Origin of the sequence: Gulosibacter sediminis, from assembly GCF_014904065.1 — a bacterium.
Taxonomy (GTDB): Bacteria; Actinomycetota; Actinomycetes; order Actinomycetales; family Microbacteriaceae; genus Gulosibacter; species Gulosibacter sediminis.
Genome location: NZ_JACXJG010000018.1, coordinates 66,625 through 122,476 on the forward strand (window position 1 = coordinate 66,625; position 55,852 = coordinate 122,476).

Consider the following 55,852-nt stretch of genomic DNA (forward strand, 5'->3'; position numbering starts at 1 on the left):
TCTCGGTCGCCCGCAGCGACTGCAGCTGGGCGTTCGTCGCGTTCGCGAGGTCGATGTCGCCGAGGTAGACGTGGCCGCCGCTCGGCCGGTCGAGGGCGCCGAGCAGCTGCAAGAGCGTCGACTTGCCGCCGCCGGTCGACCCCTGGATCGTGACGAACTCGCCCGCGTCGATCTGCACATCCACCGCCTTGAGCGGGGTGACGGTGCGGCGCTTCTGCTTGTACTCCTTGCTCACGTTCTCGAGGCGGAACGCGACGGGAGCCGAGAGCGGATCAATGCCGAGGTGCTGTTCTTCGGTGATAGTCATGAGAACTCCTAAGTAGTGGGGAGGATGCCCGTTAGCCGACCGCGCGGAGCGATTCGGCGGGGCTGAGACGGGCGGCACGCCAGCCGCCGAAGATGCCCGCGATGACGCCAGCCGCGACCGAGCAGCCGAGGGCGAGCACGATGACCCACACACTGAGCGGGGCCTGGAGCACGATGCTCGTCGCGTTGTTCACTGCCTGGCCGATGGCCTCGGGTGCGTCGCCGCCGCCCATGGCGCCCTGCGCCTCGGTGCCGGCCGAGATGGTGGGCGCGATGACGTTGATCGTGAGGATGCCGATAAGGCCGACGACGAGACCAGCGAGGCCGCCGATGAGCGACTGCACCATCGACTCGCCCGCGACCTGGCGCACGATGCGGCCGTTCGACCAGCCGATCGCCTTGAGCGTGCCGAGCTCGCGGGTGCGGCGCGCGATGCCCGAAGTCGTGAAGAGTACGGCGAGGCCGACCGCGACGAGGAGCACGATGATCGAGAGCCACGTGCCGAGGTTGGAGATGCGGTTGGATGCAGTGCTCAGCGAACCCGACACGGTCGACGCGAGGTCGGACTGCGAGCTGACCGTCGCATCCGGCAGCTCGGTCTCGAGCGCGGTCTGCACGCTCGCGATGTTGTCGGAGGACGTGGTCTGCACGTAGACGGTCGAGAGGACGTCGCCGGCGCCCGAGAGGTCCTGCGCGACATCGAGCGGAATGTAGACGTTCGATGCCGTGTCGGCGTCGGAGCTCGTCGACGAGACGATGCCGACCACCTCGAAGTCGTCGCCGCCAACCTCGAAGGTGTCGCCCACGGCAAGCTCGGCGCTCGTCGCGTAGGTCGAGTCGAGCACGGCCACGTTCGTGCCGTTGTCGTCGGCGGTGAGGAGGCGACCGTCGGTCACTGAGACCGAGCTCATCGGGCCGATCACCGAGGCGGGGTCGATGCCGAGCACCGTGTCGATGGTCGACGCGTCGAGCGTGCCGCGCATCATGTCGGTCTGCAACTGCGACTGGTCGAGCGTCGTCGAGCCGTCCTCGCTCGTCGTCGAGTCCTCGCTGCCGAAGTCGAACTGTGGGCCGCCGCCGTCGCTCCCGGGCTCGGCCTGCGCGCCCGTGACGGTGAGGTCGGTGCCGATGCCGTAGACGGCCTGGAGGGATTGTGCCTGCGCCGCGCGCACGCCCGACGAAAGCGAGTTCACGACGATGACGAGCGCGACCGCGATCGCGAGACCGATGCTGACGATGATCGTCTGCTTTTTGCGGCCACGCAGTTCGCGCCGCAGGTATGTCCAAAACATTGGGCTCCTAGGTGGGGGAAGTGACGCCGCAACGCTAGGAATGTGCCCTATGGCACCTCGATGCCGAAGCTATGAGCTTTCAATGAGCGCGAGGGGGCGCCGCGTAAACTCGCAGCAGCAAGGAGGGCGAGGATGCAGGACACCACCCCAGGGGACGCGGCGCGCGCGACAGGCGCCGGCAGCCGGGCACTGATCACCATCGCGGTGGTCGTACTTTCGATGATCGGCCTCGTGCTGTTGCAACAGGTCGCGAGCTTCGTCACCCCGATCTTCCTCGGCATCAACCTCGTGCTCGCGATCGCGCCGCTCATGCACTGGCTGATCCGCAAGCGCGTGCCGCGACTGCTCGCCGTGATTATCGCGGGCGTGTTCGTCTACGGGCTGTTGCTCGCGTTCGTCGGGCTGCTCGCCTGGTCGGTGATGATGCTCATCCAGGAGCTGCCGAAATATGGGGCGGAGTTCCAGGGCCTTTACTCAACCCTGCTCGACTGGCTGACGAGCTTCGGCATTTCGCAGGAGCAGGTCATCACGCAACTGCAGGGCGTGTTCAACCCCTCGGCGATTGTCTCGGTGCTGCAGAGCCTCGCGAGCAACGTCGGCGGGCTGCTGTCGCTGCTCGCGACTCTCGTCGTCATGATCTTCTTCCTGCTCTTTGACGCCATGAGCTTCGAGCAGCGGGTCGGCAAGATTCGCGACGACCGCCCGAGTCTCGGCACCGCCCTCGACTCGTTCTCGCAGGGCGTCGCCCGCTACTGGATCGTCACGACGGTCTTCGGCCTCATCGTCGCGGTGCTCGACGTGGTCGCGCTCGAGATGCTCGGCGTGCCCCTCGCGCTCGTGTGGGGCGTGTTTTCGTTCCTCACCAACTACATCCCGAACATCGGCTTCGTCATTGGCATGATCCCGCCGGTGCTCATGGCCCTGCTCGCGAACGGCTGGGTCAATGCGCTGATCGTGCTTGCGGTCTGGAGCGTCATCAACTTCGTCATTCAGTCGTTGATTCAGCCGAAGTTCGCGGGCGAGGCGGTCGGCGTCACGCCAACGGTCTCGTTCCTCTCGCTGCTCGTCTGGGCGTTTGCGCTCGGCCCGGTCGGCGCGCTGCTCGCGCTGCCCGCGACCCTGCTGGTCAAGGCTCTCCTCGTCGACGCCGACCCGCGCAACCGCTGGATCAACTACCTCGTGGATGCGCGTCCCGACCTCACGGCGTCGCGGCCGATCTTCCGGCCCGACCCCGATGAAGCGCCACACTCGAAGCGCACCAAGGACGACGGCGCGTGACGGCTCCGGCGCCGTATCCGCAGAGACCACAGAAGTCGATCCGCCGCCGCATCGGCACGGGCTTCATCATCGCGGCGGGCGTCGTCATCTTCGCCCTCGTCGTGTGGCTGTCGTTCTCGCTCGGGTTTTCGCGGCTGCGGGCCGATCTCGACATCGAGATGAAGACCGCGGTCGAGGCCGAGCCGGAGGTGCGCTTTGACGGCGTCAACCAGGGGTGGGAGCGCATGAACCCCGACGCCAAGGACGAGTCGCCGCAGTACCTCAATGTGACTGAAGACGAGGAGACGCCCTGCATCTTCTCGTGGGAGGCGGGCCAGTACGACAGCGACCTCGTCGATGTGCCGAACGACCTCAACGACCGCGGGGCGAGCGACTACCTCGTCGAGCGGCTCGGCTACACCGAGGTCGACGACACCTCGGTGCAGGTTGAGACCACGGGCGAGCTCACCGTCGAGCTGATCTACGCGCAGGAGACGATGGATGACGGCGTTACGGTGGCGGGCGCCGTGCGCGCCTTCACCGGCTCGCAGCACTACATCGTGTTCTTGCTCACCTGCGAGGACGCGTCGGCCCTCGATCCGGGGCTGATGATGAGCGTGCTCGACGACGTGCAGCTCGACATCGAACCCGCGCACTGAGCCGCACCCCCGCGTCCGGCCGAGCCCGGCTCATCCGCTGGTTCCAGATTCGCGGTGCGGAATGTCGCCCGCATGGCGGATAGTTTCTGCGTTGACGCGGTTGATATAAACGAAGGTGCCAGCACTCGTATTTTCCGAGCATCGCAACTCTTGTGAGGAATCGCATGTCGAACCAGTTCCCTCCCTCCGGCAATGGCCAGGGTGACGGCCAGGGTCAGCAGAACCCCGGCCAGCAGAACCAGAACCAACAGGGCTACGGCGCCCAGGGCCAGCAGAACAGCGGCTACGACGCGTCGACCGGCGGCTACCAGGGCTACCAGTCGCAGTCGAACTACCAGGGCTACGGCCAGCAGGGACAGGGCCAGGGCCAGTCGGGCCAGCAGAGCCAGCAGTCGTCCTACGGCAGCTACGGCTCGGACGCCTCGCAGCAGCAGGGCTACGGTCAGGGCCAGCAGCAGNNCAGGGCTACGGCCTGGGCCAGTCGGGCCAGCAGGTCTACGGCGCGTACGGTCGGCCCGGTCAGGACCAGAACCAGAACTACGGCGGCTACGGCCAGCAGCCCCCGCAGGGCGGCAAGAAGAAGGGCTTCCCCGTCTGGGCCTGGATCGTCATCGCGGTGGTCGTCATCGGCCTCGTCGTCGGCGGTATCTTCGGCGGCATGGCGCTCTTCGGCGGCAGCAACGGCTACGACATCGAGTCGGACAAGACCGTGTCGGACGTCGAGGTCACCTACAACGGCGACTGGGAGGATTACGGTGGTGGTAGCTATGTCAACGACGACTATTCCTGCTACTACTATGTGGGATTCTCAAGCGGCGGACCCAGTGTTGACGCCGACGACATCGAGGGCAGCCTGGATGAGGCAGTTGAGGAGGAACTGACTTCCACCAGCGTAGGAGACGTGGACATGACGAAGCTCAACAACGTCACGATGGCCGACACTGTGGGCGTTGACGTCGAGTTCGTCATCTACGAAATTAAACCGACCACGGGCGAAGGCATCGGCTACTTCGCCGCGCACCCGTTCTCGAACTCGGGTGACATGCTCTCAATGCTGGTGCTCTGCGACGGTAGTGACGGCATCGACGAGGAGGGCTTCAAGGACATGATGGCCGACACCGAATTCACCCTCACGCCCGAGGACAACTAGGTTTCAGCGGCTCGAGGCGCATCCTGACGGTGGGCCCGGCGTATGCGCTGGGCCCACCGTTTTCTGCAACTTCCGCCACATCAGCACCGGCCACCTGCAACAATGAGGGAACAGAGTTGAGCCGCGCCAAAGGAGACGACCATATCGAATCAATTCCCGCCCTCCGGCTTTGACGAGCGCGACGCCGAGAACCAGAACCGTGACGGTCAGCAGGTCTTCGGCGGCAACGACCACAACAGCTACGGCTCCTACGGCAGCGACGGCGCAGGCGGCAACGACTACAACTCGTACTCCGGTGGCGAGCAGTACGCGACGCAGGGTGATCAGTATGCGACGCAGGGCGGCCGGTACGCGACCCAAGGCGACCAGCACACGGGGCACGGTGAACAACAGCACAACTACGGTGGAGGCCAGTATCGCAACGAAGGCCAGCAATTCCACGGCCAGCAGCAATATCAACCCGCGCCCGTGGCAGGCAACGGCAACAACAATGGTGGCCAACCGGGCCAGTGGCCTCAGCATGCGCCGAAGAAGCGGTTTCCCGGCTGGGGCTGGGCGATGGTTGCGGTGCTTGCCGTCGCCCTCGTTGGTGCCGGTGTCTGGGGCGGTATCGCGCTCTCCGGTCACAGTGATAATTCGAGCCACAGCGCGGTCAATAGGGATGACGATTCGGTACCGTCCCCGGACGGTGGTGGTGACGGTTCGGGTTCGCTAGCGGAAAGTGGTCGTGGCTACGACATCGAGTCCGACAAGACCGTGTCGAACGTGGATATCTCGTACACCGGTAGCTGGAGCGACTACGGTTCGGGCATGTACGTCAACGACGACTACACCTGCTACTACCTCGCGAGCTTCGAGGGCGGTGCCACGGGCATCGACCCCGACAACGTTGAGGGCAGCATGGAGGACTCGGTCGCCGAGGCAGCGGGCCAGAGCGGCTCGAGCGACGTCACCTACACGAAGCTCGATAACGTCACGATGGCCGACTCCGAGGGCCAAGACGTTGAGTTCGTGATCTACGAAATGAAGCCGACCTCGGGCGAGGGCATCGGTTACATCGCCGCGCACCCGTTCTCGGACTCGGGCGACATCCTCGTGATGGCGACGGTCTGCGACGGCAGCAACGGTGTCGACGAAGACAGCTTCAAGGACCAGATGGCGGACACCTCGTTCACCATTACTCCGGAAGACAACTAGCCAGCGCGGCTTCGGCCACGCTGCTTGGGTGGGTTCGGCGCCTCTGCCGGGCCCACCCGCTTGCTTTCCGCACGCATCCGCCCCCAGTACCTGCAACAATGGTGGCCATTACCGCTCGCCACCGCGCCGAAGGAGACGCCCATGTCGAATCAGTTCCCGCCTTCTGGCTATGGTGACCGCGAGTCAGACCAGCCCGACCGCGACGCGCAGCAGGTCTTCGGCGGCGGTAACGACTACAACTCGAGCGGTAACGACTACAACAGCTACGGCTCGTACGGCGACGCGCACTCGGGTGGCAACGACTACAACTCCTACTCGGCGGGCGGCGACCAGTACGCGAGCCAGGGTGATTCGTACGCCTCGCAGGGCGAGCAGTACGCGAGCCAGGGCGACGGCTTCGGCCAGCAGAACCAGCAGCAGGTGTACGGCGGCGGCCAGTATGGCGGTGACCAGCAGCAGTACGGGCAGCAGAACCAACAGCAGTACCAGCCTCAATCGGCCGCGGCATACGGCGGCTACGGCAGTAGCCAGGGCGGTCAGTCCGGCGGCGGCGCGCCGAAGAAGAAGGGCATCCCCGTCTGGGCGTGGATCGTGATTGCCGTGGCGGCGGTCGCTCTTGTCGGCGGCGGCATCTGGGGCGGAATCGCCCTGTTCGGCGGAGGCAACTCGAACCAGACCACCGCGAACGGCGGCAACGGCACGAGCACGAGCGGCAATTCGGGCGACTCTGGCGACGGCGCCGAAGCACCGGCCGACGCCGCCTACCCGATCGACAACACCGACGAGGTCAGCGACATCGCGCTCGACTACACGGGCGACTGGGACCCTCAGGACCTCAACGGCCAGCAGCTGTTCTACAGCCCCGACCAGACCTGCACCTATCTCACCTCGTTCGTGCCGGCGGCGGCGTCGGGCGGCACGTGGTACCCCGACGACCCGGCAGGCAGCCTGAACACCTACCTCAACACCGACACGACTGGCTACCAGCTCTCGAACGCCGGCAGCACGACGGTGACCGACACGAACGGCCTCGAGGTTGAGCTCGGCACCGTGCTATTTACCGAGGACACCTACGACACGACCGGCCTGCTCACGGCACACGTGTTTGGCGACGATTTGCTCATGTACCAGATCACCTGCTTCGACCGCGAACCCTCGGCGAGCGAGCTCGACGAGCTCATCGCGCANGACCGAGACGACGATCACGGAGTAGTAACCTTCCGGGGCCGACGATACTGTCGGCAATCGCGACTGCTCCTGCTGGGTAGACTAGAACCACAGGGGCAGTTACGTTTTGGGAGGATCGCATGTCACACAACGCGGCCACTTCGACTGGCACCGACACACTTCGGAACCTCCCGGAGAACATCTGGATATCGCTACTGTTCCGTGCGGTGCCGGCCATCGTCGGCGCGCTGGTCATCACATTCACTCAAGACCACAACGCCCGCTTCGGCTTCGCGGTGTTCGGCGCGGTCGTGCTCTGGAGCGGCATCATCGTCGGCTTCGAGGGCATCGGCGTCAAGGGGCACCCGGCGCGCGTTTACGTGCTGATCCGCAGCCTGCTCAACGTGCTCGCTGGCGGATTCTCGCTGTTCATGGCAACCGGTGGGCATGACTGGGCCACCGCCCAGAGCTTTATCATCACCGTCGCCACCTGGGGCATCATCACCGGCATCGTCGAGCTGCTCGCGGCCTTCATGAGCCGAAAGCACTCCATGTACTCGAGTGAGATCCTCATCGCGGGCGCCCTGACCACGCTGCTCGGCGTGATCGTCGCGTTCGTGCCGCCGGAGCTCAACGACCAGTACGGTGGCATCCAGAACGTTGAGGGGTCGCTGACGGCCGACGTGCAGTCGATCGGTTTCGTCGGCGCCTACTTCGCGATCCTCGGTGTGTTGTTGGTCATCGAAGCAATCAGCCTCCGCGCCGCACTGCGCCGCCGTGCCCAAGAGGGGCCCAAGGAAGGAGCCGCCGCGTGAGCGGAGCGGACTCAAACGACCACGGAAGCAAGCAGCAGCGCAAGGCGCTGATGAAACCCTTCGAGGTCGTGATTATCGCCGCAGCGGCCGGCATCTTCGTGCTGCTCATCGTGCTGCTGACGGTGCAGGACATCGTGCTTGGCCTGATCTTCGCGGGTGTTGCGATGGTCGTCGTACTCGTGGTGATGTCGCTGTTGCTGCTGAACTACAAGCCCAACGCCGAGGCCCCGGTTTACCTCGACCGCCAGCTTGCCGAGTCGGACGACCCGGGTGCGAAGGGCGCGGCACTGCGCCCCTTCGACGGCGACGTCGAGGCCGAGGCCGCCGCCGAAGCGGACGACCTCGAACCCGGCGACGCCGACGAGAAGTAGGGCCGAGCGGCCTGACCGGCGGGTTTAGCCCAGCCGGTCAACGAGCTGCGCCGAGCGACCTGTGTAGGTCTGCGGCGTGAGCTCGCGCAGCCGCGCCTTCGCCGCATCCCCGATCTCGAGGCCATCGACGAACGCGACGAGCTCATCCCGGCCGACCGAGTGGCCGCGGGTGAGCTCCTTGAGCACCGCGTACGGGTCTTCGATGTGCGAGCGACCGGCGACGATCTCGGCGCGAATCACGGTCTGAATCGCCTCCGCGAGCACCTCCCAGTTGCCGTCGAGCTCGCGGCCGAGCGTGTCGGGGTTCACGGCGAGCTCGCCGAGGCCGCGGCGCACGTTGTCGAGCGCGAGCAGCGAGTGGCCGAAGCCAACGCCGATGTTGCGCTGCGACGACGAGTCGGTGAGGTCGCGCTGCATGCGCGAGGTGACGAGGGTCGCGGCGAGCGAGTCGAGGATCGCACACGAGAGCTCGAGGTTCGACTCGGCGTTCTCGAAGCGAATCGGGTTGATCTTGTGCGGCATGGTCGACGAGCCGGTCGCGCCTGGCTGCGGGATCTGCTTGAAGATGCCGCGCTGAATGTACATCCACACGTCGGTGCAGAAGTTGTGCAGCACGCGGTTGAAGTGGGCGATGTCCGAGTAGAGCTCGGCCTGCCAGTCGTGCGACTCGATCTGCGTCGTGAGCGGGTTCCACACGAGGCCGAGGGATGCGGTGAACTCGTCAGCCACCTGCTCCCAGTCGAGCTCCGGGCCTGCCACGAGGTGCGCGGCGAAGTTGCCGGTTGCGCCGGCCCACTTGCCGAGGTACTCCTGCTGTTCGATGCGGCGCAGGACGCGGCCGAGGCGGTGGGCGACGACCGCGAGCTCCTTGCCGAGCGTCGTCGGCGTCGCGGGCTGGCCGTGCGTGAGCGAGAGCATCGGCTGCTCGCGCTGCTCGCGGGCGAGCGTCGCGATCTNCGACGAGCGCGGCCGCGGCGGGCAGCCATACCTCGGTGACGGCGTCGCGAATGGTGAGCGCGTAGGAGGTGTTGTTGATGTCCTCCGAGGTGCAGCCGAAGTGCGTGAGTTCCTCGACCGCGCCGAGGCCGAGGGCGCGCAGCTGGTCGCGCACGTAGTACTCGACGGCCTTGACGTCGTGCCGGGTCGTCGCCTCGATCGTCGCGAGCGCGTCGATGGCCTCCTGGTCGAAGGTATCGACGACGGCGCGCAGCTTCGCCTGCTGCTCGGCCGTGAGCGGGCTCGCGCCGAACAGCTCGCGGTCGGTGAGGAAGATGAGCCACTCGATCTCGACCTTCACGCGGGCGCGGTTGAGCGCGGCTTCGCTGAGGTGCTCGCCGATCGGCGCCACCGCCTTGTAGTACCGGTTGTCGAGGGGGCTGATCAGCTGCGGCGGCAGAGGACTCATCGGGGCTCCGTTCTAGGGGGTTGCGGTCTCGCGAGCCGCCCGCGTCACGGGCTCGACCTGCGCGAGCAGCTTTTCGCACGCGTGCTCGATGAGGTCTCGCACTTCGTTGAACAGCTCGTCACTCCCATAGTAGGGATCCGGCACATCGCCGGCGTCCTCGTGGAGGTCGCAGAATGAGAGCAGCGGGCGAATGAGTGCGCGCTGCTCGGGGGTCTCGGCCCAGGTTTTTAGGATGCGGTCCTGGCTCGGATCGAATGTGACGACGAGGTCGTAGTTGCCGAACCAGTCCGGGTCGAACTGTTTGGCTCGGTGCCCGTCGACCGAATATCCAGCGCGCTGCAGCGAGTTCAGGGTGCGCGGATCAGCCTTTTCGCCGACGTGCCAGTCGCCCGTGCCCGCGGAGTCGAACTCAATGGAGTCGCCGAATCCGTCCCGCACGGCCATGTCGCGGCTGATGGCTTCGGCCATCGGGGAGCGGCAGATGTTGCCCGTGCAGACGAAACAGATGCGAAATATCGGCCCCGCGCCGTCGACTGCAGACATGCGCTTATTGTGGCGCACCGGCGTAACGCCGACAACCGTCGAGTGCAACGGGATTGACACGCCCACGTTGTGCGCCTCCCGCGACGCTTGTGGATGTGCGTCCATCCACAGCGGCGGGCGCGCGCCGAGCGGGTGGACGGGCTCCGCGCGAGACTCGCAGCACCGCATCCGCCCCGGGGTGCCCGAGCGCGAGGAGTGCCCATGACCGCGACCCCGACGACCGACTCCGGGTTCAATCCCGCCGACGCGCTTGACGCCGCGATGATTCGGCAGGTGCGCACCGACGTTGGCAACCTTGCCCAGCTGCTGCATGACGCCTCGAGCGAGGTGCGCTCGGTGCACCTGCCCGCCGTCGACGACGCGGCGATCGCCGACTGGGTGTCGGTCGCGCAGCTCAGCTACACCCTTACCCGCCTCGCCCTGAGCGGGATGCTCGAGACGGCCGCCGCCGCGTGCACTGCCGTCGCCTGGCAGTACGAGACGCAGCTCGCGCTGCTCGACGGCCAGATTGTCGCCGCGGAGGTGATCTAGCGATGGTGCAGGTGAGCGTCGAGACCTCGCAGTTCGGCACCGCCGCGGCGAAGCTCGACGGCATTGAGGAGGGCATGGCTGGGCTCAATCTCCGGCTCAGCACGCCCGCGTGGTTCCCCGCGAACGGCTGGCTCACCATCTCGGGGCCGCAGCTCGGAGTGATCTCGCTCGAGGCGCAGCTGCTTGCCGGCGGCATGCAGTCGGCCGCCGCATTCGCCGGGGCGGCGGCCGAGCACCTGTTGCAGGCGCAGGCCTGGTACGAGGCCGCCGACCGCGCGGCGGTCGAGGCCTTCACCGCGGTGAGCGACGCCGTGGTCTCGACCGTCGTGCTCTCAGTCGTGAGCGTTGCCGCGACGGGCGCGCTCGCGGCCGTGCCCCTGCTGCTCAGCCCCGCGGGCATCCCGCTGGTGCTCGGCACGCTCGCCACCGCCGGCGCGCTCGAGCAGGCCGGCGTGCTGCCGGGCGGTGACGACATCGTGGCCTGGTGGGCCGACAACCAGCACCTGCTCGCGAACCCGCTCAGTGTGCTGCTCGTGCGCAGCGGCGTCTCGGCCGGCGACGAGATCGTCAACGGCCTCACCGGCGTGCCGCTCTTCAACAGCCCGAACGAGGTCGCGGGCGCGCTCGCGGCGGCGTTCGCGCTCGGCACCGGGCCGATGCTCGTGTCGGGCGCGAAGCGCGACGAGGCCGCGTCGGCGCCGTCGTCGATCGCCGACCTCGTCGAGGCGATTCCGCCGACCGACCCCGAGGGCACGAACGCGACGATCACCGAGTACGTGCGCCCCGACGGCAGCACCGTCTACGTCGTCAGCGTGGCCGGCACGAGTTCGCCCGGGCTCGGCGACGAGAACGGCATGGACAACCTCTCGAACCTCGCGGCCTACGGAGGCAGCGACGCGCAATCGGTCGGCGCCGTGTCGGACGCTATGGGCCAGGCCGGCATCACGGCGGGCGACGAGGTCGTCTTCGTCGGTTACTCGCAGGGCGCCCTCGTCGTGTCGGAGCTCGCGAAGACCGGCACGTGGGACGTCGCGTCGGTCGTGCTCGCGGGCTCACCCGTGCACGGCACGAGCCTCGGCGGCGAGATTCCCGTCACCCAGCTCGAGCACGACGGCGACCTCATCACCGGCCTCCAGGGCATCACGCCGGGCGCGCAGGGCGACGTGTCCATCGTGCGGCGCGACCCGTTCCCGGGTGGCGTGCCGGCGGGGGAGGGCATCCTCGCGCCGCACGCGCTCGCCGAGTATCAGCACACCGCGGCCGGCTACGACGAGGTCGACGACCCGCAGGTCGCCGCGCAACGCGACGAGGTGCTCGCGCCGGTGCACGGTGCGACGGCGGTCACGACCACCGACTTCCGCTTCGAGCGCGAGCCGGTTTACGCGAGCGGCGGGGGCATCCGTCCGATGACTCCCGAGGAGGTCTTCGACTGCCTCCAAGAGTTCGGCCGGTTTGGTGAGGACTAGTCCTCGACCTCGCGGCGACGATTGTCGCGCTTGCGCGTGCGGAAGATGCCGTTGAGGATCGCCGAGAGGATACCCATGATGATCGCGCCGCCGATGGCCCACCAGAAGTTGTCGATGGTCAGGCCGAAGCCGAGCAGCCCGCTCACCCAGCCGACGAGCCAGAACAGGAAGCCGTTGACGACGAGGGCGAACAGGCCGAGTGTGAGGCAGTACAGCGGCATCGAGACGACGCGCACCACCGAGCCGATGACGGCGTTGACGAGACCCCACACGACCGCGAGTATCAGGTACGTGAGCACGAGCGAGCCCTGCGAGTCGTCGTAAGCCGTGACGGTCAGGCCGCCCTGCAGGACCCACACGGTGGCCCAGAGTGCGACGGCGTTGAGAACGATCGAGGCGAGAAAGCGCATGCCGTCATTGTGGCGGATCTCGCTGCAGAACGGTAGGTTTCGCCGCGCGCGGCGTGGCCCGAGGCTCGCACATTGCTTGAGGTGCGTCAGCCGGACCGCCGGCCGAAGCTAGAATTCGGATATGACTGATGCACCGGTGCAGCTACGTCCCGAAATCCTCGCTCAGCGCGCGTACCAGCAGGGCAAGCCCGCAGCCGCCACGGCGTTCAAGCTCTCGTCGAACGAGTTGCCGTTCGAGCCGCTCGACGCCGTGCTCGAGGCGGTCAACGGCGTGAGTGCGTTCAATCGGTATCCGGATGCTCGGGCGACCGCCGTGCGCGAGGCGCTCGGCGCGCACTACGGCCTCCCCGCCGAGCAGGTGCTCATCGGCGCCGGCTCGGTCTCACTGCTCTACCAGGCTGTCCAGGCGGCGGCGGGCGCCGGCGACGAGATTCTCTACCCGTGGCGCAGCTTCGAGGCGTACCCCGGCATCGTCACCGTCGCGGGCGCGACGAGCGTGCAGGTGCCGCTCAAGGCCGACTCCTCGATCGACCTCGACGGGCTCGCCGACGCGACCACCGAGCGCACGCGCATGGTGGTCGTCTGCACCCCGAACAACCCGACCGGCCCGGCCGTGCGTCAGGACGACTTCGAGCGGTTCATGAAGCGCGTGCCGAGCAATCTGCTCGTCATCGCCGACGAGGCGTACATCGAGTTCGTCACGGACCCCGCCGTGCTCAACGCGACCCGCCTGCTGCGCGACTACCCGAACCTCGTCGTCGCCCGCACCTTCTCGAAGGCGTACGGCCTCGCCGGCCTCCGCGTCGGCTACATGCTCGGCAACGCGCAGGTGCTGCAGGCGTTCGCGACCACGGCCATCCCCTTCACCATCTCGGAGCAGGCGCAGGCCGCGACGCTCGCGGTGATGCAGGAGGCCGACGCGATCCGCGAGCGGGTTAACGAGATCACCGCGCGCCGCGACGAGGTGCGCCGCGCGCTCATCGACCAGGGCTGGCGCGTGCCCGAGACCCAGGCAAACTTCGTGTGGCTGCCGGCCGGCGAGCAGACCGAGGGCGTCAACGAGATTCTGCTCGAGGGCGGCATCGTCGCCCGCGCGTTCCCGGGCGACGGCCTGCGCGTGTCGATCGGCGAAGAGGCCTCGGTCTCGCCGCTGCTCGCAGCCTGCTGGCAGGCGATCGAGCGGTACCCGGACCTGCGCCAGACCGACGCGGAGTAGTCGCCGGGCACCGGAGGCTTGTGGAAAAACACAGTGGATTCCGGCAACTCGCTGTGTTCATCCTCCAGCGTTCGCGGCTGACTCGGTCATAGACTGGCAAGGTTGATCCGCTTCGAGGAGGCACGTCGAACGTGAGTCCAACTGACCCGAGCACCGCCACGGTGCAGCTACTCACCCCCGAGGGCACGCTCGCCCGCAGCGAGGCGGCTGAGCCGTATTTCGCGCGGCTCGAGCAGGCCGACCCTGCCCTGTGGCGCGAGGCGTACCGGTCGATGCGGCTCGTGCGCGCGTTCGACCGCGAGGCGACGAACCTGCAGCGTCAGGGCGAGCTCGCGCTCTACGTGCCGGCCGAGGGGCAGGAAGCCGCGCAGATCGGTTCGGCGCTCGCGCTCAAACCGCAGGACACGGTGTTCCCGTCGTACCGCGAGCACGGTGTTGGCTTCGTGCGCGGTCTCGACCTGGTGAACATCCTCGCGCTGCTGCGCGGTGTGACGAACGCGGGCTGGGAACCGGAAACGAGCGGAAATTTCCGCAACTATGCCCTCGTCATTGCGACGCAGACGCTGCACGCGACGGGCTACGCGATGGGCCAGCGACTCGACGGTCTCGTCGGCACCGGTGACCCCGAGCGTGACGAGGCGACCATCGTCTACTTCGGCGACGGCTCGACGAGCCAGGGTGACCTCAACGAGGCGCTCGTGTTCGCGCGCAGCTACGACACCCCGCAGGTCTTCTTCCTGCAGAACAACCAGTGGGCGATCTCGGTGCCAGTCTCGGTGCAGTCGCCCACCCCGCTCTACCGCCGCGCCGACGGCTTCGGCATGCCCGGCGTGCAGATCGACGGCAATGACGTCATGGCGAGCTACGCCGTGTCGCTCGAGTTCCTCGACCGCGCCCGCGCTGGTGAAGGCCCCGCGTTCATCGAGGCGCTGACGTACCGCATGGGTGCGCACACGACGAGCGACGACCCGACGAAGTACCGCACCCGCGAAGAAGAGCAGTTCTGGCGCGATCGCGACCCCATCACTCGCCTTGTCGCCTACCTGCGCGCCGAGGGTGAGGGCGACGACTTCTTCGACGGCATCGAGACCGAGGCGAAGGACTACGCCGCCGACGTGCGCCGCCGTACGCTCGCGCTGCCCAACCCCGAGCCCATGGCGATGTTCACCGGCATCTACGCCGAACGGCATCCGCTCATCGAGGCCGAGATCGGCGAGTTCCTGGGCTTTGAGGCGTCGCTGGAGGAGAACGAATGACCGACGAGCGACAGAATCTGCCCCTCGCCCGTGCCATGAACGCCGGCCTGCGCGCCGCGCTCGAGGCTGACGAGAAGGTGCTGCTCATGGGCGAAGACATCGGCCCGCTGGGCGGCGTCTTCCGCATCACCGAGCACCTCCAGCGTGACTTCGGCAAGCACCGCGTGTTCGACACCCCGCTCGCCGAGTCGGGCATCATCGGCACCGCCATTGGCCTCGCGATGCGCGGCTACCGGCCCGTCTGCGAGATTCAGTTCGACGGTTTCGTCTATCCAGGCTTCGACCAGATCACGACGCAGCTCGCGAAGATCCCGGCCCGCACCGACGGCAACGTGAAGCTCCCGCTCGTCATCCGCATCCCGTACGGAGGGCACGTCGGCGCGGTCGAGCACCACCAGGAGAGCCCCGAGACCTACTTCGCCCACACACCGGGCCTGCGCGTGGTCTCGCCGTCGACGCCGAATGATGCCTACTGGATGATCCAGCAGGCGATTCGCAGCGATGATCCGGTCGTATTCCTCGAGCCGAAGTCGCGCTACTGGCCGAAGGGCGAGGTCGACACCGCGCTCGAAACCGTCTCGCTGCACGAGAGCCGCGTGGCCCGCGAGGGCACGGACGTGACACTCATCGGCTTCGGCGCGCAGACCGCGATGAACCTGCAGGCCGCCGACCTCGCGTCGAAGGATGGCGTGTCGATCGAGGTTGTCGACCTGCGCACGCTCGCGCCGATCGACTACGCCCCGCTCATCGAGTCGGCGCGCAAGACCGGCCGCGTCGTCGTCGCGCAGGAGGCGCCGGGCAACGTCTCGCTCGGCAGCGAGCTCGCCGCCACCCTGACTGAGCGCTGCTTCTACTCGCTCGAGGCGCCAGTGCTTCGCGTTTCGGCGTACAACGTGCCGTTCCCGCCCACCCGCCTGCAGAACGTCTACCTGCCCGACGTCGACCGCGTGCTGGACGCCGTCGACCGCGTGCTCGAGTACTAGGAGTCGACCATGAGCATCGAGTTCGAACTGCCGGAAATCGGTGAGGGCCTGACCGAAGCGACCATCGTGAACTGGCACGTCAGGGCCGGCGACACCGTCGCGGTCAACGACGTGCTCGTCGAGGTCGAGACCGCGAAGTCGCTGGTCGAGATGCCGAGCCCATTTGCCGGCGTGATCGACGAGCTGATCCCCGCCGAGGGCGAAGAAGTGGAGGTCGGCAGCGTGATCCTCACCTGGACCGACCCGGCCGACCCTGATGGCGACAGCCACCCCGGCATTACGACCCCCGAAGTGGCCGAGGCCGAGCAGGATGCGGCGCAGAGCGTGAGCGAGGAGGGCGACGCCGAGGTCGGTGCGAGCCTCGTCGGCTACGGCTCGGCACCGGCCGCGAGCTCGCGCCGCAGCGCGCGTCACGCCTCGAACGCCCGCCGCGCGGCGAAGGCCGCCGCGGAGCGCCGCAAGAAGCCCGAGCTGCCCGCATCCGTGCCCGCGGCAGCCGCGTTCCCGATCATCGCGAAGCCGCCGATCCGCAAGCTCGCGAAGGACCTCGAGGTCGACCTCTCATCGGTCACCGCGACGGGCCAGGCCGGCGAGATCACCCGCGACGACGTGATTCGTCACGCCGAGCAGGCGAAGCTGTTTACAAACCTCGAGACGCCGAACTGGAACGAGGAGCGCGAGGAGCGCCACCCCGTCAAGGGCGTGCGCAAGATGATCGCGCAGAACATGGTGCAGTCGATGTTCACGGCGCCGCACGTGACGCTGTTTGTCGATGTCGACGCGTCCCGCACGATGGAGTACGTCAAGCGGCTCAAGGAGTCGCCCCACTTCGCCGGCATCAAGGTGTCGCCGCTGCTGCTCATCGCGAAGGCCGTCATGTGGGCGATTCAGCGCAACCCCACCACAAACGCCACGTGGACTGATGAGGAATACATCATCAAGCACTACGTGAACCTCGGCATCGCCGCTGCCACGCCCCGCGGCCTGCTCGTGCCGAACATCAAGAACGCCCACGAGATGTCGATGCGCGAGCTCGCCGAATCGCTGCAGGAGCTCACCATCACGGCGCGCGACGGCAAGACCCCGCCCGCCGATCAGCAGGGCGGCACGTTCACCATCACGAACATCGGCGTCTTCGGTATGGACTCGGGCACGCCCGTGCTCAATCCCGGCGAAGTCGGCATCCTCGCGTTCGGCACCGTGCGCCCGAAGCCATGGGTGGTCGACGACGAGGTGCGCGTCCGCCAGGTCACGACGCTCGCCGCGAGCTTCGACCACCGCCTCGTCGACGGCGATGTCGCCTCGCGCTTCCTCGCCGATGTCGCGCGCATCGTCGAGGAGCCGGCGCTGCTGCTCGATTAGTGTGAGCTAGTCGATCCCCTGCGCGACGAGTTCCGTGACGATCTCGACCGCGTCGGCGTCGCCGGTCACCTCGACCGGCTCGCCGCGGCCCCAGAGCCACAGGTAGAGCGCGGCGGCGTCGGCGGATGCGCTGGCGTGCGGCAGGCTCCCGGCGTCGGTGTCGGCCTGCAGCGGTCGCGCGATGAGGGAGCTGATCTCCTTGCCGTCGCGCGGCCGAGTGCCCCCCCCCNCGACCTCGACCGGCTGCCCCGCATCCGTCGGCGTGAGCGTGAGCGTGGCTAATTGCTCGACCGTGGCCCACTCGGGGATCCAGTCGTAGGCGCTCGCGTGCATCACTTCGATGACCTGCGCGACGCCGTCGCCGGCGACCTCGGGGTCGATCGGCGTCAGCGGTTTTCCGGCCGCGAGCTCGGCGTCGACGCGGTGCATCGTCGCCTCGTGCAGCTGCATGCGGCGCGCGAAGCCGACCGACTGATCGGCCGAGAACCAGGTCCAAAGGGGTTCGGCTTCGTCGCGGGCGGTGAGTTGCTCGACGAGCGTCGCGGTGGCCGCTTGGCGACGCGGCACGAGGGCCTCGACGGCGCCGTCGCCCTCGGGCATGGGCACCTTGGCGGCCTCGATCGACTCGGAATCTTCGTCGGTGCGCGCCCCCGTGGCGAGCAGTTGCCCCCAGAACTCATGCACTTCGGTGACGTGGGCGAGGAGGTCTTGTGCGGTCCATCCCGGGCAGTTTGGTACCGGGGCGGATGGATCGGTGGCGGCGATGGTCGTGGTCAAACGTTCGGCTTCTTCGGCGATGCGGTCGACTGTCGTAGTCATGGCTCGAGCGAAGCACTGAAGGCTTGGCGTGGCCCGGGAACGCGAGCTCGGAACGTCACGCCTGCCCCACCCACACGCCGTAGGCTTTCGCAATGACGTTCTTCACGCATCCGCTCGACGACCGCGCCACCCTCACCCTGTGCGGCGTCGGCGATGCCGAGGCGCTCGCCGAGGTGCTCGAAGCGAACAAAGGGCGCATCGGCGAATGGGAGAACTGGGCGCGCGAGGTGCAGCCGCTCGAGCAGCAGCGCGAGTTCCTGCGCGGTCAGCTGCAGAAGTACGTCGCGGGCACGAGCCTGCCCTGCTTCATCAAGGTCGACGGCCGCCTCGCTGGTTCGATCGAACTTCGCCAGGTGAACGCCAACGACCGCGTCAGCGAGATCGGCTACTGGGTCGCCGCCGAGTTCGAAGGCCAGGGGCTCGTGCGCCGGGCATGTGAGGCGCTCATCGCGCACGCGTTCGGCCCGCTCGAACAGGTGCGCATCGAGCTGCAGGTCGCGGTCGGCAACGACCGCAGCCGGGCCCTCGCGACGCGGCTCGGGTTCACCGAGGAGGGCACGCGCCGCAGTGCCTTGCGCGTTGGCGAGCGCCGCCACGACCTCGTTTGCTACGGCCTGCTCGCGAGCGAGTGGCAAGGCTGACCATTCTTGCGAGCCGCAATGAGAACGGTTATCGTTTAGCTCGGTCGCAGCTGCGCAAGCGTCGAGCGGCCACCCTCTTTTGTCGCCGACGCTCGCTAGATAGGAACCAGCCTTGCGGAAGTTCACGCGCGCACTGCTCGGAGCGGCCGGCGCGACGATCGTCGCGATTGGCGTGACTGGATGCGCCACCGCGGCAAGCGGCCCGGCGGACGGCCTCAACGTGGTCACCACCACGACGCAGCTGCACGACTTCGCCCTCAACCTCACCAAGGGCACCGACGCCGAGGTGACAAGCCTGTTCCAGCCCGGTTCGTCGGTGCACAGCTTCGAGCCGACGGCCGCCGATCTCGAGGTGATTCGCACCGCCGACATCGTCGTGATCAACGGCATGGACCTCGAGCCGTGGATCGACGACACCCTCGCCTCGGCCGGCTTCGACGGCACGGTCATCGACGCCTCGGAGGGCATCACGCCGATGGGTACCGATGACGACGACGACCATGCGGCCGAAGAGGACAGCGACCACGAGGAGCACGACCACGCTGCGGGCAATCCGCACATTTGGACCTCGCCGGCCAACGCCGAGATCATGGTGCAGAACGTTGCCGAGGGCCTCGAGACGGCGAGCGCCGACAATGCGGCGACAATCACGTCGAACGCCGAGGCGTATGAGGCGAAGCTCGCCGACCTCGACGAGTGGATCTCGACGAGCATCGACCAGGTGCCCGCAGCCGATCGCCTGCTCGCGACGAACCACGACGCCCTCACCTACTACAACGACGCCTACGACATCACCTTCATCGGCTCGGTCATGCCGAGCTGGGAGGACAACGCCGAGCCGTCGGTCGCCGAGGTGAACGACCTTGTGAAGAAGATCAAGGAGTCGGGTGTGCCTGCCGTCTTCACCGAGTCGCAGCTCAAGCCGACGACGGCTGAGGCGATCGCGGAGCAGGCCGGCGTTAAGGTCTACTCAGGCGATGACGCGCTCTACACCGACTCGCTCGGTGCGGCCGACAGCGACGGCGCTACCTACATTTCCTCGACCATCCACAACACTGAGCAGATCCTCGACTCCTGGGGTGCCACGGTGGCCGAGGTGCCCGCCTCGCTCACGGAGACCAATTGACCGACGAACTCCTGCGCTACCGCGACGTCACACTGAGCTATGACGGCCGTACGCCAGCGGCCGAGCGCCTGAACCTGCAACTTGCGCAGGGGCAGGCGCTCGCGCTCGTGGGGCCGAACGGCTCGGGCAAGTCGACGNAGCATGATCGGCCTCGTCGCCCCCACGACCGGCGAACTGGCCGTGCTCGGCGGCCGTCCCCGCGCTGCGGCGGCGCACGTCGGCTACCTCGCGCAGCACGATCACATCGACCTCGAGTTTCCGATTTCGCTGCGCCAGGTCGTCATGCTCGGCCGCTACCGCGCGCTCGGCCCCCTGCGGTGGCCAGGCCGGGCCGACAGGGATGCGGTGCAGGAGGCCCTCGAACGGGTCAACCTCGTCGACGTGGCCGAGCGCCGCTTTGGCGACCTCTCGGGTGGCCAGCGGCAGCGCGGCTTTCTCGCGCGCGCCCTCGTGACCCGCCCGCGCATCCTGCTGCTCGACGAGCCGTTCAACGGCCTCGACACCCCGAACCGCAAGGCGCTGATGCAGACCCTGCGCGAGCTGCGCGAGGCTGGCATGGGCATCGTCGTGTCGACGCACGACTTCGAGCTCGCGCACCAGGTGTGCACGCACGTGCTGCTCGTCAACCAGCACCAGATCGCCTACGGCGACATTCACGAGGTACTCCAGCCCGAGGCGATCGCCGAGACCTTCGGCGAATCGCACGACCACTTCGACACGCACAGCGACCTCGTCGCCCACCCGCACCCCGTCGCGACCCCCGACAAGCCACTGCTGTGACCGGGGTCGACGTCATCTTTGGCGCGCCGTTCATGCAGACCGCGGCGATCGCGCTCGCTGCGCTCGCGGTGGTCGCCGCCGTCGTGGGCGTCGCCCTGAACCTGCGCGAGCTCGAATTTGTCAGCGACGGCCTCGTGCACGCCGTGTTCCCGGGCGTCGTCATCGGGTTCGTCGCGGGGCAGGGGAGCGGCACGGCCGTGTACCTCGGCGCCGTCATTGCCGCGCTTATCGCGACCGTGCTGCTGACACTCGCGTCACGCCGCGGCGCGGGCACCGACGCAAACACTGCCGTGCTGCTTGCCGGCGCCTTCGCGATCGGCATCGTCATCGTGTCGCGCTCGACGAGCTACGCGACCGGCCTCGAGACGCTGCTGTTCGGCCAACTGCTCACGATTTCGCACGACGACCTGCTCGTCATCGGTGTGCTCGGCGTTATCGCCCTGCTTATCGTCGGGCTCACGTGGAAAGAGCAGGTGTCGGTCGCCTTCGACCGCGAGTCCGCCGAGGCGAGCGGGATGCCCGTGCTCCGATACGAGCTGCTGCTCAACGTCGCGATCGCGCTCACGGTCGTCGCGGCCTCCCGCGCGGTCGGTAACCTGCTCGTCCTCGCCCTGCTCATCGTGCCCGCCGCGGTCGGTCGGCTCATCTCTTTCCGCCTCGCCCTGATCGTGCCGATCGCCGCCGGCGCCGCGCTCCTCGCCTCGTTCCTCGGCCTCGTCTCGGGCTACTGGCTGTCGGTGGATGCGCGGCTCAACGTCTCGCCCTCGGCCGTACTCGTGCTCGTGCTTGTCACGCTCTACCTCGTGGTCGCGGGCGTGACCGCCATCACGCGGCGAAAGCGGGTGCGCGCATGACCATCTTCGCCTCGGCACTCGTCACGGGCATCCTCGTCGGCCTGCTCTGCGGCATCGTTGGCTCGCTCGTCGTACTGCGCCAGCGCGCATTCTTCACGGTCGCCCTCACCCACGCGACGTTCCCGGGCGGCGTGCTCGCCGCGATCCTTGGCGTGCACATCGTGCTCGGTGCCTTCGTCATGGGTCTCGTGCTCGTTGGGTTCATGCTGTTGCTCGGGCGCATTCGCCGCCAGGGGCGCCAGGTGGCCGCGGGCATCGTGCTCTCGTTCGGCTACGCGCTCGGCGTGTTCATGCACTCGCTCGTGCCCGGCCTGCAGTCGCGCGTCGACTCGTTCCTCACCGGTTCGATCATCGGCATCCCAACCTCGAGCATCCTCTTCATCGCCGGGATGCTCGTGGTCGCCATCGTCGCGGTCACCGCGTGCTGGAAAGACCTCCTCTTCTCGACCTTCGACCGCGAGGGCTTCGTCGCGAGCGGCGGCAGCGAGTCGCGCGTCGAGGCGCTCACACTCGTGCTCATCGTCGGCACCGTCGTCACGACCATGCCCGCGATTGGCTCGATTCTCGCAATCGCGATGATCGCGGCACCGGCCGCCGCAGCCAAGCTGCTCGTGCGGCGCATTGAATGGATGATCCCGGTCGCGAGCCTGCTCGGCGCGGGTAGCGCCGTGCTCGGCCTCTACGCCTCGCAGTGGTTCTCGATCGCCGCCGGCGGCTCGATGGCGCTGGCGGCGACCTTGGTGTTCCTCATCGCACTCGCAGTCAATCGCGGGGCGCGGCGCCTGGCGCCTGGCTACACTGGCGGCGAGGTGAAGTATGTCTGAGCAGGAGCGCGTCGTGCCTCGTCGCACGACGAAGCAGCGTGAAGCGATCCGTGAGGCGCTCGCGGTAGAACCCGCGTTCGTGAGCGCGCAGGACCTCCATCACAAGCTGCGCGACGCGGGCGAGCGCATCGGCCTCGCGACCGTCTACCGCGCCCTCGCGCAGCTCGCCGAGGNACGGCGAGGCCGACACTATGCTTGGCCCCGACGGCGAGCGCTACCGCGCCTGCGATACCGAGCAGCACCACCACCACCTTGTCTGCCGCGTTTGCGGCCGCACCGTCGAGGTCGAGGCCCCTGAGGTCGAGGCCTGGGCCGCGAAGGTCGCGAAGCAGCACGGCTTCAGCGCGATCACGCACGACCTCGAGGTCTTCGGCATCTGCGCCGAGTGCCGCGCCGCTGCTGGCGCCGAAGTTGCCGCCAAGACTGGTGCTGCCGCAGACAATTAATGCTTGCCGTACCGCATCCTGCCCGGTAGAGTAAGTCGCTGGTGCGCTTGGGGTTCCCCTCCGGCGTAACCGTGCTCGGACGAGGTTCATCACTGACAGCTCGCTCGGGTGCCGACAAGAGATCTTGGGCAGCACGTTCATGCGTGTTGCGGTATTGAAGGAGAAGGCAATGGCAGCAGTGTGCCAGGTGACCGGTGCTACACCGCAGTTCGGTCACAACATTTCGCACTCGCACCGACGCACCAAGCGTCGGTTCGACCCGAACATTCAGAAGAAGAAGTACTTCGTGCCCTCGCTCGGCCGCAGCGTGACCCTCACGCTTTCGGCCAAGGGCATCAAGGTCATCGACGCCCGCGGCATTGACGCGGTTGTCGCCGACCTCCTCAAGAAGGGAGTGAAGCTCTAATGGCCAAGAAGGGTCAGGACATCCGTCCGATTATCAAGCTCCGCTCCACCGCCGGTACTGGGTTCACCTACGTGACCAAGAAGAACCGCCGGAACACCCCGGACCGCCTCGTGCTCAAGAAGTACGACCCGGTGATTCGCAAGCACGTCGACTTCCGTGAGGAGCGCTAAACATGGCGAAGAAGAGCAAGATCGCAAAGAACGAAGAGCGCAAGGAGATCGTCGCCCGCTACGCCGAGCGTCGCCTGCAGCTCAAGAAGCAGCTCGTTGACCCCAACGGCACCGACGAGTCGCGCGAGGAGGCCCGCGTGGGTCTCCAGAAGCTGCCCCGCAACGCTTCGCCGGTGCGCGTGCGCAACCGCGACTCGATCGACGGCCGCCCCCGTGGCGTCCTCTCGGAGTACGGCATCTCGCGTGTCCGTTTCCGCGAGATGGCGCACCGTGGCGAGCTGCCCGGCATCCGCAAGTCGAGCTGGTAGTCACTAGCTGACACCGCAGTACTTCATGACGCGGGCGTGCACTTCGGTGCACGCCCGCGTTGTTGTTTGCCATTGGTCGTCGTTGTTTGCCGCGAAAGTTCATTACCCCATCGGGGTCAGGAAGGCTCCCAATCGCATGGGAATCCTGGGCAAAACACGCCAAAACCCGCGTAAATTCAACGAACACGCCGCGTGGGTGTTAGTTTGGCGACGTTGCCGCACGCCGGGCCTCCCCGCACGGCGGCGACCGATAAGCAATGACTGCGCTCGCGCCCGCGAGCACCTGCGTCCGTAGGAGGGCACACATGGCAGACAACACCGTGAACAAGACCGAACTCGTCGCGACCATCGCGGCCGAGACCGGTCAGAGCCAGGCGACCGTGAACGCTGTTCTGGACGGCCTGTTCCAGCAGCTCGCCGCGAACGCCGCGAAGGGCACCAAGGTCACCATCCCCGGTTGGCTCTCGGTTGAGCAGACCTCGCGCGCCGCGCGTAAGGGCCGCAACCCCCAGACCGGTGAAGAGATCGAGATTGCCGCTTCGAAGGGCGTCAAGATCTCGGCTGGATCGAAGCTCAAGGCTGCGGTCAAGTAGCACCCCCGGGTTCCCCAACCCCGCGAACGCCGCCCCACGGGGCGGCGTTCCGCGTTTCCGCCCGCGTCACGCGGTCCCGCCCGAGGCAGCCGAGTACCCTTGAAGGACCATGCCAGCATCCGATCGTCGCACCGGCTGGTCGCCCGCCACGCTGCAGCTGCTGCGCTGGGGTCCGGCCGGCCTCATCCTGGTCGCACTCCTTGTCACGTGGGCCGCTCTCGCATTCGGTGGCGGTGCCGCGCCGCTCACCATCGGCGACCCGGGCCCAATCGTGCGCTGGGGTCTGCCGATCCTTCGTCTGAGCTTCGACCTCACCGCCTCGCTCACCATCGGCGGCCTCTGCATGGCCGTCTTCGCGTGCAGCCGCGACAAGCCCGAGTTTGAGCGCGCCATGACGCTCGCGCAGGGCGGCAGCGTCGCCTGGGCACTCTCGAGCATCCTCACCTCGATGCTCACCTACCTCGACGTCTCGGCCGTGCCGTTCTCGTTCGACGCGAGCTTCGGCCAGGGCATGTGGTACTTCCTCACCAACCTCGAGCTCGGCCAGATGTGGCTCATGGCCACCGTCATGGTGATCATGCTGTCGACCGTCGTGTTCGCGGTGCGCTCGCGCTGGGGCACGCTGCTCGCCACCGGCTTCGCCCTGCTCTGCCTCTGGCCGATCGCGACCATGGGGCATGCCGTGGGCGCCGCTTCCCACGACCTCGCGGTTGGCGGGCTCACGGTGCACCTCACCGGCGCGGCCGTGTGGGTCGGCGGCCTCGTCGTCGTCACGGTACTCGCGGTCGCCGCGCGCGCCGACGCCGACCGCGATGCGCGCCGCCTCGCGCTCGTCGAGCGCTTCTCGCAGCTCGCGCTGATCTCGTTTGCGGTCGTGACCTTCTCGGGTATCGTCACCGCGTTCGTGAACATGTCTGACTTCTCGCAGCTGTTCACCACGAGCTACGGCCTGATCATGCTTGCGAAGATCGTGCTACTCGTCGTGCTCGGCGGCTTCGGCGTGCTGCAGCGCAGCTTCCTCATCAACCGGATGCGCACCCGGCTCGCGCAGGGCACGTCGACCGCCGCTCCGCTCGCGTGGCTGCTCGGCATCGAACTGCTCGTGATGGGCGCCGTTTCCGGCGCCGCCGCGGCCCTCGGGCGCACCCCGAGCCCGCAGTCGCCCGTGACGGCCGACCAGCTCTCGCAGCCGTCGCCAGCGCAGTTGCTCTCGGGCGACGAGCTGCCCCCGCCGTTCGACGCCTCGCGACTGTTCACCGAGTGGACCCTCAACCCGGTTTGGACCGCCCTCGCGGTCATCGGCCTCATCTACTACTACGTCGGCGTGGCCCGCCTGCGCCGCCGCGGCGACGCGTGGCCGATCTGGCGCGCGGTCTCGGTCACCGTCGGCGTCGCGATCTTCCTCTACAACGTCAACGGCCCGCTCTACGTCTACGGGCGCTTCCTGTTCAGCTTCCACATGACCGAGCACATGATCCTCTCGATGATCGTGCCGATCTTCCTCGTCATGGGCGCCCCGATGACACTGCTGCTGCGCAGCGTCAAGGCGCGCAAGGACGGCTCGATGGGCGGCCGCGAGTGGGCGCTGCACATCGTGCACTCGAAGTGGGCGCAGTTCTTCTCGCACCCGATCGTCGCGGGCGTGAACTTCGCGATTGCGCTGCTCATGTTCTACTTCACCCCGCTGTTCCGCTGGGCGACGTACGACCACGTCGGGCACATGTGGATGATCGCCCACTTCCTCATCGTGGGCTACCTCTTCGTCGAGTCGCTCGTCGGCGACGACCCCGCGCGCACCCGGGCCTCGTACCCGATGCGGCTCATCTCGCTCGTGCTCGTCATGACCTTCCACGCCTTCTTCGGCCTCGCCGTGATGACCGGCACAGGCCTGCTTGTCGCCGACTGGTACGGCGCGACCGGCCGCGACTGGGGCGCCGAATCGGCGATCGTCGACCAGCAGATCGGCGGCGCGATCGCCTGGGGCATTGGCGAGTTCCCGACCGTGATCCTCGCTTTGCTCGTCGGACTGCAGTGGTTCAGGTCGGACAAGCGCCGTGCCGCGCGCGAGGATCGCCGGGCGCTGCGCGACGAGGACGCCGAGCTGCGTGCCTACAATGAGCGCTTCAAGCGATTGGCCGAGAAGGATGGGGTGGGACAGTGACGCTGCAACTCACCGCCGAGCAGCAGGCCGTCTACGACGCGATCGAGCAGACGACCGAGCACCTCTTCGTTACCGGCCGCGCCGGTACCGGCAAGTCGACGCTGCTGAATCACCTCTCGTTCCACAGCGACAAGAAGCTCGTGATCTGCGCCCCGACGGGCGTGGCCGCGCTCAACGTCGGCGGCCAGACCATCCACTCGCTGTTCAAGCTGCCGATCGGCATCATCGGCAACCAGCCGATCGAGCAGAACCGCGACGTAAAGCGGCTGCTCAAGCAGATCGACACCCTCGTCATCGACGAGGTGTCGATGGTGTCGGCCGATCTGCTCGACGCGATGGACCGCTCGCTGCGCCAGGCGCGCGAGCGCGCATCCGAGCCTTTCGGCGGCGTGCAGGTCGTCATGTTCGGCGATCCGTTCCAGCTCGCCCCGGTGCCGCCGAGCGACCCCACAGAGCGCTCGTGGCTGCGCGAGAACTACCGCTCGATGTGGTTCTTCGACGCGCACGTCTGGCGCGAGGCCGAGCTGCGCATCCACACCCTGCGCGAGATTCACCGGCAGCACGACGACGAGTTCCGCTCGCTGCTCACCGCCGTGCGCTACGGCCGCGTGACCGCGCCGATGGCGACCCGCCTCAACGAGGTCGGCGCGCGCCCCGCGCCGAACGACGGCATCATCACGCTCGCCTCGAAGAACGCGACCGTGAACCGCATCAACGCCCGCGAGCTCGAGCAGCTGCCCGGCCGCGCGATGACCGCGGCCGCCGAGATCCATGGGGATTTCGAGGGCGCCCGCACGTTCCCCGCCGAGACCGAGCTCGTGCTCAAGGAGGGCGCGCAGGTGATGTTCCTGCGCAACGACTCCGACGGCCGCTGGGTGAACGGCTCGGTCGGTGAGGTGTCGCGCATCAGTCGCACCGTCTACGTCGAGATCGACGGCGAAGAGCACGAGGTCGAGCCGATCGTATGGGAGAAGCTCAAGTACCAGATCGACCCCGAGTCGAAGCAGCTCTCGCGCGAGGTGGTGGGGGAGTTCCACCAGTTCCCGCTGCGCCTCGCGTGGGCCGTCACCATCCACAAGTCGCAGGGCAAGACCTACGGCCGCGCCGTGGTCGACCTCGGGGCGCGCGCATTCTCGCCGGGTCAGACCTACGTCGCACTGTCGCGCATCCGCTCGCTCGAGGGGCTCTACCTCAACCGCCCACTCACGCCCGGCGACATCTTCGTCGATAAGGACGTCATGCGGTTCATGGACGAGGTCGCGCAGGCGCAGCGCGCCGCGAAGGCCGCGGTCGAGGCGTAGCCGCGCGACCTCGCTCGGTCGGTCGTGCCCGCACGCTAATGCGGGTGGATGTTCCGGGCCACCTCGGCGGTGAGCGGCGCGATCTCCTCGTCGCGGCCGAGGATCTGCGCCCACGCGGGCACGTATTCCTCGAAGTAGCGGTGGGCGTGGCCGCCCTTCGAACCGATCGAGTTCGGCATGTCGGCCGCGACCTGCCAGAACGTCACCCACGGCCACCAGCTGATGCGTGGCGTGACGTCGTGGCCGTGCGGTTGGCGCATCCACTCCGGCTCCTGCCAGATGAGGTTCGGGTGCCACCAGACGACCGGGTCGCTCGGGTGCTGGAGGAAGTAGAAGCGGTGGGCGTTCCAGGACTCGTACGGCTCGCCGCCGACGGGGCCGGTGAGATCCTCGCTGCGGTTCGAGAAGCGGATGTTCACGCCGTCGCGGATGCGCGGGAGGATCTGCGGCGAGCCCGGCGCGCGCTCGGCCTCGAGCTCCTGCCAGATCGGCGAGAACTGCGGCGTGCCGGCCCAGATCGCGCCGTCGAGGCGTTCGACCATGTCCGCGGCGTCGCTGAAGACCGACAGTGCGCCGAACGCGCCGAGCGACTCGCCCTGCATGTAGAGCTTCGGTCGGCGCTCGGGTGGGATTTTCAGCAGCTCGAGCATCACCTCGCGGTAGAGCCGTTGGGCCGTGAGCTGCGGCGACTTGCGGTCGGCGATGATGGCGAGCGCGCTCGTGAGCACGGTGTACTGCAGGCTCACCGTCGCGCAGTTGCCGCGCGTGAGGTACTCGAACGAGCCCATCGACCAGTCGCTGAGCCAGCCGGTGCCCGTGCCGACGGCGATGCAGAGGTGTTCGCGCTCGAAACCCCCCGCCCGCTTCAGCTCGCGGACGGCGCGCTTCGCCGCATCCGGAATCGAAACCTGCGCGCGGAGGCCGACGTAGGCACGGATGGGCTCGAGAATCTCTTCGTCGCTCGGCCCCGAGCCATTGTCGCGGGCCCGCCAATAGCGTTCGATGTCGGCGCGGCGGGGGCCGTCGCTGACGATCGCCTTGCCGTGTCGGCCCAGCGTGCTGAACGGTTCGTATGAGGGGCTTGATCCACTGCGCTCGAGTTGCTCGGGCGCTGTGCGGCCCGGCAGCGGCTGCAGGTTGCGCTCGGCCGCCCGGCCGCGGAGCATCGCCATGAGGCGGTCCCAGAGCACTGAGCGGTTGAGGTAGTAGGTCGCCGCGAACGTGACGAAAGCGCCCGAGAACGGTGCGGCGAGTGCGGGGAGGAAACGCTGCAGCAGGCGGCGCGTGCCGCGCGACTGCAGCCGGAACAGCGCGATGACCCCGAGCGCGAGCGTCGTGAAGCCCGTACCGGCGGTGATGCCCGCGAGCTGCGTGCGCGCATCCGGCGGCAGGCGGTCGACGAGGCGCGCGATCTCGCGCTGCCGGGGCACGGATGCGCCGAACGCCCAGATCGTGCCGCCGACCAGCGTGGTGACGACCGAGATGCGCCACGCCTGCGCGAGGGCGTCGGGGACCCGCGCGAAGTCGGTGCCCGGGAAGCTGCGGCGCAGGAACGGCATGATGGCGCGCCGCAGCCAGCGCAGCGAGCTGCCGATGCCGTAGCCGTAGAGCTGTGAGAACGCGAGGCTGCCGGCGGTCATCCACCAGGTGCGGGGGAGGAAGCTCGGGCCGAGGGCGATCCACGAGGTGACCTGCGCGCCCGTGATGCCCCACCAGTTCGGTCGCACCTTGCGCCGGCGAAGCTCGGCCTCGGTGTAGCGCTCGACCTCGGGTTTCCGGGCCCGTCGTGCCACCGCGCGGCGGAGGCGACGAGCAAACATGCCGCTCATTATGCCGGGGTGAGGTTGCCGAGGGCTCAGACACAAGGAGCTGGGCACAAGGCCCCGGACACACATAGCTGCTCTCAAGGCTGCGGCCAGTCGGATTGCTGAGAATCTTCCGGTTGCCCCTTGCGCATTCAAATGAAGGCGCATAGGTTGTACCTGCAAGTAAATCCAAAGGAGCAGCGCATGACCACCATCACCCCCGGTACCTGGACCATCGACCCCGCACACACCGAGATTGGTTTCTCGGTTCGCCACCTCGCCATCTCGAAGGTGAAGGGCGTCTTCGAAGAGTTCGCCGGCACCGTCGTGGTCGCCGAGAACCCCACCGAGTCGAGCGTCGAGGGCACCGTCGAGGTCAAGTCGGTCAACACCAAGCAGGCTCAGCGCGACGAGCACCTGCGCACCAGCGACTTCTTCCTCGCCGACGAGTTCCCCCAGATCACCTTCAAGTCGACCGCCGTCCGTCTCGACGGCGACGACGTCATCGTCACCGGTGACTTCACCCTCCGCGGCGTGACCAAGCCCGTCGAATTCAAGGTCGAGCTCGGTGGCGAGACCGTCGACGGCTATGGCAACAAGAAGGCTGGCTTCGAGGCCACCACGACCGTGAACCGCAAGGACTTCGGCGTGAACTGGAACGCCCCCACCGAGGCTGGCGGCCTCACCCTTGGCGACGACGTCAAGATCACTGTCGACGGCCAGCTCGGTCTCGGCGCGTAACGCCATCCTGGGCTCTGGCCCACTTTGAGTCAACTCTCGGCAATCCTTTGAGGTTGATCGTGCAGAGTTGACCTGCGAGATTCCTCGCCCCAAAATCCACCAGCGTCCTGCCAACCTCCCCCAACCCGGCAGGGCGCTGGTGTCTTTTCCCCCACGATGAAAGGACACGGCAATGGCGCCGAACCCCACTGGCAAACTCGTCGCGAGCGACACCGGCCACGACCTCGTACTTACCCGCCTGCTCAGTGCATCCCTCGCCGAGGCTTGGGCCGAGATCACCGACCCCGAACGCACCGCGAAGTGGTTCGGCGCGTGGGAGGGCGAGGCCGAGGTCGGCGCGACAATTCGCGTGCAGCTCGGCTTCGAGGAGGGCTCCGAGTGGGCCGAAATGCGGATTCTCGAGTGCGAGCGCCCGCGCCGCGTTCGCCTACTTTCGGTGGGCGAGGATGGCGGCTGGGACGTCGCCCTCGAGCTCGAGCCCGAGGATGTCGCGACCGAGCTGCGCTTCATCATGTACGGCGTCGAGCTCGAGCAGCTCGNGCGAGATCGGCCCGGGCTGGGAGTACTACCTCGACCAGCTCGTCGCGTCGAAAACAGGCGCTGCGCTCCCCGACTTCAACGACTACTACCCCGCGCAGCGCGAGTACTACGCCGACCTCGCGAGTGAGGCAGGCCAATGCGCCCGCGAGTGAGGCAGGTCAGCGCGACCGGCTAGACCGGCAGGCTAGACACGCAGCCTAGAACGGCGGCGGATCGAACTTTGGACCCGGCGGCTCGGGCTTGGTGGTCACGACCTTGCCGCCCGGGGTGATCCAGACGTAGTCCCCGTTGGGCAATTGCATGAGTTGCCACGGTTTCTCGTGTTTTTGCACGTGATGTCGTCGGCAAAGATGCCCAAGATTCGGCTGGCTGGTCGGCCCGCCGTGCTCGACCGCGATGGTGTGATCGATATCGCAGCGCTCGACGGGCCGGCGGCAGCCCGGGAAGCGGCAGTGCACGTCGCGGGCGCGCAGGAAACGCTTGAGCGAGGCATCGGGCATGCGGGTGTCGACGGTCACGACGTGCCCCGTGATGGGGTCGGTGAGGATGCNAACAGGTGCGGAGCGTTGCGCGCCCAGTCGAGCGCGACGGGGCCGCTGATGGGCGACATGCCGTTGACGGTCGCGACGTCGCAATCGAGCTCGGGATTGTCGAGCAGCGACATGATGGGGATGACGATGCTCACGCTCGCGGTTACCCGCGGCTTGCCCTTGGCCTCGCCCTCGAGGATCTGCTGCGGCGTGGCGGTGATGAGGGTGTCGCAGAGAAGATCGGCGCGCTTTTGGTCCATCGTGCGAGTGTCTTCGTAGACGTTGCCCTCGTGGAGATCGCCTTCGGCAGTGTCGCCCTCGCCTTCGGCAGCGTTGGCCCCGTCGTCGCCAGCGCTGCTGCTGAGCGCGCGGGCCTGTTGCGTGAGCAGGTCGTCGATGATCGTCGCTTCGACCGTCGGAAGGTAGGCCCAGAGCGTCGACATGCCCTGCTCGCCGTGCTCGATGACGACGCGGCGCTGCTCGCGCTCGAGCGCGTGGGCCTCCTCGAACTTCGCCGCGGTGAGCCTGGCGGCGCACTTGCTCGCGAAGCGATCGGTCTGCGGCGCCGTGTGGTCGCGGGCGTAGTCGAGCACCAGCTTCGAGTACTCGGCGAGCTGGTCTTCTTCAAGCGAGGTCGCGTGGCGCACGACCGCGCGGGTGTGGCCGTGGTCAATCTCGCCGACGTTGAGCGCCACCCAGAACTCCTCGAAGTCGCACATGAGGCGATAGGCGTGATGAGCCTTGTTCATGAGCAGCTGGTCGGACGCGCGAACCTCGGCACCGAACTCACCCATGGCCGAGCGGAGGTTCCACGTGAACTCCTGCGACGACGTCGGTGCCGACCGAAACGGAGCGCTCAGCGCGGTGCGTTGCTCGGCGACCGCATAAGCCATGGCGAGGATGCGAATGTCTTGGGCATCGAGGCGGGCCCGCTGGACGTGCGACGCAGAGTACGCGTCAAGGAGCAGCTGCATCGAGGCGTCGAGCTGTTCGGAGTTGTCGGGTGCGGACATGTCCATGCGGGTCACCTCCCGGATGCTAGTTGCTACATTAATTCTAGCTTAAAATGCGAGCAATGGGAACATAATTACGAGTTCTGTGGATAACTCTGAGGCGGCCAAATCTGCACCTCGCTGCCTCAAAAACATCCTGCCTCGAGCCTCCGACATAGTTCGACGCATCCCAGTCGAGCAGCGAAACCACCCGATCGTGGCGCCTAAACTTGCGGGGGAGGTGCGATGAACGAGCGAGCACGGGCGTCACTGCTGGCGAGGTACCTGGTCTTCGCAGTCGGCGTCGTGATCATGTCGTTCGGCGTCGCGCTGTCGGTGCGCGCGAGCCTCGGCACCGCGCCGATCTCGACGCTGCCGACCGTGCTCTCGTTCACCGGTATCGGCACCGTGGGCAGCCTCACAATCATCATGAACGCCGTGTTCATCGTGCTGCAGATCGCGCTGCTGCGACGCCGCTATCGCTGGATTCAGCTGCTCCAGTTGCCTGCCGCGATGCTCTTCGGCGTCGCGATCGACGGCTGGCTCTGGGTGTTCCGCGAGCTCGCTCCCGCCGAGTACTGGCAGCAGGCGCTACTCACGATCGTCGGTACGATCGTGCTCTCAATCGGCGTCTGGATCGAAGTCACACCGCGCGTGCTCATGGTGCCCGGCGAGGGGCTCGTGCAGGCAATCGCCGACGTGAGCCACCGCCGCTTCGGCAACATCAAGGTGGCCTTCGACGTCACGCTCGTCACTCTCGCTACCGTCGTCTCGCTGTTCCTGTTCCACGGACTCGTCGGCGTGCGCGAGGGCACGGTCTTCGGCGCGCTCACGGTCGGCAACTTCGTCAAGCTCTGGCAGCGACTCTTCCCCGGACTCGGCCGCTGGGTCACGCCGCACGCGCCCGAGCATCCCGAGCATCCCGCCGACCCAGAGCCCGAGCCCGAGCCCGAGNATCCCGCGACGTAACAAACGCGCGCTGACCCTGTTCAGCGCGCCGACCCGGTGTTACTTTCAACGTCAGCACCGCCACAGCCCTGGTTCCTCGCGGTCGCGACCGAAGCCCCGAATCAAGGACCTCCCCGTGACCAACCTCGCCAGCGCGCCCGCGCGCGAAACCCACGCACCGCATCCGAACCGCCGTGCCCGCAAGGCCGCGCTCGCCGGCTTTCTCGGCAGCGCCCTCGAGTACTACGACTTCTTCATCTATACGACCGCCGCGTCGCTGGTGTTCAGCCACGTCTTCTTCACTTCCGACAACCCCACGGTGGCGCTGATCCAGTCGTTCGCCGTGCTCGGGGTTGGCTACGTGTTCCGGCCGCTCGGCGCGTTCCTCTTCGGGCACCTCGGCGACCGCATCGGGCGCCGCAACACGCTCGTCGCGACGCTCGCGCTCATGGGAATCGCGACCTTCAGCATCGGCCTGCTGCCGACGTATGAGCAGGCGGGCATCTGGGCGCCGATCCTGCTCACGCTGCTGCGGATTCTGCAGGGCATCTCGGCTGGCGGCGAGACCGCGGGCGCCTCGTCGCTCTCGATCGAGGAGTCGCCCGTCGGCCGACGCGCCTTCTTTTCGAGCTTTACCGCCACCGGTGTGAGCGCCGGCATGGTGCTCTCAACCGCCGCGTTCATTCCGATTCAGGCGATGGATGCGTCGGCGCGGGATGCGTGGGGCTGGCGAATTCCGTTCCTCGCGTCGATGCTGGTGCTCATCGTTGCGTACCTCGTGCGCCGCACTCTCGACGAGTCGAGCGAGTTCGCGCAGCAGCGCGAGGAGCGATCGTTCCGCTCGACCGGCCGCGTGCCGTTCTTGCTCATGATTCGCACGCACCCGGTCGCGTTCGTGTCGGTCGCGCTCATGAGCGTGCAGATACTCATCTACACCTACCTGCAGGGCTTCGGCATCGCGTTCGCGACGCAGATCGGCACCGTCGCACCCACGACGATTCTCTGGGCACTCGCGGTGGGCAACCTCATCGCGATCGGCACGCAACCCTGGCTCGCGCTGCTCGCCGACCGCATCGGCCGCAAACCCGTCGCGATGACGGGTCAGGCGTTGTCGGGCGTGCTCGTGTTCCCCTTTTTCTACTCACTGTCGGTCGGCAACGTGCCGCTCATCTTCATCACGACCGGCCTCATCGTTGGCCTGAGTTATGCGGCCGCCAACAGTCTGTTCACGAGCTGGTTCGGCGAGCAGTTCCACGTGCGCGTGCGTTACTCGGGCCTCGCCGTCGCCCTGCAGGCTGGCGCGCTCATCGCCGGCTTCTCGCCGACGATCGGCACGGCCCTCGTGAACGGAGACGGCAGCCGCTGGATGCTCGCCGCCGCCGTGGCGGCCATCGGCGCCGGCCTCGCGCTCGTCGGCTCGCTGCTCGCGCGCGAGACCTACCGCACGCCGCTCGCCGAGCTCGGCAACCCCGTCACGTACTAGCGCGGGGCACATAAACTCAACGGCATGCCAGCCACACCGCGAGTCGCGACCTCGGAAGTGACCCGGGCGGCGCGTCGGCGACGCAGTTGGCTCGCCCTCGCGATCGCGTTCGCCTTTGTCGGCGCGCTGATGGCGCAGTTCGGGGCGGCGCGCGTGAACTCGCAGCCGGATGCTCCGATCACCTTCATCGTCGAGGGCGAGCTGCCGTACGGTATCACGCAGGAGTCGGTCGACGCGGCCGCGCAGACGCACGGCGCCCTGAGCCGCGAGCCATTCACGATAGAGATCGTCGACCGCCCGCTCGAATGGATCGAGCATCAGCACGGCGAGTTACCCGAGGGCGTCGACGTGCTGTTCTCGGTCTATATCGACCCCACTGACGTCGACCTCTCGCTTCCGAGCCGCAACTCCGTCGCGATTGCCGACGCCGAGTCCACGGACATCGACTACTCGGACGCGACGAGCATCCGAGAGACTTTTCTCAACAACCTCACGATGGGGCACGGCCCGAGCGCCGTCGTCGGCGCCGCGCTCACGGCCGCGAGCAACTTCTATGACGGCGGCAACCGCAATCCGCTGCTCTGGGGGTCGCTCGCGGCGCTGCCGCTGTTGGCCTCTTGTGGGCTGTTCTCGGCCTACGCCCGGGAAGCGCGCGAGCACCGCGCCCGGCGACGTCGTTTTGACCGCGCCCGCCTGCAGCTCGCGCGCGTGGTGCTCGAGCTCGAGACGCTCGAGGTGCAGTTTTCGGCGGCGTATGCGGAGCTCGCGAGCGTGCAGGGCAAGCGCGAAAAGCGGCAGGCCGAAGCGGCACGCAAGAAGCTGCGACGCGACTGGAAAGCGGTGCGCGACGAAAGCCTCGAGCTCGCCCGGATCGAGCAGGCGCTCGAACGCGATCTCGTGAACCCCGCCGCACCCACGCACTCGAGCGTGCCGAAGGAACCCGCCGATCTCGACCAGTTCGAGCGTGACGTGGCCGCACTGAACAGTCTCGCCGATTCGCTGGCCGCCGCCTCTTCAGTGCGAGTCGGCCATGCGAACTCGGGGGCCGCCCTCGCGAGCCTTGCCCTGCCCACGATTCAGGCGACCGGCGAGGTGCTGCGGCAACGCGAGTACCTGCGCGATCGCGATGTCGCACGGCTCGAGTCGCAGCGCGCGGCCCTACTGGCACTCGTGCGCGAAGCCGAACGAGTAGCGGGCGACGACCCCAGCCCGGAGGCGGTGCGCGAGCAGGCCGAACTGCTGCACCAATGGAACGACATCGAGACGCGCATGACCGCGACGCTGGGCCACCTCACCCGAGCGCCGCAGGGTGAGCGCGAGCGGATGGCGCGCGAGCGGGCGGCCCAGCGCATCCGGGCCGCGAGCGGCGGCGAGAGCGATTCGCAGTCGAAGCTCCGGTCGGCGCTTGGGCTCGGGGAAGCCGAGGGTGCGGGGCCGCTGCTGGCCGCCGAGCGCGTGCTCGTGTCGCTTGAGGGCAGCCGAGGAAAGGCGCCCCAGACCGCCAAGCGTTCGTTCGCGTGGTTCGGTGCCGTCACCATCTTCGGGCCGGTCGTGGTCGCCCTCGCCGTCGGCGGGGTGGCGGCCGGAGTGCAGGCCTCGCAGCACCCCGGGTACGGTCAACGACTCGAAGGCGACCGGCAGCTCGCGAGCCTGCAGATCTACGGCGACGTCGAACTGCTGCCCGAATATGAGATCGAGTCGACGGTGTCGAACGCCACCACGAACCGCACCGCCCTGACGCTCGACAATGTGCGCACGTGGATGAACGCCATGCTGCGGAATAGTGACGACCTCGCGCTGCTGCCGAGCGACATCGATCTGACGGTGGCGGTGCTGCCGGCGGCCGACTACTTCCCCGACATGAAATGGACGGAGGAGGCCGACTCGGGCTACGACCGATACGTCATCGACTACGCCGACCTGTTGGCGGCGTACCCAGAGATGTTTGCCGACATCGGCGCCGACTACCCCGACGTTTTCGACCCGGACACGGGCGAGGTCCGTGTGGGTCAGGTCGTGTTGCCGATCTGGGTGTTTGAGGGCGAGCAGTACACGATTGGCCTGCCGCTGACCGGCGAAATCAGCACCGGCGTGGACAGCCGCCTCGGCGCCTACTTCTTCACCGCGACCGAGCTGCGGCCGATCCGGCCGGCCGACAACGACTACCCGACCGGCATCGACGCTGCGGTCGCCAGCCAACTGCTCGAGCTTGGCCGCACTCTCGAGTACAACCACCTCGAAACCGTGGATGAGGACGCGGGCGGGGTGTTCTGGGCGCTTTCTCTCGCTGTCTGGTCGGCGCTCCAGTTGTTGCTCGTGCTCGGCGGCGCGGTGGTGGAGGCGGTACGCAACGCCCGCGGGAGTCTGGCAGCGCGCCGGGCGCTCGCGGACATCCGGGGCGATCTCGAACGGCTCGCGCTCGGCCTCGACCTGTCGGAGCTCGACATGGTGGCCGTGCTCGGCGCCGGCACGGGCGAGCGCGGGGATGCGGCGCAGGCCGAGCAGCGCCTATTCGAGATGTCGCTCATGACCGCGTGGCGGCAGGCGCGCGCGCTCGAGAGCTTGCCTCGGTCGATGCAGCGCGGGCCCGAGTGGCAGGCGCAGGTTGCTGGGCTGCGGCAGCTCGTGACGACGCTCTCGGAGCGCGACGCGGATGTGTCGGAGCGGGCCCTCGAGGCGATACGCGCGGGGGAGTAGCTCGCCTCGCGTGGTTAGTCGGCGATGAGCCGCTTGCCCATCGAGATCACGTCGTCGACGCCGTAACCGAGGTGCTCGTAGAACTTCAGCACCTCGGCGTTGCTGCTGCGCACCTGCAGGCTCAGCTTGGGGCAGCCGACGCGCTCGAGCGCGACCTCGACGTGCTCGACGAGGCGGCGCCCGAGGCCGGTGCCACGCGCCGCCGGTGACACCGCGAGGTAGTTCATCCAGCCGCGATGGCCCTCGAAGCCGGCCATGACCGTGCCGAGAATCTCGCCCTCGCATTCGGCGACGACGAAGAGCTCGGGCTGCTGCGTGAGCTTGCGCTCGATGTCGCGGAAGGGGTCGTTCCAGGGTCGGGTGAGCCCCACCTCGCGCCAGAGCGCAACGACGGCCTCGGCGTCGGCGCGNGGCGAACGGCCGAATCGAAGCGGTCACTTTGCCTCCTTCGCGGCGGCCTTCATTGCCTTCTTCGTCTCGCGCACGCGCTGCAGCGAGGTCTCGTCGACGACGTCGGCGATCGAGCGGAACGCGTCTTCGGGGCCGTAGTCGCCCGCAGCTTCGCGCCAGCCAGCTGCCTCGAGGCCGAACTGCTTGCCGAGCAGTGCGAGGAAGATCTTCGCCTTCTGCTCACCGAAGCCGGGCAGTGCCTTGAGCCGACGCAGCACCTCCGCGCCGGTGGGCGCGCCGCCGTCCTTGCCCGGCGTCGTCCAGATTGCGGCCGTGTCACCGTCGTAGTCGTCGACGATCGCGCGGGCGAGCGACTGCACGCGGGTGGCCATCGAGCCGGGGAAGCGATGTACGGCCGGCGTCAGTTTGAATGCCGCGAGCAGCGCATCCTCGTCGAGCGCCGCGAGCGCGCCCGGCGAGAACTCGTCGAGCCGCTCGACCAGCTTCTGGGGCCCGGCGAACGCGGTCTCCATCGGCACCTGCTGGTCGAGGAGCATGCCGACGAGCAGCGCGAAACGGTCGTGCGCGAGCAGTTCGTCGGCCTTGGGGTCGGTCGAGAGATACACCGTTGTCATGCGATCAGTCTGCCACTGCGCTGCTGCGCATCCTGGCCGAACCCACACGGATCCGTATCGTGCTTGCCCTGCGCGGGGCCCACGAGCTGTCGGTGAATGCCATCGCGGATGCGGTGGGCAAGAAGCCGTCATGTGTTTCGCAGCACCTCGCGAAGATGCGCATGGCGCGCATGGTGACGACCCGCCAGGTGGGCACCAGCGTGCTGTATCAACTCACGGATGAGCATGCTGCGGCACTTGTTGTCGAGGCAGTGAAGAGAGAATAACTGCATGTGGCTGTCAGTTACTCCACTGTCACGCGCGAGTTCTAAAAGTTGCATTTGCGTTCGTGAAATTAAACTTAATAGGCCGTATGGTTGCGTTGTGGATCTGACATTGTTCCAAAACGAGCACATGGGTGCACTACTCCCCATCAAAGGGTCTGATGCCTTGTTGGGTGACTGGGCGCACAAGGCGTTTGTGCCAGCGCCGCTCCCCTCGCAGTCACCGAGTCTCCAGGGGAAGACGTTTCTCGCGGTCGCCGATGCTCGCGCCTCCCTCGCGGCACTCGACAGCACAGCGCGGCAGCTGCCCAATCCGCAGCTCCTGCGCTACCCAGCACTCCAACGCGAAGCCCAAAGTACGTCGGCGCTCGAGGGCACTTACGCACCATTGGAAGCGGTGCTCACCGCCGACGAGGAGCGCCCACGTACGCCCGAACTCATGGAAGTCCTCAACTATGTACTGATGGCGAACAGCGGCTTTCATGAAGTCACACAGGGGCGACCAATATCGGTCAGTTTCTTAAGCTCGATGCAGGGCATCCTGATGCAAGGCACGCCGCTTGCCGAAGAGTCAGGGCGAGTTCGTCAGAGGCAGGTCGTGATTGGACGTCGGGCGGATGCGCCGATCGGTGGTTTCCCTGTGCATGCAGCGAGGTTCGTTCCATCACCGCCGGGGCTCTCTCTTGAAGCGAGTCTCCGGGACTTGGCCGATTGGATGCAGACAGATCACGCTGGTGAAATCGACCCGGTTGTTGTTGCTGCGATGGCGCATTATCAGTTTGAGACACTGCACCCCTTCCGTGACGGAAACGGTCGACTTGGCAGGTTCTTGATTGTGTTGCAGCTTTTACATGCTGGCGTGCTTACCGAACCGACACTGACAGTTTCGCCATGGTTTGAGGCGCGACGTGCCGAGTATTACGACCGTTTGCTCGCAGTGAGCACCGACGGTGATTGGGATGGGTTCATAGCTTTCTTCGCGCGCGGCCTCCAGGCGGCTGCCGACCAGACACTGCGCCAAATGAACGAGCTTGTGCAGGTGCAATCCGAGCTCAAGGACCAGATCCGTGCCTCGAGTATCCGGGCCGACTCAGCGCATGCCTTAGTCGATTTTGCTGTCGCGAACCCGTCGTTCACGGCAAAGCGGGCCACTGATGCACTCAACTTGTCATATCAACGAGTAAACAAGCTCATCGGACAACTCATCGAAATTGGCGTACTGGAGCAGATGCCTGAGCAATCGTACGGACGACGGTTCTTCGCCCCTCGAGTCATGGCGGCCCTGACGCGGGGTACGTAACCTGGAATACCCGCGCGGCGAATGCGTTTGCATCAACATGGCAACCAAGATCGGCTTTCTCTCGTTCGGGCACTGGATGGACGTGCCCGGCTCGCAGGTGCGCACCGCAAGCGACGTCCTGCACCAGGCAATCGACCTCGCGGTCGGCGCGGAGGAGGTCGGCATCGACGGCGCGTACTTCCGCGTGCACCACTTCGCGCAGCAGCACTCGGCGCCGTTCCCGCTGCTCAGCGCGATCGGCGCGCGCACGTCGAAGATCGAACTCGGCACGGGCGTCATCGACATGCGCTACCGCATATCGTGGTTGCAACGCCCGTTCACGTAAGCTTGGTTGCATGGTCGAACTGGTAGCGCTGAGGAAGACGAACGAGGTGGCCGCGTACGTCCGCGCCTCCATGGACCGCAAGGGCGACCGCTGGACGGTCGATACGCAGCTGAGGAAGATCAGGGCGCTGGCCGAGGCCAAGGACTGGAACGTCGTCGAGGTCTACGAGGACAACGCGGTGTCGGCGACGAAGAAGCGCCGCGCTGGCACCCGGTGGGCCGAGATGCTGGACGACGCCCGCGCGGGCCGGTTCTCGATGGTGGTCGCCGTGGACATGGACCGGCTCCTGCGCAGCACGAAGGACCTGAACACGCTGATCGACCTCGGTCTGCGCGTCGTCACCGTGGACGGCGAGATCGATCTCTCGACGGCGGACGGCGAGTTCCGGGCGACGATGCTCGCCGCTCTCGCCCGGTTCGAGGCGCGTCGCAAGGCCGAGCGACAGATCAGGTCGAACGAGCGCCGACGTGCCGAGGGCATCCCCACGTCCGCCTGGAAGGCGTTCGGATGGTCGAGGGAGGGTGAGCTGATCGAGGAAGAGGCCGACGCGGTTCGGCGGGCCTTCGACGCGTTCCTCGGCGAGCCGTCGCTGTCGATCCGGCGCATCCGCGAGGACCTGAACAGCGCTGGTCACCTCACCGCCCGCGGCTCGGAATTCTCCGTCGATGCCGTGCGCTACCTGCTCGCGAACCCGCTTTACTGTGGCTACATCAAGCACTACGCATCCGGCGAGCTGTACCCGGTGCAGGGCGAGGCGTTCCCGCCCATCGTCAGCGAGCAGACGTGGCGGACCGCGGTGGCGAAGCTGGAGGACAACGTGCGGAGGTCGGCCAGGCAGGGCAACCAGCCGAAATACCTCCTGTCGACGATCGGGCTGTGCGGGAAGTGCGGTGCGACGCTCGTCTCGGGGACGAACAGCCGCAAGCAGCCGACGTATCGCTGCGGCGAGCAGTTCCACCTCACCCGCCAACGCGAGCCCGTCGATGCGATGGTCACCGAGGCAGTGCTCACCCGCCTGTCGTCGGTGGACGTGCACGACCTCGTGATGCCGCAGGAGGACGACGGGCCGGACCGCGAGGAGCTGCTGACCGAGCGGAACGCCCTGGTCGAGCGCGTAAAGGAGCTGAGCCCGCTGCTGCGCGACATCCATCAGCCGGTCCTGGAGATCACCGCGGCGATCAACGACGTGAAGGTCCGCATCGACGAGATCGACGCGGAGCTGCTCGACCGCTCGGTATCCGTGGCGGCGAAGCTGCTGGCAGACGTGGAGGAGGCGGTCGGCACCGCGGAGCGTCGCGAGGTTGTCGAGTCGAAGTGGAAGGCGTTGGACATAGACCGCCGCCGGATGCTCGTGGACGAGCTGGTGACTGTGACCATCGAGCCCATCGCGCCCGGTCACGTGAAGTTCGACCCCGACCTCATTCGCATAGAGCCGCGTCGCGACTGACTCATGAGTCAACTCGTCATTGCAATGGTGAGTCGACTCGTGGGAGAGTGGTTGCAGACAAGAAGATCCCACCGGGGCCGCGACTTAGAAGCGCGGGGTTCTGCTCCCGGATGAGTAGCCGGTCAAACAGCCCAACTACCGTGGCGGGGAACCGGAAGATACTCATATCTGAGGACTTCCGATGTCTGTCGTTATCGACGTTCCCCGCGCATCCGCGCTTGACTGCCCTGCTCTCGATCAGGACTCGTCTCCCGTTCCGCATGCTGATGGGCTCGATCCCGTCATCGCCGCCGCCCGCGCCGCCGGTCGCCGAGCCGGTGAGCGCCTGGCACTCACTCCGCTGACGCCGCGACAGCGCGCCGCCGTCGCCGCCGTGATGGGCGGTGGTCGCTGATGAGCGCGAACTCCGCCGCCTTCGATCACCTGACCAGCTTCCGCTGGCGACAGGGCGACCCGTCCCTCGCCGATGGCGAGGCCCAGCTCTACGACCTCGGCGTGCTCCGCTCCGTGCTGGAGGAGGCCGTCGAGATCGCCGTCGCCGACGCCCGCGCCGACGGGGTGACCTGGGCCAGGATCGGCGACGCCCTCGGCGTCACGCATCAGGCTGTCATCAAGCGCTACGGCCGGGGCGGTGGTCGCTGATGCACGCCGACGCACGCAACCTCAGCACCGCACCCGCCGACCTGACCCCGCCCGGAGGGCCTGGCCTGGCACCCGCCGAAGGCGGGCTGCCCATCGCCGTGATGACGGTCCGCAGCCGTGCTTCGCACTCCAAGAGTTTCGGGGGCCTCATTCGTTCCTACGGGCGCGGCAAGGGCTTGTCGATTGCCGCGCCTTGCAACAACGCGCCTGGTCAGAAGCCGATTCCGTCTTCGCTGCGTCGCGTCGCCTCGCGGGTTCATTTGAGGTCTCATTTGGGGGTCAATACGGGGTCATTTAGGCGCCGCACCCCCTCTGCGGCCCTCCACGCCGCCTGCGACGGGGGTGGTCGCCGTGGCTAAGCAGGAGAACAACCCGACGAGCATCGGGCTCACGCAGTACCTCGATCCGTCGTACTGGACCTGGGCTGCCGAGGACCCGAACGGGGCCGCGCTGCTCGAGCAGGGAGCCGGGGCGATCCTCGCCTACGTCGCGCAGCGGCTCGAGGCCATCGGCTGCGAGGTCATCGAGGCCTACGGAATCGTGCACGACAAGGATGAGCGCGAGGTCTGGAGCGACACGGAGAAGGCTCTGGTGGTCGAGCCGAAGCCCGATCACCTGCACGCGGTCATCAAGTTCGCCAGCCGTGCGAAGAGCGCGCCGCTGGATCGGCTCGCGTTCGGCATCGGCGTCGAGCCCCAGTACGTCGAGAAGCCGGGCCGCGGTCGGTACGCCTTCGACAACATGCTGTCGTACCTGACTCACGTGAAGTATGCGGACAAGCATCAGTACGCGCCGTCGGAGGTCGCCACGGTGCGCGGGCCGGACTACCTCGGGATCGACGCCCAGCGCCGGGAGACCTGGCTCAAGGGGCGCGCCCACGTGAAGAAGAAGGTCGTCGCGGAGAACTTCGAGGACATGCGGGAGCGGGTGCTGCAGGGCGAAATCACGCGGGATCAGATCATGCTCACGGACGAACTGTTCGACATCTACTCGCGGCATCAGCGGGAGATCGACGACGCGCTGTCGGCCTACGGCCAGCGCCGCGCGTACCGGGCGGCCGCGAAGCTGCGCGCNGTGCCTTCTCGACGCACGTGGTGTTCGTCCACGGGGATGCCGGGATCGGCAAGACTCGGTTCGCAACGGATTTCATCACCGAGGCGATTAGCGCGGCCAATGCACATGGCGAGCGGTGGCAGGTCTACCGTGCCGCGACGGGGAACCCATTGGATGACTGGCGGGGCGAGGAGGTGCTGCTGCTGGACGATCTGCGGGCCTCGGCGATGGACGCGAACGATTGGCTGCTGCTGCTCGATCCGTATAACGCCTCGCCTGCGAAGGCTCGGTACAAGAACAAGGGCGAGGTGGCTCCGCGCCTCATCGTGATTACGGCGACGATCGAGCCGGTCGAGTTCTTCTACTACGCCCGCCAGAAGGGCAACGTGGACGAGGCGCTGGACCAGTTCATCCGCCGCCTGGCGTCGGTCGTGAAGGTCTACCGCGCCGACGACATCAACCGCTACCTCGTGCAGCACATCGGGAAGATCGAGCCCTACGAGTGGCACCAGTGCAGCATCCCGACCGCCGCGCACACGCCCGGCATGTACGGCAACGCGTACCACCAGAACGCCGGGTCGCGGGAACTGACGTACGGTCCGGAGACCTCGGCGGAACACGACGCGGACGGTGCGGTCGCGGAGCTGCTCAGCGGGCTCGCGGTGCGAAGTCCGGACGTGCCGCTGGCGCTGATCGAAGGTGCCGCATGAGCACCGATCAGCATTCGCTCTTCCAGGGGGTCGAGGGGGCCGGAGGCCCCTCGCAAGCAGGGCTGGAGGACACGAGCGTCAGCGATGTGTCCGACAGGCCTACTGCTTGCCACTCTGGCGTACAGGTGGAGCAGCAGACCGACTCCCAGGTGAACACCGGTCGGGCTGATGCGGAGGCTGTGCGTCAGAGTCACGGCGGCGCGAAGCGTCGTCGTGGGGGCCGCGCGAAGCTCGATACCGACTTCGGGGAGGAGACGCTCGCGGCGCTTCGCACTCGTGCGAAGCGGCTCGGGCTGGCTCCGAGCACGTGGGTACGGACCGTCGTACGCGATGCCCTCCACGCCTCCCGCTCGGAGGAGTTGGACGCCGCCGTGGCGGCGCACCTGCTCGGGGTCGAGGCGCGTGTGCAGGCGTCGGCGGACGCTCGTGAGCTGGCTGCCCAGGTGCGCCCGCTGGCGATCAACGTCAACGACTTGGATCGCCGCGCGCGCGCCGGTGAGGCGGTGGCGCTGTCGTCGGAGGTGCCCGAGCTGATCGAGCTGCTGCGCGAGGTCCGCGCCTTGCTCGGGGATCGGACGGCCGCATGAGCACCACCCACTACAGCCCGAGCACCAGCGCCGCCGACACCGAGCGCTATATCCGCGGGAAGGAGGACGAGCGGGGCGTCGCGATCACGTGCGAAGTGCCGGGAGGCCCTGGCGCATTCTCGGCGCGCGCACGGGCGCTCACGCAGAACACCACGCGCGAGGTCGAGGCGCTGCATTACCGGCAGTCTTTCAGCGACGAGGAGTTCGACCCGAAGAACCCGGAGCACGTGCAGCGGGTGAACGATCTCGGCTATCAGCTCGCGAAGAGGATGCACCCCGACTCGGACTGCCTCGTGGTCAGTCACGTGGATGGCCGGGGCAGAAAGCCGCATAACCACATCTTGGTCATCAATCACAGCAACCGGACCGGAAAGGCGCTCTCGGACTACCGGACGTTCCACGATCGCAAGGCCGGGAACCAGCGGGGCGTGCAGTCGGCGAACGACGAGCTGATGCGAGAGCACGGGCTCTCGGTCGTGAAGCGGCTGGAGCACGCGCCGAAGGACTGGGAGCTGCGCCGCGAGGACTTCGCGGAGGGCGGGCTCGACCGCGAGATGGGTGACCGGATGAGCGCCGCACTGGCCGACCCCCGCGTGGTGGACAAGGCCGGTCTCGAAGCGGTGATCGAGGAGCAGAACCAGCAGCTCGACGACGCCGGGGAACGTGTGCCGAGGATGCGGCTGCACAGCCCCGTCAGCAAGAAGGGCAAGCGCGCCGGGCAGGAGACCTGGACGCTCTACATCGAGGACCGCCGCGGCGAGTCCGGCCGCGCCGATCGCCGCAAACGCGCGAGCGCGCTCTCGGCGGACTTCACCCCGGAGGGCGCGCAGGCGTTCTTCGACTACCACCAGCAGCAGAAGGAGCAGGAACATGAGCGCAGCGCTCGACAGGCTGAAGCAGCAGAACGGGCCCGTGCAGTCGCCGCAGCCGCTCGGCAGTCCGGAGACGATGGAGCTGTTGACCTCGATCCTCGCCGCCGTCGAGGCGCAGAATACGAGGATTGCCACGCTGACCGAGCAGCAGAAGAAGCTCGCGGGGTTCGTGAAGGTCATGGACGAGGAGACGACGAGGCGGCTGGAGCGGATCACGACCCCGGCGTCGACCTCCTCGCCCTCCAGCGACGTGTCCGCGAGGATCGCGAGTATCGAGAGCAGGCAGAACGAGATCGCGAGCACGCTCGGCGAGTTCGCGCAGAGTCTCAACGGCGAGAGCTTGAACGCCGCGTCGCGAACCTTGGTCGCGGAGGCGCAGAAGAATCGCGCGGCTACGGCCTCGGCGATTGAGGGTCTGAAGGTGCAGGCCACAACGAACCAGAAGCTTGTGAGCCAGGTCGGCGGCGCGGTGCAGCGGATCGAGAAGCGTACTGAGGAGCGGGTCGAGAAGGCCGTCGAGCAGGTCGCCGGGGAGGCCTCGGCCACGATGACCGCGAACCTCGACGCCTCGAACGAGCGCGCCGAGCGGATGATGGCGGCGACGGCGAAGCTCGAAGCGCGTCAGCTCTGGTCGGCCGCCGCTGCGATGTGCCTCGCCCTGCTGCCGGTGGTCGTGGTCGTCGCCGGGCTCTGGATGGGCATCGCCGGTCTCATCACGGGCGCTCAGTGGGCGCTCGACGTGGACGGGCGCATCTGGCTCGGCATCGGGCGCTGGCTCGTGGTCTCCGTGGGTCTCGCCGGGGCCGGCTACGGGCTCTTCGCGTCCGTCCGCTCGGCCGCCGGTCTCGTGGAGACGTGGAAGGGTCGCGGGGTGCCGAAGTGGCCGAGGTGGCGATGATGGCTGGATCCGCTCGAGCTACCGGTTCCGATCAGCGGTCGAAGGATTTTCGCAGCAGCCGGTCCTGCGGCCTCGGTGCCGCCGCCCTAACCTGACGAGCATCCCCGCCGTGACGGCCATCACGACGGCGATCCCGGCACCGATGATCCAGGGGTTACCGAGGAGCCCACCGACGCCCGCGAGTGCTCCGCCCGCCGCGATGAGCGGCAGGCCGCAACAGAGCAGCAACGGAAGCGCGCAGCATGCCAGCAAGAGCAGTCCGGTCCCTGCAGCGACGACGGGACCGGCGCGCCGTTCGTCGCGGTCCTGATCGGCGCTCGTCGTCTGCACCTCTTCAGGATGAGATCTCCCCGATTGCCTGCGCTGCCGGTCATGCGCAGCACGACAGCAGCGACGGGTCGGTGGTGAAGGCCTTCGCGGCGATCCGGATGCCCTCGGCCATCGTCAGGTAGGGAGCCCAGGCGTCGGCGATCTCGGCGACGGTCTTGCCGAGCACGTGGACACCGGCGGCGGCGAGCTCTCCGGCGTCCTTGGCGACGGCGGTCAGGCCGAGGATCTCGTTCGTGTCGGCGTTCACGACGATCTTGATGAACCCGCGGGTGTCGCGGTTGACCAGCGCGCGGGGCACGTGGTGCAGCGGCAGGACGCGGCAATCGCAGCGGATCCCCGCAGCAAGCACTTCCTTCTCGGTCATCCCGACCGCTCCGATCGCGGGCCCGGTGAACGTCACCCGCGGCAGGCGGGAATAGTCGACGGCACGATCGGCGTCGGCGAACGCGTTCTCGGCGACGAGGGTGCCGTGGTGGGCGGCGACGTAGACGAACTCGGGGTGCCCGGTCACGTCGCCCGCGGCCCAGATCCGCGGGTTCGAGGACCGCAGCCGGTCGGAGACGACCACCTCGCCGGAGTCCCCGGTCTTCACCCCGACCGCATCGAGGTTCAGGCCATCGGTGACGGGACGGCGTCCGAGGGCGACGAGCACCTGCTCGGCGCGGAACTCCTGCGAGTCGCCGGACACGTCGGCGGTCACGACGGCCTCGCCTCCCGTGCCGCGGGAGACCCGGGTGGGCACCACGCGGCGGACGACGCGGATGCCTTCGTCGGCGAACGCCTCCTGAAGCGCCTTGGACACCTCCGGCTCCTCCTTCGAGGCGAGCCGGGACCGCACCAGCAGCGTGACCTGCGAGCCGAGGCGAGCGAACAGCTGCGCCTGCTCCAGGGCGACGTAGCCGCCGCCGAGCACCAGCAACGACTCAGGAACCTCAGCGAGTTCCATTGCCGTGGTCGAGGTCAGGTACCCGGTCTCCTCCAGGCCGTCGATCGGCGGAGCCCACGGGCGAGAACCAGTCGCGACCAGGAAGTGGTCGGCCTCGATGGTCTCGACCGTCCCGTCGCCGGCGATGATCTCCAGTACCGGGGCGTCTGGGCCGCCGGCGAACGATGCATCGCCGCGGCGGACCTGCCAGCCGTAGGAGTCGGCGACGTCGGCGTACTTCTCGCCGCGCAGCGACTCGACCAGCGCCTGCTTCCCGGCGATCAGCGCAGGCATGTCCACTGTCTCAGCCGTCGCCGCGATCCCCGGGAACCGGCCTGAAGCGTCGGCGGCGACGTGACGGGTGTCGGCAGCGGCGATGAGGGCCTTCGACGGCACGCAGCCGGTGTTCACGCAGGTGCCGCCGAGCGTCCCGCGCTCGATCATCACCACCGACTTGCCGAGCGTGGTCGCACGGATGGCGGCGGCGAATGCTCCGCCTCCGGATCCGATGATGGCGAGGTCGTACTTGGTAGGCATCGCTGCTCCTGTCAGTCCTTGGCTTTCTGCTCTGTCTCAGCCATACTGGACCTTCCAGTGCAGGGGAAGGTCAAGCCTGCTCCTGCCGAACGATCGGAGGCCGCGATGCGCATCGGAGAACTCGCCGAACGCGCGGGCACCACGGCGAAGACGCTCCGCTTCTACGAGGGGCAGGGGCTGCTTCCGCCGGCCGAGCGCACGCAGTCCGGCTATCGCGACTACGCACCCGAGACGGTCGCCCGGATCGACTTCGTCCACCGCGGCCAGGCCGCGGGCCTCACCCTCGCCCAGATCCGCCAGATCCTCGACATCCGCGACGGCGGCCATGCGCCCTGCGAGCACGTGCGCGACCTGCTTGACGTGCGCCTCGCTGAGATCGAGCAGCAGATCGCGCAGCTCTCCGTGCTGCGCGACACTATCGCGGACCTCAGACAGGACGCCGCGCACCCGGACCCTGAAACGTGCAGCACCGATCAAGTGTGTAGGTACTTGTAGACGACGGTAGCCAATGACTCCAACGCTACAACCCCGATATGCGCTACGAGAACCCGCTCTACATGGCCGAGGACGCGGCGGTCGCCGACCTCATCGCCGACGGTCGCCTGCAGCTCGGCGTGAGCCGCGGCTCGCCCGAGCCGGTCATCGCGGGCTACCGCGCGTTCGGGCACATCCCCGACGACGGCGACACCGACGGTGCCGACATGGCCCGCCACGCCACCGACGTCTTCCTGCGCGCCATCGACGGTGCCGGCGTCGCCAACCCCGACCCGCGCCGCTCGCACTCGGTCGACGCGCAGCCGATCATGCCGCAGTCGCCTGGCCTGCGCGACCGCATCTGGTGGGGCGCCGGCTCGCGCAAGACGGCCGTCTGGGCTGCCGAGCAGGGCCTCAACCTCATGTCCTCCACTCTGCTCACCGAAGACACCGGGGCTGAGATGGGGGATGCGCAGGCCGAGCAGATCCGCCAGTTCCGCGACGCGTGGCGCGAGGCCGGGCACGCCCGTACCCCGCGCGTGAGCGTCTCGCGCAGCATCATCCCGATCATCGACGACGAGTCGCGCCGCTACTTCGGCGTGCGCGCGCAAGCCGAGTCGGTCGACCAGGTCGGCTACATCGACGTCGGCGAGATCGCCCGGTTCGGCCGCAGCTACATCGGCGAGCCGGATGCGCTGGTCGAGCAGCTGCGCCAGGACGCAGCCGTGCAGGAGGCCGACACGGTGCTCGTGACGGTGCCGAACGCGCTCGGCGTCGACTTCAACCTGCGCCAGCTCGACGTCATCTCGCGCGAGATTCGCCCGGCGCTCGGCTAGGGCAGGCAAGGCCGGCGGGAGTGACTACGAGCGCCCGCCGGCCACGGCTCGGTTGTAGTCGAGTGCGGTGTCGATCCACGACGACAGCTGTTCTTCTTCGCTGATCGTGTCGGCCGCGACTTCGAGCCAGCCGGGGCCCATGTCTCGGCCTGGTCCCATCGTCGCCTGAGTTGCGCCCGGCTTGCGGAGCAGCGCGTCGTGCTGCCGCGCATCCACTCGGACGAGGAGCCCGCCGCCCTTCAGCGCGCTGACCAGGATCTTCTCGTTGACCATGACAGACCGCCCGCCGAACATCGAGACCCCGCGCACGATTAGTTCATCGGTGATCAGGGCGCGAATGCGGTCGACGAGCGCCGTCTGCTCGGGAGTCATGATTTCGTGGCGGCTCAGGCCTGCTGTGGCGGGCCGTAAGAGGGGCGGTCGAAAATGAGCACGCTCTGCGCGATCTTCCCGTCCTCGATGGTGAAGAACTCAGCGGCTGGCGTGGTCGAGGTTGCGGCGGTCTGCGGGTAATAGAAGAGCGCCACGCGGTCGCCGTCGACGAACTCGGCGATGTCGCCGGTGCCGNGTGAGCATCGGCGCGAAACCGCCGATGAACCCGCGGTAGGCCTCCTTGCCGTGCAGGTCGCCGCCGGGTGCGCGGCAGGCGATGTCGTCGGCAACGAGGTCCATTGCGGTGTCGATATCCCCGCTCGTCCAAGCGCGATGATACTGCTGCACGATGGTTTGGGCGTTGTCGTTGGCCATGAGATCCTCCTGGGTTGGTGTCGTGGAAGCGGCGTGGATGTTCAGTCGGCGAGGGGCTGCCAGGCATCGTGACCGGCGTCTCCGCCGGCTCCGACGATGGCGAGGCGGGGCAAGAAATTTGCCCAGCCGTCGGCGTGACCCCGCACGCTGGCGTCGGGCAGGTCGAAGTGGCGCAGGTCGACGCGGGTGCCGCCGCTGATCGCGGTGAGTCGGAACTCGACCGTCGATGCGCCCGCGGGCAGGTCCTCGCTGCCCGCGAAGCCCCAGCTCATCGCGACGAAGTGCGGCGGCTCGACGCGCAGGTACTCGCCGCGCACCGGATGGCCGGCGATGTCGACGGCGAACTTGCCGCCGGGCGTCGGGTCGAGGTCGGCGAATTGGCCCATCCAAGCCGTCATGCCCTCGTTGGTAATCAGGTACTCGAACACCGTCTCGGGCGGAGCCTCGATCGAGATGGAGTCTCGGAACTCAGCCACGAGGCCCCTCCTGTCGCGCTTCGATGACGGTCTTGAGGGCAGCGAGTTTCGCCGGCCAGAAGTCGTCGAGGTACGAGCGCACCGCGGCCAGCCCGTCGGTGTCGACTGCGAAGAGATGCCGAGTGCCCTCGCGGGTGCCGACCGCGAGGCCTGCCTTGCGCAGCACTCCGAGGTGGTGCGAGGCGGTCTGCTGCGAGAGCCCGACCTGCTCTGCGATTGTCCCGACCGGCTGCGGCGCGGATCGGATTACCTGCAGGATCGCGCGCCGGTTGCCATCGGCGAGCGCGCGCAACGCCAGGTCAAGGTCTGCTTCGGCTTCGGTGGTCATCGCGGCACTCCTCGCTCGAACGACCTCAAGCTAACACAAACGAAGGTTTGTACTCACGCCTGTCCGTGGATTGTCAGGTGATGTGCAGCCAGTGTCGCTCGCGCGATGCGGGACTGGCGCTACTCGCGCGCCTGCCGCATCTCGCGCGCGAGCCGCGGGTTGCGCGCATCCAGCTCGTTCGTGACGCGCTCGACGACGTGCTCGGCCTTGTTCTGGCTCAACTTGGCCCGCGCGTCGAAGCGGGTCACGCGCATCCGGAGGCCCGTCGTGCCCTTCGCCATGCGCCGAGTGCCCTCGGGGTTGTCGGCGAGGCTGCGGCCGTGGGGGAAATGCCGCTCGAAGTGGTCGGTGAGGTTCGAGAGCACCTCGTAGTTCTCCTCGTCGCTGAGGATCTCGGGCACGCCGTAGAGGTGGGCGGTGACGTGATTCCAGGTAGGCACCACCTGGCCCTCGTCGTACCAGCTGGGCGAGACGTAGTCGTGCGGGCCCTGAATGATCACGAGTAGTTCGTGCTCGCCGAGTTCGAGTGCCTCGTCGTCGGGGCGGCCGAAGTGCGAGAGCAGCACGATGTCGTCGGCAGACTCGTCGAGGATCACCGGATAGTGCGACGCGAGCAGGCCGTTCGCGGTGTTCGACACGAACGTTGCCCACGGGTTCTCGCGGATGAGTCGCTTCACTTCGGCGGGGTCGGTGAGCAGGAAGTGCGGAGTGTGACGCATGCTGCGACCTTAGTTACGGCATCCGTGGCTTGGCTCACCGCGCTTCGCTACCGTGTGCCCATGGATCTGCAACTCACTGACCGCGTTGTGCTCGTCGTTGGCGGCAATGGAACCCTCGGCAGCGTCATCGTGCGCCGCCTCGAAGCCGAGGGGGCGACGGTTGTTTCGGCCTCGCGCAGCGGCGCCGGCGGGCTGACGCTGGATGCGAGCGACGACGAGTCGGTGCGCGCCGGCTTCGCGTCGGTGCTCGCGGAGCACGGCCGGCTCGACGGCGTCGTGATCACCGCGGCGCCGCCCGCGAAGACGCTCGACGTGGCGCGTCACGCCGACCCGGATCAGGTGCGTGAGGCGATCGAGGGCAAGTCGCTCACGTTCCTGCGCGTCGCGAATGCGGCGCTCGAAGTGATGGGTGAGGCCGGCTACGGCCGCATCGTCGGCATTTCGGGGCAGAACGCGCGCCTCACCGGCAACGTCAGCGCGGCCGTGCGCAACGCGGCGCTCAACGTGGCGGCGAAGACGCTCGCCGACTCGGTCGCGGGCAGCGGCATCACGGTGAACACGGTGAACCCCGGCAACGTCGTCGCCGAGCCCGACCCNATCGGCGCCGGCAAGCCGGGGCAGAGCACGCCCGACGACACCGCGAATTTGGTGGCGTTCTTGGTTTCGCAGCTCACGGGCGGTATCTCGGGCGAGGCGATCGCCCTCGGGCACCGCGTGCGCGGCGTCGCCGACCTGTAGTTCGCGCACCGGCGCATCCGTGCCCGGCGGGATCGCGCGACTCGGCGCATCCGTGCCCGTGCGGTTTTCTACGGATGATGCGGTTGTAAGTGCGGCGATCCTAGAAAAGTGCATCTATTGGTGGCCACGGTGCCGGTCGTCGTGCGGTTTTCTAGGTGGGATGCGGTTGTAAGTGCAGCTCTGCGAGAAAACCGCATCGATCGTGGGTGCGTACCGACGTCGTGGTGCGGTTTTCTACGGGGGATGTGGTTGTAAGTGCGGCGATCGTAGAAAACTGCGTCACTGATCTTTAGTCGGACGACTCGACGAGGGTGCGGAGGCGGGCGAGGTCGGCGGCGACGGCCGCGCAGTCGCGGTCGAACTCGGCGACGGTCATGTCGCGCTGGCGCACCGTGAACACGAGCTCGGCGCCGGCCGGATGCTCGAGCACGCGCAGCGGGTTGAGCGCGGCCTCGCCGCTCGGCAGGGTCACGACGTGGTCGAGCACGCCCAGGTCGTTCGCGCCGACGAACTCGACCGTCACCTCGCCCATGGGGGAGTCGACGACGAGCTGCTCGCCGCGGCGGCGCACCGGCGCCTGCGCGAGTCCGGCCGCCCAGCGCGGCAGATTGTCGGGGTCGGATGCGAAGTTCCAGACCGCGCGCGGGCTCGCGTGCACGATCTCGCTGAGGTGCCGGCTCTCGGGGCGGCCGGCGACCGGGCCGCCGAGCGAGCGCCAGGAGCCGAGCGGCGCATCCGCCACCACCGGCTCCTCGGTTTCGGTGCCGCACTCGACAAAGCCGCGCGCCCGATAGTTTGCGAGCGCCGCCGGCCCGTCGAGCGAGCAGGTGTGCACCCACACCCGAGTGATCGGGGCGAGCGAGAATCGCTCGCCCATCGTCCACGCCGCCGCAACACCGTGCTCGAGCAGCAGGCCACCCAGACCACGCCCGATCGCATCCTCGGCGAGGCCGAAGTAGCGCACCTCGACCTGCGCATCCACCTCGCGGGGCTGCGGCTGCAGGTGCACGTAGCCGAGCGGCTGGCCGTCGCCGACGAGCACCAAGAACTCGGTGCCCGGCACCGCGAGCTCCTCGGCCCACTGCTCGCGCGCCCAACCAAGCCGGTCGGTCCAGTGCCACGGCCCACCCACGAGGCCATACAAGTACCGCGCGAACTCGGGCGACACATCAACAGCCCGGTCGATGCGCACGTCGGCCGGCACGGCGCGTGGCATCGCGGCCGGCGGCGCGAGCATCTCGAGGGACGTGATCGTGACCTGCATGGGAAGACCGCTATCGAATTACTGGCGAAGGAAGCTCACGCCGGGCTCGTCGTCGCCGTCGTCGAGCAGCTCGTCGAACGCGTCGGGGTTGTCTTCGAGGTAGTCCTCGGCCGAGGCGAGCGACGGCGAAACCACGACGACCGAGTAGTCGGTGAGCCAGATGCGGGTGCCGTCCTCGTACATCCAGAACAGCCCGAGCTCGCCGTCGAAGGTCGTGCCCTCGACCGCGACCGTGTCGAACTCGTCATCGAAGACGGCGGCGAGCTCGTCGAAGCGAATCGAGATGGGGTGGTCGTCGTCGATCTCCTCAGGCAGGTCCTCCTGCCAGTCGGTGTGATCGAGCGAGACCGAGTCGGTCTGTTCGTCGTCGCCAAGAATCTGCGCGACGGCGCCCGAGGGTGTCACCATCTCGTCGTCCTCGGCGCCACCGCGCCAGCCGAGCTGCTCGCGCAGCACGCGTCGAGTCTGGATCTCGGAGTTGCGCCAGTCGAAGTCGGCGCACAGGCGCACGAACTCGATCAGCTCCTGATCGGAGGCGGCCGACAGCGCGCCGGCAACGGTGGGTTCAGTCATTGCGGGGTCCTTCCTGAGCCTTGCGCCAATCCTATTGGGCGCAGGTGTCCGCAGGCCGCGCGCCGCCCCTGCCACCAGGTCCCGCATCCGGTCGCGCCGCAGGCCCCGCATCAGGCCCAGTCACCGCCCCCGATATGGTGGGCAGCACCATGCCGCTCGACCGCCCCCGCCTCGCGCCAGCCACCGACGCCACGATCAAGTGGATTCGGCACGCCGGCGTGCTCGCCGCGCTCGGGCTCGCGGCGTGGGCGGTCGTCGCGTATTTCTCGCTGCCGCTCGTGATTCCGGTGCACTTCGGCATCTCGGGGCAGCCGGATGCGTATGGGCACCGCTCGAGCGTGCTCTGGCTCGCGCTCGTCTTCGTCGTGCTCGCGGTCGGCATCGCCGTCATGTCACGGCACCCGCGCCTCTTTAACTACCCGGTGCCGGTCACCGACGAGAACGCCTCGCGGCTCTACCGCGAGGGCGAACGGATGCTCGTCTGGCTGCTCGTGCCCCTGCAGCTCATCTTCTTCGCGGTACTTCAGGCGGTGTTGCTCAACGGCGCCGTTACCTGGCTGCTCTGGGTGGGGCTCGCAGCGCTGCTCGTCGTGATCTTCGCGAGCATCGTGCGGATGTCCCGCGCCGCGTAGCGACGCAAAGTGGGCCGTTTCGGCCATCGATACTCTCCGGGCATGAATACATGCATTTCGAGTCTTGGGCGGAAATGATTCCGCGGTCTTACTGTGAGCGAAGTCGTTTTTCGACACCGTGGCAACGATTGCCACAGCCCCGCAAAATAAGCCCCTATTCCGCACCGATGGAGATGCGACTTGCCCCTAGTAATTGTTGGAGGGGTGTTCGTGCCGATCGCGCTCATCAGCGCATTCGCCGGCGCGGCGCTGTTCTTCCTCATCGCCCGCTTCGTGCTGCGCCGCAAGGTCATCGAGGCGGTGCCCGCGTCGATGGCCTCGGCCTACGCGAACGCCGGCAACATCGGCCTGCCGATCGCGCTGTTCTCGGTGTCGAGCGCCGTGCCGGCGATCTCGGTGCTCGCGTCGCAGCTGCTCATCATCGCGCCGGTCTACCTCACGATCTTCTCGTTCATCTCGCGCAGCGCGCAGCCGGGCGACACCTCGACGGGCAAGCTGATTCTCAAGTCCGTCGCGAACCCGGTGACGATCGGCGCGCTCATCGGCGCCGTGCTCTCGCTCTCGCAGTGGCAGGTGCCGGCGGTGATCTGGGAGCCGCTC

Annotated in this window: 57 protein-coding genes and 6 pseudogenes (1 of these 63 cut by a window edge); 44 read left to right on the plus strand and 19 right to left on the minus strand. The window is 67.6% G+C overall.

Annotated elements, in window-relative coordinates:
* Both ID132_RS09765 and ID132_RS09770 read right to left on the minus strand, forming a co-directional pair.
* Positions 1-307: ATP-binding cassette domain-containing protein (locus tag ID132_RS09765; protein WP_235988464.1), on the minus strand; the 307-nt coding region annotated here is incomplete at its 3' end.
* 31 nt (positions 308-338) lie between these two features.
* Positions 339-1,598: an ABC transporter permease gene (locus tag ID132_RS09770; protein ID WP_193128492.1), complete on the minus strand. Its 1,260-nt coding sequence runs from the start codon at positions 1,596-1,598 to the stop codon at positions 339-341.
* Positions 1,599-1,730: 132 nt separating this feature from the next.
* Here ID132_RS09770 and ID132_RS09775 point away from each other — a divergent pair, with 132 nt between their 5' ends.
* The 3 genes from ID132_RS09775 to ID132_RS09785 all read left to right on the plus strand — a co-directional run bounded on the left by ID132_RS09775 (position 1,731) and on the right by ID132_RS09785 (position 4,664).
* Positions 1,731-2,876 (plus strand): AI-2E family transporter, encoded by a 1,146-nt coding sequence (locus ID132_RS09775; protein ID WP_193128493.1) that lies wholly within the window; start codon positions 1,731-1,733, stop codon positions 2,874-2,876.
* Positions 2,873-3,514: a hypothetical protein gene (locus tag ID132_RS09780; protein WP_193128494.1), complete on the plus strand. Its 642-nt coding sequence runs from the start codon at positions 2,873-2,875 to the stop codon at positions 3,512-3,514. The genes ID132_RS09775 and ID132_RS09780 overlap by 4 nt, the downstream gene beginning before the upstream one ends.
* Before the next feature lie 616 nt (positions 3,515-4,130).
* On the plus strand, positions 4,131-4,664 hold the full coding sequence (locus tag ID132_RS09785; RefSeq protein WP_193128495.1) for a hypothetical protein: 534 nt from the start codon (positions 4,131-4,133) through the stop codon (positions 4,662-4,664).
* Between the two features lie 3 nt (positions 4,665-4,667).
* On the opposite strand, the gene ID132_RS09790 is transcribed toward ID132_RS09785, so the two are convergent.
* Positions 4,668-5,291 carry a hypothetical protein gene (locus ID132_RS09790; protein WP_193128496.1) on the minus strand — a complete coding sequence of 208 codons (624 nt, stop codon included), beginning with the start codon at positions 5,289-5,291 and terminating at the stop codon, positions 4,668-4,670.
* Between the two features lie 129 nt (positions 5,292-5,420).
* Here ID132_RS09790 and ID132_RS09795 point away from each other — a divergent pair, with 129 nt between their 5' ends.
* The 3 genes from ID132_RS09795 (at position 5,421) to ID132_RS09810 (ending at position 8,214) form a co-directional block, all read left to right on the plus strand.
* The gene (locus ID132_RS09795; RefSeq protein WP_193128497.1) at positions 5,421-5,861 is read left to right on the plus strand and encodes a hypothetical protein; all 441 of its coding nucleotides are present in this window, start codon (positions 5,421-5,423) and stop codon (positions 5,859-5,861) included.
* A 1,463-nt stretch (positions 5,862-7,324) separates the two neighbouring features.
* A complete protein-coding gene (locus tag ID132_RS09805) occupies positions 7,325-7,843 on the plus strand; it encodes a hypothetical protein (protein ID WP_193128499.1) in 519 nt (172 codons plus the stop codon).
* The gene (locus ID132_RS09810; RefSeq protein WP_125106572.1) at positions 7,840-8,214 is read left to right on the plus strand and encodes a hypothetical protein; all 375 of its coding nucleotides are present in this window, start codon (positions 7,840-7,842) and stop codon (positions 8,212-8,214) included. Before ID132_RS09805 ends, ID132_RS09810 begins: the two co-directional genes overlap by 4 nt.
* 24 nt (positions 8,215-8,238) lie before the next feature.
* Here ID132_RS09810 and purB read toward each other — a convergent pair.
* A pseudogene (gene purB / locus ID132_RS09815) lies at positions 8,239-9,619 on the minus strand (adenylosuccinate lyase).
* A 12-nt stretch (positions 9,620-9,631) separates the two neighbouring features.
* Positions 9,632-10,162 (minus strand): low molecular weight protein-tyrosine-phosphatase, encoded by a 531-nt coding sequence (locus ID132_RS09820; protein ID WP_125106574.1) that lies wholly within the window; start codon positions 10,160-10,162, stop codon positions 9,632-9,634.
* 201 nt (positions 10,163-10,363) lie between these two features.
* Between ID132_RS09820 and ID132_RS09825 the strand changes: the two genes are divergently transcribed.
* Both ID132_RS09825 and ID132_RS09830 read left to right on the plus strand, forming a co-directional pair.
* Positions 10,364-10,693 carry a hypothetical protein gene (locus ID132_RS09825; protein ID WP_193128500.1) on the plus strand — a complete coding sequence of 110 codons (330 nt, stop codon included), beginning with the start codon at positions 10,364-10,366 and terminating at the stop codon, positions 10,691-10,693.
* A 2-nt stretch (positions 10,694-10,695) separates the two neighbouring features.
* Positions 10,696-12,159: a hypothetical protein gene (locus ID132_RS09830; protein ID WP_193128501.1), complete on the plus strand. Its 1,464-nt coding sequence runs from the start codon at positions 10,696-10,698 to the stop codon at positions 12,157-12,159.
* Here the strand turns inward: ID132_RS09830 and ID132_RS09835 are convergent.
* Complete coding sequence (locus ID132_RS09835) at positions 12,156-12,569, minus strand: phage holin family protein (protein ID WP_125106577.1); 414 nt, start codon at positions 12,567-12,569, stop codon at positions 12,156-12,158. The genes ID132_RS09830 and ID132_RS09835 overlap by 4 nt on opposite strands.
* A 121-nt stretch (positions 12,570-12,690) precedes the next feature.
* Between ID132_RS09835 and ID132_RS09840 the strand changes: the two genes are divergently transcribed.
* The 4 genes from ID132_RS09840 (at position 12,691) to ID132_RS09855 (ending at position 17,386) form a co-directional block, all read left to right on the plus strand.
* On the plus strand, positions 12,691-13,785 hold the full coding sequence (locus tag ID132_RS09840) for a histidinol-phosphate transaminase (RefSeq protein WP_193128502.1): 1,095 nt from the start codon (positions 12,691-12,693) through the stop codon (positions 13,783-13,785).
* Positions 13,786-13,916: 131 nt separating this feature from the next.
* On the plus strand, positions 13,917-15,041 hold the full coding sequence (locus ID132_RS09845) for a thiamine pyrophosphate-dependent dehydrogenase E1 component subunit alpha (protein ID WP_125106579.1): 1,125 nt from the start codon (positions 13,917-13,919) through the stop codon (positions 15,039-15,041).
* On the plus strand, positions 15,038-16,024 hold the full coding sequence (locus ID132_RS09850; RefSeq protein ID WP_125106580.1) for an alpha-ketoacid dehydrogenase subunit beta: 987 nt from the start codon (positions 15,038-15,040) through the stop codon (positions 16,022-16,024). The genes ID132_RS09845 and ID132_RS09850 overlap by 4 nt, the downstream gene beginning before the upstream one ends.
* Positions 16,025-16,033: 9 nt before the next feature.
* Complete coding sequence (locus ID132_RS09855; RefSeq protein ID WP_125106581.1) at positions 16,034-17,386, plus strand: dihydrolipoamide acetyltransferase family protein; 1,353 nt, start codon at positions 16,034-16,036, stop codon at positions 17,384-17,386.
* Positions 17,387-17,392: 6 nt separating this feature from the next.
* On the opposite strand, the gene ID132_RS09860 is transcribed toward ID132_RS09855, so the two are convergent.
* Entirely contained in the window at positions 17,393-18,205 is an 813-nt protein-coding gene (locus ID132_RS09860; RefSeq protein WP_193128503.1) for a maleylpyruvate isomerase family mycothiol-dependent enzyme, read from the minus strand.
* Positions 18,206-18,297: 92 nt separating this feature from the next.
* Here ID132_RS09860 and ID132_RS09865 point away from each other — a divergent pair, with 92 nt between their 5' ends.
* The 12 genes and pseudogenes from ID132_RS09865 (at position 18,298) to ID132_RS09920 (ending at position 27,815) form a co-directional block, all read left to right on the plus strand.
* Positions 18,298-18,846: a GNAT family N-acetyltransferase gene (locus ID132_RS09865; RefSeq protein WP_125106583.1), complete on the plus strand. Its 549-nt coding sequence runs from the start codon at positions 18,298-18,300 to the stop codon at positions 18,844-18,846.
* Positions 18,847-18,958: 112 nt separating this feature from the next.
* Positions 18,959-19,972 (plus strand): metal ABC transporter substrate-binding protein, encoded by a 1,014-nt coding sequence (locus ID132_RS09870; protein ID WP_125106584.1) that lies wholly within the window; start codon positions 18,959-18,961, stop codon positions 19,970-19,972.
* A 141-nt stretch (positions 19,973-20,113) separates the two neighbouring features.
* On the plus strand, positions 20,114-20,752 hold the full coding sequence (locus ID132_RS09875; protein WP_193128504.1) for a metal ABC transporter ATP-binding protein: 639 nt from the start codon (positions 20,114-20,116) through the stop codon (positions 20,750-20,752).
* Entirely contained in the window at positions 20,749-21,606 is an 858-nt protein-coding gene (locus ID132_RS09880; RefSeq protein WP_241209110.1) for a metal ABC transporter permease, read from the plus strand. Before ID132_RS09875 ends, ID132_RS09880 begins: the two co-directional genes overlap by 4 nt.
* Positions 21,603-22,430, plus strand: a complete 828-nt coding sequence (locus tag ID132_RS09885) for a metal ABC transporter permease (protein WP_125106586.1) — start codon at positions 21,603-21,605, stop codon at positions 22,428-22,430. Before ID132_RS09880 ends, ID132_RS09885 begins: the two co-directional genes overlap by 4 nt.
* Positions 22,423-22,876, plus strand: a pseudogene (locus ID132_RS09890) (Fur family transcriptional regulator). The gene ID132_RS09885 and the pseudogene ID132_RS09890 overlap by 8 nt, the downstream one beginning before the upstream one ends.
* A 169-nt stretch (positions 22,877-23,045) precedes the next feature.
* Positions 23,046-23,282 carry a 50S ribosomal protein L28 gene (rpmB, locus tag ID132_RS09895; protein WP_125106588.1) on the plus strand — a complete coding sequence of 79 codons (237 nt, stop codon included), beginning with the start codon at positions 23,046-23,048 and terminating at the stop codon, positions 23,280-23,282.
* The gene (rpmG, locus tag ID132_RS09900; protein WP_125106589.1) at positions 23,282-23,452 is read left to right on the plus strand and encodes a 50S ribosomal protein L33; all 171 of its coding nucleotides are present in this window, start codon (positions 23,282-23,284) and stop codon (positions 23,450-23,452) included. Before rpmB ends, rpmG begins: the two co-directional genes overlap by 1 nt.
* Positions 23,453-23,454: 2 nt before the next feature.
* Positions 23,455-23,760, plus strand: coding sequence for a 30S ribosomal protein S14 (gene rpsN / locus ID132_RS09905; RefSeq protein ID WP_125106590.1), 306 nt, complete (start codon positions 23,455-23,457; stop codon positions 23,758-23,760).
* A 305-nt stretch (positions 23,761-24,065) separates the two neighbouring features.
* Positions 24,066-24,353: an HU family DNA-binding protein gene (locus ID132_RS09910; RefSeq protein WP_125106591.1), complete on the plus strand. Its 288-nt coding sequence runs from the start codon at positions 24,066-24,068 to the stop codon at positions 24,351-24,353.
* Positions 24,354-24,462: 109 nt separating this feature from the next.
* Entirely contained in the window at positions 24,463-26,514 is a 2,052-nt protein-coding gene (locus ID132_RS09915) for a cytochrome c oxidase assembly protein (RefSeq protein ID WP_193128505.1), read from the plus strand.
* Positions 26,511-27,815: an ATP-dependent DNA helicase gene (locus ID132_RS09920; protein WP_193128506.1), complete on the plus strand. Its 1,305-nt coding sequence runs from the start codon at positions 26,511-26,513 to the stop codon at positions 27,813-27,815. Before ID132_RS09915 ends, ID132_RS09920 begins: the two co-directional genes overlap by 4 nt.
* A 35-nt stretch (positions 27,816-27,850) precedes the next feature.
* Here the strand turns inward: ID132_RS09920 and ID132_RS09925 are convergent, their stop codons facing one another.
* Positions 27,851-29,635 carry an alpha/beta-hydrolase family protein gene (locus ID132_RS09925; RefSeq protein WP_193128507.1) on the minus strand — a complete coding sequence of 595 codons (1,785 nt, stop codon included), beginning with the start codon at positions 29,633-29,635 and terminating at the stop codon, positions 27,851-27,853.
* A gap of 189 nt (positions 29,636-29,824) precedes the next feature.
* Here ID132_RS09925 and ID132_RS09930 point away from each other — a divergent pair, with 189 nt between their 5' ends.
* A complete protein-coding gene (locus ID132_RS09930; protein WP_193128508.1) occupies positions 29,825-30,361 on the plus strand; it encodes a YceI family protein in 537 nt (178 codons plus the stop codon).
* Positions 30,362-30,533: 172 nt separating this feature from the next.
* Positions 30,534-31,028, plus strand: coding sequence for an SRPBCC domain-containing protein (locus ID132_RS09935; RefSeq protein WP_211198375.1), 495 nt, complete (start codon positions 30,534-30,536; stop codon positions 31,026-31,028).
* Positions 31,029-31,098: 70 nt separating this feature from the next.
* On the opposite strand, the gene ID132_RS09940 is transcribed toward ID132_RS09935, so the two are convergent.
* A complete protein-coding gene (locus ID132_RS09940; protein WP_193128509.1) occupies positions 31,099-31,419 on the minus strand; it encodes an HNH endonuclease signature motif containing protein in 321 nt (106 codons plus the stop codon).
* A gap of 1,250 nt (positions 31,420-32,669) precedes the next feature.
* Here ID132_RS09940 and ID132_RS14010 point away from each other — a divergent pair.
* From ID132_RS14010 to ID132_RS09960, 3 genes are all read left to right on the plus strand, one after another.
* Complete coding sequence (locus ID132_RS14010; protein ID WP_193128511.1) at positions 32,670-33,392, plus strand: YczE/YyaS/YitT family protein; 723 nt, start codon at positions 32,670-32,672, stop codon at positions 33,390-33,392.
* Between the two features lie 115 nt (positions 33,393-33,507).
* Positions 33,508-34,854, plus strand: coding sequence for an MFS transporter (locus ID132_RS09955; RefSeq protein WP_193128512.1), 1,347 nt, complete (start codon positions 33,508-33,510; stop codon positions 34,852-34,854).
* A gap of 24 nt (positions 34,855-34,878) precedes the next feature.
* On the plus strand, positions 34,879-37,551 hold the full coding sequence (locus ID132_RS09960) for a hypothetical protein (protein ID WP_193128513.1): 2,673 nt from the start codon (positions 34,879-34,881) through the stop codon (positions 37,549-37,551).
* A gap of 14 nt (positions 37,552-37,565) precedes the next feature.
* Here the strand turns inward: ID132_RS09960 and ID132_RS09965 are convergent, their stop codons facing one another.
* Positions 37,566-37,922, minus strand: a complete 357-nt coding sequence (locus tag ID132_RS09965) for a GNAT family acetyltransferase (protein WP_193128514.1) — start codon at positions 37,920-37,922, stop codon at positions 37,566-37,568.
* A 63-nt stretch (positions 37,923-37,985) separates the two neighbouring features.
* Positions 37,986-38,576 (minus strand): HhH-GPD-type base excision DNA repair protein, encoded by a 591-nt coding sequence (locus ID132_RS09970; RefSeq protein ID WP_125106601.1) that lies wholly within the window; start codon positions 38,574-38,576, stop codon positions 37,986-37,988.
* Between ID132_RS09970 and ID132_RS09975 the strand changes: the two genes are divergently transcribed.
* From ID132_RS09975 to ID132_RS14920, 10 genes and pseudogenes are all read left to right on the plus strand, one after another.
* Positions 38,570-38,842, plus strand: coding sequence for an ArsR/SmtB family transcription factor (locus ID132_RS09975; protein WP_125106602.1), 273 nt, complete (start codon positions 38,570-38,572; stop codon positions 38,840-38,842). The two genes, ID132_RS09970 and ID132_RS09975, sit on opposite strands and share 7 nt — an antisense overlap.
* A gap of 97 nt (positions 38,843-38,939) precedes the next feature.
* Positions 38,940-40,139, plus strand: a complete 1,200-nt coding sequence (locus ID132_RS09980) for a Fic family protein (protein WP_193128515.1) — start codon at positions 38,940-38,942, stop codon at positions 40,137-40,139.
* 37 nt (positions 40,140-40,176) lie between these two features.
* Positions 40,177-40,431 (plus strand): annotated as a pseudogene (locus ID132_RS09985) (LLM class flavin-dependent oxidoreductase); the annotation flags it as partial.
* Between the two features lie 43 nt (positions 40,432-40,474).
* Positions 40,475-41,911 (plus strand): recombinase family protein, encoded by a 1,437-nt coding sequence (locus ID132_RS09990; RefSeq protein WP_006358979.1) that lies wholly within the window; start codon positions 40,475-40,477, stop codon positions 41,909-41,911.
* Between the two features lie 181 nt (positions 41,912-42,092).
* Positions 42,093-42,305: a hypothetical protein gene (locus ID132_RS09995; RefSeq protein WP_006215449.1), complete on the plus strand. Its 213-nt coding sequence runs from the start codon at positions 42,093-42,095 to the stop codon at positions 42,303-42,305.
* Positions 42,305-42,553 carry a hypothetical protein gene (locus tag ID132_RS10000; RefSeq protein WP_006215448.1) on the plus strand — a complete coding sequence of 83 codons (249 nt, stop codon included), beginning with the start codon at positions 42,305-42,307 and terminating at the stop codon, positions 42,551-42,553. The genes ID132_RS09995 and ID132_RS10000 overlap by 1 nt, the downstream gene beginning before the upstream one ends.
* A 342-nt stretch (positions 42,554-42,895) precedes the next feature.
* Positions 42,896-44,316: pseudogene (locus tag ID132_RS14910) on the plus strand (Rep family protein).
* On the plus strand, positions 44,313-44,903 hold the full coding sequence (locus tag ID132_RS10010; protein ID WP_006358982.1) for a hypothetical protein: 591 nt from the start codon (positions 44,313-44,315) through the stop codon (positions 44,901-44,903). Before ID132_RS14910 ends, ID132_RS10010 begins: the two are co-directional and overlap by 4 nt.
* Positions 44,900-45,361 (plus strand): annotated as a pseudogene (locus ID132_RS14915) (relaxase/mobilization nuclease domain-containing protein); the annotation flags it as partial. The gene ID132_RS10010 and the pseudogene ID132_RS14915, both read left to right, overlap by 4 nt.
* Positions 45,362-45,773: 412 nt before the next feature.
* Positions 45,774-46,673 (plus strand): hypothetical protein, encoded by a 900-nt coding sequence (locus ID132_RS14920; protein WP_040004151.1) that lies wholly within the window; start codon positions 45,774-45,776, stop codon positions 46,671-46,673.
* Between the two features lie 370 nt (positions 46,674-47,043).
* Here ID132_RS14920 and merA read toward each other — a convergent pair whose 3' ends face one another.
* Entirely contained in the window at positions 47,044-48,465 is a 1,422-nt protein-coding gene (gene merA, locus ID132_RS10025; protein WP_006215442.1) for a mercury(II) reductase, read from the minus strand.
* Positions 48,466-48,570: 105 nt separating this feature from the next.
* Here merA and ID132_RS10030 point away from each other — a divergent pair, with 105 nt between their 5' ends.
* Together ID132_RS10030 and ID132_RS10035 are read left to right on the plus strand one after the other, a co-directional pair.
* Positions 48,571-48,960, plus strand: a complete 390-nt coding sequence (locus tag ID132_RS10030) for a heavy metal-responsive transcriptional regulator (protein ID WP_006215441.1) — start codon at positions 48,571-48,573, stop codon at positions 48,958-48,960.
* A gap of 35 nt (positions 48,961-48,995) precedes the next feature.
* Positions 48,996-49,775, plus strand: a pseudogene (locus tag ID132_RS10035) (LLM class flavin-dependent oxidoreductase); the annotation flags it as partial.
* A gap of 24 nt (positions 49,776-49,799) precedes the next feature.
* Here ID132_RS10035 and ID132_RS10040 read toward each other — a convergent pair.
* From ID132_RS10040 to ID132_RS10060, 5 genes are all read right to left on the minus strand, one after another.
* Positions 49,800-50,147 carry a TfoX/Sxy family protein gene (locus ID132_RS10040; protein WP_193128516.1) on the minus strand — a complete coding sequence of 116 codons (348 nt, stop codon included), beginning with the start codon at positions 50,145-50,147 and terminating at the stop codon, positions 49,800-49,802.
* A 99-nt stretch (positions 50,148-50,246) separates the two neighbouring features.
* Entirely contained in the window at positions 50,247-50,522 is a 276-nt protein-coding gene (locus tag ID132_RS10045) for a nuclear transport factor 2 family protein (protein WP_235988465.1), read from the minus strand.
* A 41-nt stretch (positions 50,523-50,563) separates the two neighbouring features.
* The gene (locus ID132_RS10050; protein ID WP_193128517.1) at positions 50,564-50,998 is read right to left on the minus strand and encodes an SRPBCC family protein; all 435 of its coding nucleotides are present in this window, start codon (positions 50,996-50,998) and stop codon (positions 50,564-50,566) included.
* On the minus strand, positions 50,991-51,326 hold the full coding sequence (locus tag ID132_RS10055) for an ArsR/SmtB family transcription factor (RefSeq protein ID WP_193128518.1): 336 nt from the start codon (positions 51,324-51,326) through the stop codon (positions 50,991-50,993). The genes ID132_RS10050 and ID132_RS10055 overlap by 8 nt, the downstream gene beginning before the upstream one ends.
* A 119-nt stretch (positions 51,327-51,445) precedes the next feature.
* The gene (locus ID132_RS10060) at positions 51,446-52,045 is read right to left on the minus strand and encodes an FMN-binding negative transcriptional regulator (protein WP_193128519.1); all 600 of its coding nucleotides are present in this window, start codon (positions 52,043-52,045) and stop codon (positions 51,446-51,448) included.
* A 60-nt stretch (positions 52,046-52,105) separates the two neighbouring features.
* On the opposite strand from ID132_RS10060, the gene ID132_RS10065 reads away from it, so the two are divergent.
* A complete protein-coding gene (locus ID132_RS10065; RefSeq protein ID WP_193128520.1) occupies positions 52,106-52,783 on the plus strand; it encodes an SDR family NAD(P)-dependent oxidoreductase in 678 nt (225 codons plus the stop codon).
* Positions 52,784-53,072: 289 nt separating this feature from the next.
* On the opposite strand, the gene ID132_RS14025 is transcribed toward ID132_RS10065, so the two are convergent.
* Together ID132_RS14025 and ID132_RS10075 are read right to left on the minus strand one after the other, a co-directional pair.
* Entirely contained in the window at positions 53,073-54,047 is a 975-nt protein-coding gene (locus tag ID132_RS14025) for a GNAT family N-acetyltransferase (protein WP_235988466.1), read from the minus strand.
* An 18-nt stretch (positions 54,048-54,065) separates the two neighbouring features.
* Complete coding sequence (locus ID132_RS10075; protein WP_193128521.1) at positions 54,066-54,620, minus strand: hypothetical protein; 555 nt, start codon at positions 54,618-54,620, stop codon at positions 54,066-54,068.
* Positions 54,621-54,754: 134 nt separating this feature from the next.
* On the opposite strand from ID132_RS10075, the gene ID132_RS10080 reads away from it, so the two are divergent.
* A complete protein-coding gene (locus ID132_RS10080; RefSeq protein WP_193128522.1) occupies positions 54,755-55,252 on the plus strand; it encodes a DUF1648 domain-containing protein in 498 nt (165 codons plus the stop codon).
* 180 nt (positions 55,253-55,432) lie between these two features.
* On the plus strand, positions 55,433-55,852 hold the 5' portion of the coding sequence (locus ID132_RS10085) for an AEC family transporter (RefSeq protein ID WP_193128523.1). It continues 207 nt past the right edge of the window; the window shows 420 of its 627 coding nt (coding positions 1-420); it begins with the start codon at positions 55,433-55,435; the stop codon falls past the right edge of the window.

What these genes read in the sequence shown, in the direction of transcription:
- ID132_RS09855 (WP_125106581.1), top strand. Translation starts at nt 16,034, where the DNA reads ATGAGCATCGAGTTCGAACTGCCGGAAATCGGTGAGGGCCTGACCGAA.
- ID132_RS09915 (WP_193128505.1), top strand. Translation starts at nt 24,463, where the DNA reads ATGCCAGCATCCGATCGTCGCACCGGCTGGTCGCCCGCCACGCTGCAG.
- ID132_RS14025 (WP_235988466.1), bottom strand. Translation starts at nt 54,047, where the DNA reads ATGCAGGTCACGATCACGTCCCTCGAGATGCTCGCGCCGCCGGCCGCG.
- ID132_RS09770 (WP_193128492.1), bottom strand. Translation starts at nt 1,598, where the DNA reads ATGTTTTGGACATACCTGCGGCGCGAACTGCGTGGCCGCAAAAAGCAG.
- merA (WP_006215442.1), bottom strand. Translation starts at nt 48,465, where the DNA reads ATGCCTACCAAGTACGACCTCGCCATCATCGGATCCGGAGGCGGAGCA.
- rpmG (WP_125106589.1), top strand. Translation starts at nt 23,282, where the DNA reads ATGGCCAAGAAGGGTCAGGACATCCGTCCGATTATCAAGCTCCGCTCC.
- ID132_RS09925 (WP_193128507.1), bottom strand. Translation starts at nt 29,635, where the DNA reads ATGTTTGCTCGTCGCCTCCGCCGCGCGGTGGCACGACGGGCCCGGAAA.
- ID132_RS09990 (WP_006358979.1), top strand. Translation starts at nt 40,475, where the DNA reads ATGGTCGAACTGGTAGCGCTGAGGAAGACGAACGAGGTGGCCGCGTAC.
- ID132_RS09995 (WP_006215449.1), top strand. Translation starts at nt 42,093, where the DNA reads ATGTCTGTCGTTATCGACGTTCCCCGCGCATCCGCGCTTGACTGCCCT.
- ID132_RS09835 (WP_125106577.1), bottom strand. Translation starts at nt 12,569, where the DNA reads ATGCGCTTTCTCGCCTCGATCGTTCTCAACGCCGTCGCACTCTGGGCC.
- ID132_RS09840 (WP_193128502.1), top strand. Translation starts at nt 12,691, where the DNA reads ATGACTGATGCACCGGTGCAGCTACGTCCCGAAATCCTCGCTCAGCGC.
- ID132_RS09875 (WP_193128504.1), top strand. Translation starts at nt 20,114, where the DNA reads ATGATCGGCCTCGTCGCCCCCACGACCGGCGAACTGGCCGTGCTCGGC.
- ID132_RS09865 (WP_125106583.1), top strand. Translation starts at nt 18,298, where the DNA reads ATGACGTTCTTCACGCATCCGCTCGACGACCGCGCCACCCTCACCCTG.
- ID132_RS09930 (WP_193128508.1), top strand. Translation starts at nt 29,825, where the DNA reads ATGACCACCATCACCCCCGGTACCTGGACCATCGACCCCGCACACACC.
- rpsN (WP_125106590.1), top strand. Translation starts at nt 23,455, where the DNA reads ATGGCGAAGAAGAGCAAGATCGCAAAGAACGAAGAGCGCAAGGAGATC.
- ID132_RS10030 (WP_006215441.1), top strand. Translation starts at nt 48,571, where the DNA reads ATGCGCATCGGAGAACTCGCCGAACGCGCGGGCACCACGGCGAAGACG.
- ID132_RS10055 (WP_193128518.1), bottom strand. Translation starts at nt 51,326, where the DNA reads ATGACCACCGAAGCCGAAGCAGACCTTGACCTGGCGTTGCGCGCGCTC.
- ID132_RS10040 (WP_193128516.1), bottom strand. Translation starts at nt 50,147, where the DNA reads ATGACTCCCGAGCAGACGGCGCTCGTCGACCGCATTCGCGCCCTGATC.
- ID132_RS09885 (WP_125106586.1), top strand. Translation starts at nt 21,603, where the DNA reads ATGACCATCTTCGCCTCGGCACTCGTCACGGGCATCCTCGTCGGCCTG.
- ID132_RS14920 (WP_040004151.1), top strand. Translation starts at nt 45,774, where the DNA reads ATGAGCGCAGCGCTCGACAGGCTGAAGCAGCAGAACGGGCCCGTGCAG.
- ID132_RS09850 (WP_125106580.1), top strand. Translation starts at nt 15,038, where the DNA reads ATGACCGACGAGCGACAGAATCTGCCCCTCGCCCGTGCCATGAACGCC.
- rpmB (WP_125106588.1), top strand. Translation starts at nt 23,046, where the DNA reads ATGGCAGCAGTGTGCCAGGTGACCGGTGCTACACCGCAGTTCGGTCAC.
- ID132_RS10060 (WP_193128519.1), bottom strand. Translation starts at nt 52,045, where the DNA reads ATGCGTCACACTCCGCACTTCCTGCTCACCGACCCCGCCGAAGTGAAG.
- ID132_RS10080 (WP_193128522.1), top strand. Translation starts at nt 54,755, where the DNA reads ATGGTGGGCAGCACCATGCCGCTCGACCGCCCCCGCCTCGCGCCAGCC.
- ID132_RS09825 (WP_193128500.1), top strand. Translation starts at nt 10,364, where the DNA reads ATGACCGCGACCCCGACGACCGACTCCGGGTTCAATCCCGCCGACGCG.
- ID132_RS09910 (WP_125106591.1), top strand. Translation starts at nt 24,066, where the DNA reads ATGGCAGACAACACCGTGAACAAGACCGAACTCGTCGCGACCATCGCG.
- ID132_RS09830 (WP_193128501.1), top strand. Translation starts at nt 10,696, where the DNA reads ATGGTGCAGGTGAGCGTCGAGACCTCGCAGTTCGGCACCGCCGCGGCG.
- ID132_RS09775 (WP_193128493.1), top strand. Translation starts at nt 1,731, where the DNA reads ATGCAGGACACCACCCCAGGGGACGCGGCGCGCGCGACAGGCGCCGGC.
- ID132_RS09820 (WP_125106574.1), bottom strand. Translation starts at nt 10,162, where the DNA reads ATGTCTGCAGTCGACGGCGCGGGGCCGATATTTCGCATCTGTTTCGTC.
- ID132_RS10000 (WP_006215448.1), top strand. Translation starts at nt 42,305, where the DNA reads ATGAGCGCGAACTCCGCCGCCTTCGATCACCTGACCAGCTTCCGCTGG.
- ID132_RS10075 (WP_193128521.1), bottom strand. Translation starts at nt 54,620, where the DNA reads ATGACTGAACCCACCGTTGCCGGCGCGCTGTCGGCCGCCTCCGATCAG.
- ID132_RS09970 (WP_125106601.1), bottom strand. Translation starts at nt 38,576, where the DNA reads ATGACAACGGTGTATCTCTCGACCGACCCCAAGGCCGACGAACTGCTC.
- ID132_RS10010 (WP_006358982.1), top strand. Translation starts at nt 44,313, where the DNA reads ATGAGCACCGATCAGCATTCGCTCTTCCAGGGGGTCGAGGGGGCCGGA.
- ID132_RS09960 (WP_193128513.1), top strand. Translation starts at nt 34,879, where the DNA reads ATGCCAGCCACACCGCGAGTCGCGACCTCGGAAGTGACCCGGGCGGCG.